Below are 57,671 nucleotides of genomic sequence, written 5' to 3' on the forward strand. Positions count from 1 at the left end.
GATATTTGGCGGCGATGCGTGAGGTATAGCTGGTGTCAATCCTGGGGAATAATTTTGCTAAAGCTGGAGTTGAGAGTCTTTCGGGTTCTTCTGACATCCAAACTGGGTTTAGCCATTCACTCAAGCCTGTTTCGAGTTGGATCGGCAATTTGAGCATTTCTGCAACTGCGTTTGCCGTTTGTACGGTTCGCAGAAAAGGAGAAGCGAAAATATGGCCAATATTTTCCCTTTTCAATCGTCTAGCTAAATGTTGTGCCTGCACCATACCATCATCAGACAAGGGTGGATCGTAGCGTCGTTCGGCAGTGAGAAACCAATCAGGGTTTACGAAATCGAGGCGGTTAGCGTGTCTTGCTATCCAGACTATTTGACTCATGGGTTTAATTATGCCGATGAATAGAATTCGCCGCTAAACAGATAATAGATATCTGCAAGCAGGGCTGCAAATATTAATATATGACAAAAATCGTAATAATATTTAATAATAGTAATGATTAGGAAAAGTTATTAGTGGCATCAGTAGCTTTTCTTAAAGCCTTTTTAGCCAAGTCTCTAAAGCAATATCGACTAAAAGCTCTAAAGAGTTAGTTTCACTCAGAATAAGTTTTTCATAATTTTGATAGCAGATGTGCGATCGCTCATCTCGTAACGCACCCTCCCCACATCTTTTTATTGTTTCTATAAATGCAGGATATTGATACATACTACGACCTCTATTTTTATTACAAATAAAGGCTCTAGGATAATTAATTATTAGATAAAAAATAGTCCAGTCTTTATCAGCAGCAATATGCATTCTCAGAGTATTTTGCTTTAAATATGGTTCTGGCTCAGGTAATCTTAGAAATAGGTTAGGTCTACCTTGAGAGCCATAAAAAGATTTACCAAAATGAAACTCGGCACAGAGCTTATTTTTCCCTTTACCATATTCAATAGAATTAGGTTTAACAATTTCTTGAATGCGTTTGTCAAAGCCAAGAATTTTTTTACGAATTCTGAGTACAGCCTCTCGCTCATTTTCACTAGAATTGTCACATTTAACTAGGCGGTTAATAATTGCTCTAGGAGGAGCAGGTATATCTTCATTAACATCTCTTTCCTGATGAGGAATTGTTACTTTTGACAATTTGCTGGTATCTAAGTCTTTTAGTTCTAAATATAAGTTTTGATCTGCTACCAATATTTTAAAATCGAGAAATTGAATAGACAGATGGCTATACTTCCTATCTGTGAAATTATCTCGATGAAAATTAGGTTTAATTGCTATCAAGTTAATAGATTGTCCATAGTCTACCTTTTCTTGAAAGGGTTTATTTTCTAGTAAAGCTTCATAATATCGAGTTAGTTGCTGAACAATATATCTATCTTCACCGTTTTTAAGTTCCAGCACTACTAACTGTTTCTGCTCACCCAATGCTAAAATATCGCAAATTTGACCATTAACATAATATTGCCGCTTTAGCGGAATTAACCCGAAAATTTCTTTTAAATTTGCCCAGACGAAATCTTCTAAATCAGCTTCAGTTGCAAATTTCCAACTATCACCCGTTTTTATTAAATTCACGAAATCCATTATCTCGCTCTAACTTGAGTAAATTACTATCTTTAGTATTCCCAAAGCTAGATATAAATCTATACAATAATTATTCATATATAACAATCAATCATCTATAGCTTAAAAGCTCAGATACCCGACTTCTTTAATAAATCGGGGATCTTGTTGTTCACGATTTTATCCTAAATAAGCTTTTTTAACTCGCTCATCACTAATCAATTCTGATGCTGCACCTGATAAAGTGATAGAACCAGCTTCCAAAACATAACCGCGATCGGCAATTTGTAGCGCCAGATTAGCATTTTGTTCAACTAACAAAATAGTCACGCCTGTAGCCCGGAGATTTTCAATAATCGAGAAGATTTCCCGAACGATCGCAGGGGCTAAACCTAAGCTAGGTTCGTCTAAAAGTAAGAGTTGTGGTTTACTCATGATAGCCCTTGCGATCGCTAACATTTGTTGTTCGCCACCACTGAGAGTTCCTGCTAGTTGATTGCGTCTTTGTGACAAGCGGGGAAATAGCTCAAATTGGCGCTGAATATCTGCTTTGATCTCGGCTTGATTGGAGCGAATATAAGCACCCAAAAGTAAATTATCAAATACTGTTTGTCGCGCTAATACTCTACGTCCCTCTGGACAATGGGCAATACCAAGTTGTACAACTTCGTGAGTTTGGCGGCGAGTAATATTATGTCCATTATATAAAATCACACCACTCTTAGGATTAACTACTTTAGATATGGCGCGGAGTGTAGTAGTTTTACCAGCACCATTAGCACCAATTAGAGTAACTACTTCACCTTTTTGAATAATTAAATTAATCTTTTTTAGAGCTTGGATGCCGCCATAATTAACATCAAGTTCTTGAACTTCTAAAATTGTATAGTTTGGTCTACTATCGGCATTCATTGGCGGTTTACATCCAGAAATATTGATTTAAAATCTAAGATACATCAATCATACATTTCTTAAAACAGTGCGTAGACATTGCATCAACTTCAAACCAACGCCATAATACCGTAATCTTTATGATGTACTATTAATTACTGATAAAGATATCAAGCGTCCTGTGGTAAAAGCAGCAGATATTGGTAGCAAACGACTAATTAATTTAGCTCCTGATGCATGGTTACAGTGGGTAACACAGCTTCCTGAAGTTGTGGCCAAAGAAATTCTCGGCTCTGAGTTTCATTGGATTAGCCGCGAAACAGATGTGTTAGTGAAGGCATACAGTGCCACTCACGGCGATTTTCTTGTACTCAATGAACTACAACTGCGTTATACGGCACAGATGCCTCTACGGATGAGAGCATACACCGCCTTAGCACAAGAACGCTATCGATTGCCAACTTACCCAGTACTCATCAATATTTTACCGCCCACATCCACCTTAACTATTGTCAATAGTTACGAGCAGGAATTTTTGGGATTACGTGCCATCCAAGATTATCGCGTAATTAATTTGTGGGAAATCGATGCTGAAATCGCGTTTGAGCAACCACTCCCATCTTTGTTACCCTTTGTGCCAATCCTGCGAGGAGGGGGAGAATTATCAGTTGTGCAACGCGCATTACAAGCGCTACGAGCAGATGCACAGTTGAACGAATTAGAATCGTTGCTGGCATTTTTTGCTAGCTTTGTGTTAGACACGCCTTTAGTGCAACAAATGATGAGGTGGGATATGGCAGCATTCCGAGAATCGTCTTGGTATCACGAGATTGAGCAAAGAGGTATTCAAGAGGGGGCGCGACGGCAGTTAATCCGAGTATTAGAACAACGCTTTGGCGAAATTTCTCATGAGGTGGAAGTAAGGCTTGAGGGTAAAAGTGTTGAACAATTAGAAAATTTAATGGATAGCGCGTTAGCGGAGTTTACCGTTGGCGTAGCCTCTCGTAGAGAAGGTATCGCTGTAAATTCTTTAGACGAATTCATGCAAATTTTGTCTACATAAATTCCATAGAAGATTTCAAGTTACCATAAATCTCACTTACTTAGTGCATCTTTACCTTAATGACGAAGCCTGCTGATGTCAGTACCAAAAAATTAATCAGTCTCGCACCCAATAACTGGGCAAGATGGGTGACTCAGATTCCTGATATTGTTGCTGGAGAAATTCTAAATAGTGAATTTCAGTGGATTAGCCGGGAAAGTGATGTTTTAATCCGTGTCAGTAGTCCCCAACATGGAGAATTTTTGCTTCTCAACGAATTGCAATTACGTTATAAATCCCAAATGCCGCGTCGGATGCGTGCTTATGCTGCACTTGCAGAAGAAAAATATAACTTACCAACATATCCCGTTCTGATCAATATTCTTAAAACTGGTAACAACGAAATACCCACAAGCTTTACATCAAATATTGCAGGATTACGGGCGATACAAGATTATCGGGTAATTAACCTGTGGGAAATTGATGTTAATATTGCTTTTCAACAACCCTTACCATCCTTACTACCATTTGTACCCATTCTCAAAGGTGGTGAAAATGAATCTATTATTAGAGAAGCATTGCAAATTCTCCGTGCTGATGAACAACTAAACCAACTGGAAACAGTTCTAGCTTTTTTTGCTACGTTTGTTTTAGAGAATACACTCGTTCAAGAAATCATGAGGTGGGATATGACCGTATTACGTGAGTCACCTTGGTATCAAGAAATTCTCCGCGAAGGAGAAACACGCGGGGAAGCACGCGGGGAAGAACGCGGCAAAGCACGCGGAGAACTGCAAGGAATACTTTCTGCGATTGAAATTAATTTAGAGTTGAAATTTAGCGATCGCGGCTTACAATTGATGCCAGAAATTAACCAGATTCAGGATTTGGAGCGTTTGAAGACAATTTTACGAAATATTGTCACTGCAAATACTATTGAGGAATTGCAACAGATTTTGTAATTCTCAAGTTAGTTATCATTCATTACCCAAATAAGCTTCAATCACAGCCGGATCGTTTCTGACTACAGATGGTTCACCCAATGCAATCAATTGCCCAAAATCTAATACCGCAATGCGATCGCACAAACCCATAACCAAGGGTACATGGTGTTCAATGAGGATAATCGTCAAATTAAACTGTTCTCGCAGACTACGGATAAATTGACTCAATTGCTGCTTTTCGTTGGGGTTCATCCCCGCCGCCGGCTCATCGAGAAGTAAGATTTGCGGTTGTAATGCTAAAGCACGGGCAATTTCTAGCCGACGCTGATCGCCGTAAGCAAAGTTTTTGGCTTTTTCGTCAGCGCGATCGCTTAATCCCACCAAATCTAATAAATCTAAAGCTTTCTGCTTAGTCTTCAATTCTTCACTAGGCGCTGGTGGTAATCCCAAAACTCCCGCCATCATATTACTTTTAGTGTGTAAATGTCGGGCAATTATCACATTTTCTAACGCCGACAATTCCCCAAACAAGCGGATATTTTGAAAAGTACGGGCGATACCTAAAGCAGCAATTTGATGGGGACGCAACCGAGAAACTTCTGCACCTTGATAAATTAATTTACCGCTAGAAGGTGGAATGAAAGCAGTAATCAAATTAAACAGTGTTGTTTTGCCAGCACCATTAGGGCCAATCAGTCCAAAAATCTCATGTTTATTTACACTAAAAGATACATTATTTACAGCCACTAAACCACCAAAGCGGCGAGTTAAAGCTTTTACTTCTAAGACAATACTGCTGTTAGTTACTGGAGTCCCGGATGATATCATGTCCGCCAAATTACCCATAATAAAAGAACCCCACCCCCAACCCCTCCCCGCAAGCGGGGAGGGGAGCTAAAGCGCAGCTTTGGCGGGGTGGGGTTCCGGGTATTATGTTTAATTGCTCGGACATCATGTAAAATTTCTGCATATTATTATATAGTTCACTTTTGGTTTTTGCGTCTTTGAAAAATATCTGGAGTAATTAGCCCTTGAGGGAAAAAGATTGTACCTATTACTATTAGTAAGCCAAAAATAATTAATCTTCCATCTCGCAAAAATTGTGCTAGCCAACTAGGTAAACCACCTGTATCAGCTAGGCTTCGCAGAATCTCTGGTAAGGCTGTAAATACCATACCTCCAACTACTGGCCCTAAAAAAGTTCTCGAACCACCAATTAAAACAAAAGTTAAATATATAATACTGGCATCAAAAGTACCTTGACGAGCATTCCAGGTATTGAGGAAGTGGGCGCTAATTGCACCTACAACCCCTGCAAGTATAGCTCCTAATGTAAACGCCAAAACTTTATAATAAGTGGGATCGATTCCCATTGCACCCGCAGCTAATTCATCTTCGCGGATAGCGATAAAAGCCCTACCGACGCGGATACGTTCTAAACGATAAAGTAGCACCATACTAATTAATAGTAAAGGCAGAACAATCCATAAATATTCAAGTTGTGTTTGGAAAGGTTGAGGAATACCAAAAATTCCGACAGCACCGCCTGTAATATCTAGATTGAGGGAAATGACGCGCAGAACCTCCACAAAAGCGATAGTTGCGATCGCTAAATAAATTCCTCTCAATCTCAATGCTGGAATTCCCACCATTACACCCAATAATCCAGAAATTACACCAGCAATTAACATCTCCAATAACAACAAAGGAATGGGAAATAAACTACTGCTAAATGTAAAAACTTTTGTGGATAAAATTGCAGCAATATATCCACCTAAAGCATAAAATCCTGGACTAGCTAAAGACAATTGCCCTGTCATTAACGGTAAGTAAAGTGATAATCCTAATAACGCCCCCAATACCATAGAGACAATTAAAGAAGCGTAAGTAGCGAAGAAATCAGTCATTATAATACATTTTGATTAAACTTAATCAAACTATCGCTTTGATAAACTCTTAAGCTGTTAATATTTGTTCTGCTGTCAGCGCCAGTTCAGGAAAAGTTCGTGATACGATTCGTTCTGAACCTCTAAAATGTGTGCGTTGATATTTTCCCTCAGCATCTAATAGAAAAACAAATACAGCCGGAACTTTGGGATTTCCTAAATACTCTCTTAATCCAATTGCTAAATAATCTACAATCCAATATTCTGTAATACCTAAGCGTTGATATTCATCTAATTTATCAATGTAGTCATCTTCCCAATTAGTTGATGTCACCTCTATAGCTAGCTGAATGGGTTCTTCAAGTGCAGCATAAGCAGAACGATTTGAGCGCCATTTATCTTTATCTATGACACTTACATCAGGCTTGCGCCCTTGCTCTATGCCATTGGCAGTTATAGTTCTAAAAACTGCTGTGTTTTTTACTACGTAATTAAGATTTAGTCGCCTAATTTCATCATTAAAACTAAATAATATAAAGTCAGCGACATCATCATGATTTCTGGTTGCACGCACTTCTACAATTTCTCCATCTACAAGTTCATATAAACCTGACTCTGGACATTGTTCTAAAAATTGGTCAAAAGTTAACTTTTGTTTGGTGTATGTTTTCATAGCGCTACGTTTATTTAAACTTTCTGAATAAACCGCCGTCCTAGCAAACCTTGGGGTCTAACTAATAGCATGATAAACAAAATTGCAAAGGCTACTGCGTCTTTATATCCAGAATAATCAGCAGGGACAAACGCCTCTACTAATCCAATTAACAAACCTCCTACCACCGCACCAGGGATACTACCTAAACCACCTAAAACAATTACCGCTAAACCCCGCAAACCAAAAGCAATGCCGAAATATGGCCCTGCAATACTAACACTAGAGGCGACTAAGGTTCCTGCTAATCCTGCTAAAAAACTGCTGATGAAGAATGTTAGGATGATAAAGCGATCGCTATTAATTCCTAATAAACTAGCTGTAGTTGGATCTTCTGCGATCGCTTGCATTGCTTTACCATACTTAGTTTGATTGATGAAATAGGTAAGAATGGCTACGATCGCTACTGATACAGTAAAAATTACCACCTGAACGCTACGAATCGGAATTGGGTTTTCTAGACTTCCAAAGTTAATCGCAGGTGGCAAATCACCGTAAGTATTTGCGGGGTATGTGTAACTTTCTGCGCCTACTAAATACTGAATTAAATTCACAATTACTACTGCTACCCCCAAGCTGGAAACAACAGTTAGCAAAGGATCTGAGCCTTGACGGCGCAAAGGTTGAAAAGCAACGCGTTCCATCACTATCCCTACCAATCCCGCCAAGGTGCTTCCTAAAATCAAGGATATAACAAATGGTAATTTTATCGGCAAGGCTGCATTAGCCAGTAAGCCGTTAAATCCAAAACTACCACCCATAAGTGCATAAGTGAAATATGCACCCAAAGTAAAAATCGCGCCATGAGCTAAATTAATGATGCCCAAAATAGAATAAACCAAGGTATATCCCAAGGCGAAAATTGCATAGATGCTGCCAATAGATAACCCATTTAATAATTGCTGCAAAAAGATATTGATATTCATGTAGCAACTATTTTAGAAAGGTGAATTTACCTTGACTACCGTCTTTTTCCATTTTGATTTGAGCAACATAGAAATCTTTTTGCACAACTTCACCTATAGGAGTAAAACCAATTTCACCCAATGGTGTATTGTACGATCCTTCAAGTATTTGTTTGTTTAACTGCGTCCGTAATTCTGGTAGCTGTAGTGTGTTGATTTTACTCTTTTTATCTAAAGATTGGAGGGCTTCAACATAAACCTGCACTGCTGCAAAAGCTTGGGCGCTAAATTGGGGTGGTTCTTTTTTATATTCTTCAATATAGGCTTTCCGAAATGCCGCGTTAATTTCACCTGGATGTTCTGGACTGTAGGCTTGAGCAATCAATACGCCATCACAAAGTGCTTTACAAACTGGCAATAAATTCGATGTATTTAAACCATTTCCACCGACAATTAAGCCTTTATAACCCAATTCCCGCAATTGCCTAACTAAATTACCACCATCAGCAGCCAAGCCAGAAATAATTACCAAATCTGGTTTGAGATTAATTGCATTGGTAGCTTGGCTTTGAAAATCTGTATCACTGGTTTGGAATTTTTGGACTGTTACCAATTCTAGCCCTTGATCCCTAACTGATTGCTGAAAAATTTCCGTTTCTGATTTGCTAAAGGCATCATTTTGGGCGTAGAAAACCGCGACTTTTTTCAGTTGAGGATTTTGCTTAAGTGCCGCTTTCACCGAATTAGGCGCGACAACGGAAACTGGTGCAGAAACACGAGCAACGTAATCACCAATTTCGGGAATATTTTTAGCCGTATTTGATGGCCCAATAATTGGTACTTTTGCCCGTTCGCCAATTGGATCGGCACTAAAGGCTTGCTGTGATAAAGTTGGCCCGACAATTCCAATAACTTTATCTTTATTAATTAGAGTTTGAAAAGCGTTAATTGCTCCTGCTTCATCACCACTAGTATCTTGAAAAACTAATTTTATTGGTGTGCCATTAACACCACCTTTACTATTGAAATACTTCTGGGCAAGTTTGGCCCCAGCGACTTGCTCTTGACCTAGTAATGCTACATTGCTAGTTTGGGCAACAGCAATACCGATGGGAATAGCACCTGATAATATACCCGTTGTCGCTGGAGTATTGGTTGCAGTGTTAGTTGGAGAATTTGTCACTGTGGTAGTGCCACCACCACAACCTGTTAGTAGCAAAGCGCAAGTTGATAATAATGCTGTTGTCCGAGCGATCGCGTTGTTCATCGTTGGATAATCATCTAGTTATGAGATATTCGGCAAGAGTTAATAGTAAAGTTCATAATCTGCAAACCAAATGATGCAGATTTACACTTTTGCACGAATTCTATTAAATCATTCTTATTTCACCATGCAAAGAGAAATATTCAAAGTGCTTCTAAATACAAATTATTATAATTAGTAATGATTTTATCATTCCTCGGTTATATTTAAGAATCCCTTCAGTTGAGTACTAAGTAAGCACTTTTAAACCCCTTTTTCGCTACCAGGTAATCCTTTAGGCTCGTAGTGACGGCAACCGTTACATGGGCCGTCGGGATTAACAGCACAACGCATGTAGCCAGAACGGGCATTAAATTTGCAGCTAATATCACCAATCAGATAACCCACCCCTTCTAAATAATAGCGATCGCCTTCAACCGGTCTAAGGTTTTGCCGTCCCTGCACCGCTTGAAAATTCATGGCTGCTTGCCTCATCCGCAAGCGCGATCGCGCATGGGTTTTGCGGATCGCCCACAGGGAAATCAGGGACGGTAAAAAACCAACGGCAATTACTAAAAGTGTCTTTAACACCTTCTTTTTACCTCTTCTGTGCGCTGATTGATTGTCCCTGATGTTGCACTCTGGTTTACGGAAGTGCAAAGATTAGGGCAGTTTTGCCTAATTGCAACCATATTTGTTGGCAATTAGTAATGGCAGTGTAATATCTAGCAATTTTAACGAAGAAGTTCCTTCTGCCACTTCAATCAGCATAACTGTTACAACCCCAGGCGTGAACTGCCGTTGAATGTTGGTAATTTTAAGATTTGTTGACTAATGCCTTTCTGCACAAACGTCTTGTGTCATTCTCCACCCCACTTTTGTTTTTTCTGTGTCGCTGCGATGCTAATCTTTTTTTGTTTTGCTGACGAAGTTGTTGTGCTAGCAGTGCGGCTTCCCTTTCGGCTCGGAATAAATCAACTTTTCGCGTCGTCAAAATAAATGATTCGTCAGGCTTTCGTTTTACCCAAGGAACGCTAACTGCGAAATACTGACAAATTTGTTTACCTAGCTCCTTCTTCAAGAGTGGGTAACGTTTTTGACTATTGAGTGTGTTAGCGATCGCTTTCAACTCCAATATCGCTGCTTCTAACTCTCCCGCCATCCGATTAATCCGCTCGACTTGTGTTATCAAACGCTCCCGTTCACTGACGATTTTCTCTTGTTGGGGTTGCAGTGGCACAATTGCAGTAGTTACAGGTGTAGGCTGCAACATCGAGACTTTCAGCAAAATGGGCTTTTTGTCCGTGTCTGAGATTTTTTTCATACTACCTCAAGTAAGGCTAGCTGACTTCTAAGGCATTTTAGCAGCAAAATAGTATATTTGTACTATATAAATTTTGTATGCCAGATTTAATCTGATAAATTCTGCTTATGACTTACGCAAAACTACACGCTCTCCGGGGGAATTTTTTGAAAAAATGAGATTAAGAATATACGAAATCGCTGATACCGCAGAAATTATGAAATTGTTCTACGACACTATTCATGAAGTGAATATTCATGATTACACACAAGAACAAGTAGATGCTTGGGCACCAGTAAATATGAATATTGATGTTTGGATTAAAGGTTTAGGAAGTAAGTTTACTTATGTAGCAGAGGAAAATGGTAAGATTATTGGTTTTGGTGAATTAGAAGCTAGTGGACATATCGATCGTTTTTACTGCCATAAAGATTTTCAAAGAAAAGGGGTTGGTAAAAAAATCTTAGAACAGCTTGAATTAAAAGCAAAAGATTTAGGAGTTGAAAAGTTATTTACAGAAGCGAGTATTACAGCTAAACCTTTTTTTGAAAGGCAGAATTTTATTATTGTGAAGCAGCAAGAAGTAGAACGTAGAGGGCAAAAGCTGATAAATTTTATTATGGAAAAATCAATTTAGTCATTGTAATAATACGCAACACAAATTAAAAGCAAAAACTATTAACTAATCTTATTATGAATCCGCAATTAAATTCTGAAGGTAGTCACGCGCTTCCGACAAGGTGAAATACAAAAAAATACCGTCTTTATCAAGTATTTCGTATTCATTCAGAACGATATAATTGGCATCTTCCCCCCATCCTAAACCGGAAATTAATCCTAAACGGAATAAAAGTCCCCCTTTTTAAGGGGGATTTAGGGGGATCTAAAAGTATTTGATACATCACCAAGGACTTTTCAAACATCCTCTTAGGCTAAAGCTGTAACACACCCTACTTAATATTTACTTTATACATAGTCTCTGGTTAATTTTAATTTGCAGTTTTTCGCGTAATTTTTGTGCTTGCCGATAAACATCTGTACGCCCTTTGTTTAAATTGGGCAATTCTGCTGATTCCAAAGGCTGAATAGAATAACTCAAGCGAGTTCTCATTGCCCAAATTCCCATTGACGGAAACAGAATTAAGACAAATATGAAAGGTGAGAAAGGCAAAAATGGTAATTTGACTAGTCGTTGCAATTTCTGGAAATTAACAGCCCAAGGATGTAAAAATTCACTCCCGATGCAAACTACTGGCAAAACGGGAATATGATAGCGATCGCTTAATTTGACAAAACTCACATCAAACTTTTCTAGTTGATAGCGTCTTTTCCAACCTTTCAGAGGGCCGCGAATACCTTCAGGCGCATATAAGATAATTTTATCTTTGGCCATAGCTGCCTCAAAATCATCTAACTCGGCTCGCACACCGCCCAAAACCTGCGACCATTTAGGTGGTAGCCACCAAATCACCCAAGAATGATCGAATAATGCTGGACTTGCTACGGGTTGTACTACCCATCCTCTAGCTTCGCTTAATAAATAACCCAAAGTCAAAAAATCCCAAGGAAAACACATCCCTGCATGATTCATTGCCACAATCAACGGCCCTGTTTGCGGCAAGTTTTCGACTTGTTTTAATTCTCCCCGAAAATAGTATTTGACGATGGCCCTGAGAACTTCTTGGCGAAAAGCTTGTTGATATTTGGGATCAAATTCACCAATTTCTTTTCGGGGTGAACGAAAACCAAGACGCAACCAACGAATTAGCATCGCCAGATAAAATCCGCCCGGAATTAAAAATAATCCATATTCCAGCCAATTCCAACCATCGGGATCGATGTAATAATGCTGCCAATGACGGTTGAATAAAATTAGCCAGCCTGGAGGATACCAGAGGCAAAACCAATCAAACCAGCTAAATATATAGCCTTCACCTGGTGTATTTTCCAGTTGAGTGTCGAGGAGGTTTTCGGAGTGTTTATTAATCAAAACGGTTAAAGAACGGCCAAATATTTGATTAAAACCGCATTATAGCTTTATAGTTTTGCCATTGAAATCTTACCATAGAAGTAAAATTAACTACAGATTTTGAAACCAATTTCAGATTTGGTTGTTAATTCAAATAGGGTTGCTATAGAGAGTATTTATAGTGGAAAACTCAGTTTGGTATGAAGCATGGTAGTTTAACACACTACCTATAAATTTGTAGTAATGCGTGATGCTTGAAAATAATTAAACTGTTAGAGATAATACTATTCTGTCATCACATAGCCAAGAAAATTTAATATTTATTTTATAGTTAGCTTATTTTGTCGCACCACTTAAAATAGCGAACAGTTATCAGAACCATCACATACGAGTTAAATCAGTGAACAGCAACGAATAAAGACTAATAAATAACATTGGATTTAGCCAAAAGATGAAATTGATAACAACTAATGACTGTTCAAATTCTTCCTCAAGTTGGAGACAAATGGCGAGACACTTGTCTTAATCTTCCTAGTATGGAACTAGGAAAGCTACTAAAAATTTCAGATTTAATCCGTGAACTTCGGCAGCAACTGGATCTATCTCAGGAAAAGTTTGCAGCCAAGTTGGGAGTTTCTCTGCGAACAGTCAATCGCTGGGAGAACGGATCTACAGTGCCTTCACAGATGGCACTAAAGCTGATTGAAGAAATGTCACAAAAGATGGGCGAACCAGGCAAAAGACTAGTGAACGAGTATCTCCCAAAAGCGGAGCAACGGGAGGACTCTTAAGATGATGGTGAAAGTACCCACAAAAATTTTGATGATGCGCTCTTGGTTACTAACTTATGGTGTGATGATTCTAGCAGTCATAGCGGCGCTGCTACTGACGGGACTGTTTTTACCAGTCTTCGATCCGAGCGTATTTACATTATTTTATGCTGCTGTGGCAGTCAGCGCCTGGTCTGGTGGCATGGGACTTGGAGTATTGGCGATCGCTCTTTCTGTAACAACTGCGCTCTATTTTTTGATTGAGCCAGTCTATTCGTTCGATTTACTCAGCTTGAACGTCTTAGTACAATTAACCACATTCTCACTAGTATCCTTCTTAATTACTGCCCTCTCTTCAGAATTGCGAACTGCCAGAGGCAAAGCCGAGACAAGCCTGAAATTGTTGCGAAATAGCGAAATGCGGTTTAGCCGACTGGCAGAATCCAACATCATTGGAGTCATTGTCACTGATATCAAGAACGGCTCCATTATGGAAGCCAATGATGCTTTTCTGAAAATGGTCGGTTATACGCGAGAAGATTTGTCTGTTAACCAAATAAAGTGGCGTGAGATTACCCCACCTGAGTATCTTCTATTGAGTGAGCGTTCAGTAGAAGAACTGAAAACTACCGGAGTTTGTAAACCCTTTGAGAAAGAATATATCTGCAAAGATGGCACAAGAGTTCCCGTTTTGCTTGGTTCTGTCCTCGTGGAAGACAGTGAAGAAACTGTCATTGGCTTTGTTGTTGATTTGAGCGAACGCAAACAAGCCGAACAAATCTTGCGGGAAAAAGAAGAACGTCTGAGGTTAGCTAACGAGCGTTTTGAATTAGCAGCATCTGCGGTCAACTGTCTTATTTATGACTGGAATCTAGAACAGGATACTGTTGACAGAACTGATGGGTTAACCCGGATTTTGGGCTATTCCCTTGACATTGCTGAACCAACAGGTAATTGGTGGCTTGAACTTGTTCATCCAGAGGATTTGCAGCGCGTACAAGTTGCTTTGGCAAATGGCGATCGCTATGCTGTCGAATATCGCATTCGCAACCAAGAAAACCAGTACATCTATGTACTGGATCAGGGAATAGTGGTGCAACGGGATGCTGATGGAAAACCAGTCCGTATAGTTGGCAGCACTACAGATATTAGCGATGTCTACGACGAGCTTCGCTTACGCAAGGAAGCAGAGAAAGCGATCCAAGAAAGTGAAGAACGGCTCAGGAGTTTTGTCAAAGCAAATATAGTTGGCATTATCTTTGGTGATGTGAATGGTAGCATCACTGAAGCCAACGATGAGTTTTTGCGAATTGTGGGCTATACCCAAGCAGATATCCAGACAGGTAGATTGCGGTGGAGTGATATCACGCCATCTGAATATCAATATTTAGATGAACTGGCTCTTACCGAGGCCATAGCGAAGGGAACCTGTACACCTTATGAAAAGGAATGTATTCGCAAGGATGGTTCTATCGTCCCAGTTGTAGTTGGCTACTCCCTTTTAGGAGAATCGCGGCAGAAATCAGTTGCATTCATTCTCGATATTAGCGATCTCAAGCAAGCTAAAAAAGCGCTAAGTCAGAGTCAAGAGCAATTTCAAGCTTTTATGGACAATATTCCAGCCGCAGCATGGATTACCAATGCAGATGGACGTGTAATTTACCTAAGTCCGACTTATCTGAGCATATTTGATGTAGCAACAAAAAAAGCGATTAATAAAAACATTTTCGACCTCTACCCAGCCAAAATCGCTCAACCCCTCCTTGATAATATTAGAATGGTTGCCCAGACGAATCAGGTTGTTGAAACCATCGAGTCTGCCCCACGCATAGATGGCACTCTGGGCGAATTTTTGGTATATAAATTTCCTATTGCAAATACCTCTGGGCAACTTCTAGTCGGTGGGGTTGCAGTTGATATCACCGAACGCGAACGCATCCTTCGCGAACGCCAGCTTGCAGAACTTGCCTTGCAAAAGCGCAGCGAACGACTCAAACTGCTCTCGGAAACAACCAGTGATTTACTTTCAACCGAGCGCCCCTTGGATTTAATGAACAGCTTGTTTAACAAACTATCGGCGCAAATGGATTTGCATTTTTACTTCCACTATCTAATTGAGACACACGAAAATCAGCAGAAACTTCGGTTAGTAGCTTGGAACGGCATCAGTGAGGAAGTATTTCAAGCAATTGAATACCTGGAATTTAATCAATATATGTGCGGACTAATAGCGCAAGAACGCCGTCAAATTGTCGTCAATGATGTGCTGAACTCTACTCATCCAAATGCCGAGATTCTCCAGAATTTGGAAATTACAGCCTATGCCGGTCAACCCTTAATTGCTCAAGGAAAACTGCTTGGTGTCCTCTCCTTTGCCAGTCGCACCCGCACTAACTTCACCTCTGGGGAAATTGCTCTACTGCAAGCAACCTCCGATCAGATAGCGGTTGCTCTGGAACGCGCCGAGTTAATGACTTCGTTACAGCGACGGAAAGAAGAATTGATCCAAGCTAACCAGATTAAAGATGAGTTTTTGGCGGTTCTTTCTCACGAACTTCGCACGCCGCTAAACCCGATTTTGGGATGGTCGAAGTTACTGCAAACTAAAAAGTATGATGAAGCAACCACCACTCGCGCCCTCGAAACCATTGAGCGCAATGCCAAGCTTCAGACTCAACTAATTGAAGATTTGCTAGATGTCTCTCGGATTTTGCAAGGTAAACTGAGTCTGAATATTGCTCCTGTGAATCTGGAAACTGCGATCGCATCTGCAATAGAAACTGTACGTCTAGCCGCCCAAGCCAAATCTATTAATTTGCGATTTGCGATTTCAGATTTTGGATTAGAAAATTATCACATAAATTTAGAATCTATCGATTTTAACAACCAATCTGACAATCTCAAATCCCAAATCCAAGTTGCGCTTCCTGCACCCCAAAGGTGCGATTCCAAATTTATAGTAACAGGTGATTCCGGTCGCTTGCAGCAAGTTATCTGGAATCTACTTTCTAATGCGATTAAGTTTACGCCCCAAGGTGGAGAGGTGGAAATTAGTTTAGAGTCTGTTGGTTCTCAGGCTCAACTTCGAGTCACTGATACAGGTAAGGGAATTAGCCCAGATTTTTTACCATTCGTATTTGACTACTTTCGACAAGCTGATGGTGCAACTACCAGGAAATTTGGGGGCTTGGGATTAGGATTAGCTATTGTTCGTCACATCGTTGAGCTACATGGAGGCACAGTTAAGGCAGAAAGTTTAGGCGAAGAACAGGGAGCAACATTTACAGTCATGATACCGACGATCGAGATTCATCCAGATAGCTACCAGATCGATAGACAACCCGATCGTTTACCCGATCTAAATGGGGTGAAAGTTCTGCTTGTGGATGATGAGCGTGATACGCGAGAGTTAATTGCTTTCATTCTAGAGCAATCTGGCGCGGTAGTAACTCAGGCAGCATCGGCTGTGGAAGCATTACAAACTATGCCTCAGTTCCAGCCAAATTTGCTGTTAAGCGACATTGGAATGCCAGAAGTAGATGGCTACATGCTGATCCGTCAAATCAGAGCTATGTCACCAGAACAAGGAGGGACAATTCCAGCGATCGCTCTTACCGCTTATGCAGGTGAGGCCGATCGTCATCAGGCAATCGCCGCCGGATTTGGGCAGCATATCACCAAACCTGTGGAACCAGCTAAATTAATTCGAGCGATCGCTAACCTCATTTATAGTCGTAGCAACCTGCGTTAGATCCGCAACTTCTCAAAGAAGTCGCGGTTCTGGTGTTAATTGACAGACTTAATTAAGCTTACAACTCGTTCCTTAACTTCATCTCTAACCCGGCGAAAAACTTCAATTGATTGCCCTGCTGGATCGTCAAGTTGCCAATCTTCAAACACATCTCTTAACACCCACTCTTCGGGTAAATTAACACCACAACCACATAATGAAATTACAGCATTATAATCATTAGCATTGAAATCACTTACAGCTTTAGAAGTTTGATTGCTAATATCAATCCCAATTTCCGCCATAACCTCAACAGTGATGGGATCTACCTCACTTGCTGCCAAACCTGAACTAGCAACAGCAACCTTACCTTCTCCTAATATTCGCGTAAACCCCTCGGCCATTTGCGATCGGCGAGAATTATGCTTGCAAACAAACATTACTTTTTTCATGATGTTATTATTTCTTAATTGTTGACAGAATAAAAATCTGATAAACCTTAATTGGCATTCACTTCAAGCGCACTATTGGCAACTCTAGCGATTTCTTGTGCTGTTTTTTCTTTCCGTTCGCTGTGGCGGTCTGTTAAGTAATCAACCCGATCGCGCAATAGCAGCGTAAATTTGTAAAGTTCTTCCATAACGTCAATGACGCGATCGCGGTAAGGTGAATCTTTCATCGTCCCATCTTCGTTAAACTCTTGGTAAGCTTTCGCTACTGAAGACTGATTGGGAATTGTAAACATTCGCATCCACCGCCCCAAAATTCGTAGCGTATTAACGGCGTTAAAAGATTGAGAACCACCGCTAACCTGCATGATTGCTAAGGTTTTGCCTTGAGTCGGTCTGACTGCTCCTAAAGTTAAAGGAATCCAGTCAATTTGGTTTTTCATAATGCCAGTAATATTACCGTGCATCTCAGGAGAAGACCACACTTGCCCCTCAGACCAGATGCTCAATTCCCGTAATTCCTGTACCTTGGGATGAGTATCTGGCACACTGCCATAAATGGGTAATTCCCCAGGATTGAAAAACTGCACTTCTGCACCAAATTCTTGAATAATCCTTGCGGCTTCTTCAGCCAGTAGTCGGCTGTATGAACGCTCTCGGAGAGAACCGTATAGAATTAAAATTCTCGGTTTGCGATCGAAGATCATTGTGTAATAAAAGCTAGGTTGTGGCTAAATATAAATACTTACTTCCCTGCCAACTCTTGCAAGTATCAGGTTCTCGATTCAGGTGTTGTGAAATAACGTTTTTCAAACCAGAAGGCAACATTAACCAGACCAATCAACACAGGCACTTCCACCAGAGGCCCGACAACGGCAGCAAAAGCAACACCCGAATTAATGCCAAACACGGCAATTGCCACTGCGATCGCAAGTTCAAAATTATTTCCTGCCGATGTAAAAGCTACACTTACGGCTCTAGAATAGTCCGTCTTAACCCGCCAAGCCATGTAAAAGCTGACCACAAACATGATGATGAAGTAGACGATCATCGGAATTGCAATCTTTACCACATCTAAGGGTATCTGAACGATCAAATTCCCTTTCAAGCTGAACATAACCACGATTGTAAATAACAGAGCAATCAGCGTAATCGGGCTGATTTTAGGCACAAATTCCTCGTGATACCACTGTTTGCTTTTCACCTTTACTAAGAAAAAACGAGTGAAAAATCCAGCTAAAAAGGGAATACCGAGATAGATAAACACACTTTTGGCAATCTCGGCAATGCTGACATTCACAACACTACCTTGTAAGCCAAAAATTGGCGGCAGTACTGTGATGAAAAACCAGGCATAAGGACTATAAAAGATAACTTGAAAGATGCTGTTGAAGGCAACCAATCCAGCCGTGTATTCTGTATTGCCTCGCGCCAAGTCACTCCACACAACTACCATTGCAATACACCGGGCTAATCCAATCAGAATCAATCCCGTCATGTATTCTGGATAACCGTGTAAAAAAATAGTCGCCAGAGCAAACATCAAAATTGGCCCAATGATCCAATTCTGAAGTAGTGACACACCAAGAATTTTTCCGTTACGAAATACATCCCCCAACTCTTCATATCGCACCTTAGCTAGAGGCGGGTACATCATCAGAATTAACCCGATGGCAATTGGTATATTGGTTGCCCCTACTTGAAACTGATTGATAAAGACTTCTATTCCAGGAAAGAAACAGCCTAGACCAACACCAAGAGCCATTGCTAAAAAAATCCATAAGGTCAGGAAGCGGTCAATAAAAGAGAGGCGTTTTGAAGTTTTTTTGCTCATTACAGAGTTCATACAGCTTACATAATTTCAAATTTCATAATGAACAAGTTGGTTGGTTTGGATAATTACTTAGACGTTCCTTGACCTCACTCTTATAGGTAATTTTGAATGTATGCGTATATCATTTCAAGAAAACTTGATGTGTCAATATAAAGCATAGCACCAGATATCAATATATATCAAAAAAAATTGATGAATAGTGTTTTTCCTTTGTGGGCAATAGTTTTTAGGGGCGCATATCTATCTGTGCGCCCCTAATGTATTCCACCAAATTAAAAACATCTCTATTGCTCAGTCAAGCAGTTAGACAGTTGCCTGAAGATTGATAAACTTATCCCTAATCGCAGCAGGGATGGGCAGATGAAATTACGCTATTGTGACTAAAATCTGCCAAATACAGTTCTAAAACGCTAAATTGAGGCAAATTTAAACTGTAATAAATCCAGCGTCCTTCCTGACGGGAGTTAACTAAGCCAGCTTCCTTGAGGGTTTTCAGGTGAAAAGATAGTTTTGACTGACTTACCCCCAAGGCTTCGCATAAATCACATACACATAGTTCTCGCTGTCTTAAGAGTTCCAGCACACTAATTCTGAGGGGATCAGAAAGGGCGTGAAAGCCAGCAGCAATTAGATGAGGAATGGTGGCTGAGGAGGTGAGCATCAATTACAGTTTGATAAGGGTATGCTAACTAACTAACTCTATTGTGAACTAGAAACTAGAGCTTAGGTGCGTAGCATGTCGTCAATCTAAGTAGATGTAGTGGCGCGGCAAGGCTAAAATGTTGCAATAGATTTTAGAGAAAATTGAGATAAATCAATATTTTTTGCTTTGTCGCTAATGCACAACTTTAGGCTTGCCACGCCACTACATCTCTTTTCAAAAATCAAATATGAGTCCTATAGGATTATAGGAAAATTTTGTTTTTAACTATCTCTACTTTTTTACATGACATCAAACATCATCAGCCAAAATTTTAGTCATGTGATGTTGGGTTTATTTCCTCTATTCAACTAACGAGATCGGCGATCGCTTCTGAAGCAGAAACTACGCTTTCAGGTTGATAGCGGATACCTGCTTGCTTGAAGCGGTGTAAGGCTTCACCCAAGCGATCGCAATCTGCAATCAAACTAATGCGTACATAACCCTCACCCGCTACCCCAAAAGCGTTACCTGGGGTAAGAACAACACCAGTTTGCTGCAACACGTTTAGGGCAAAATCAGTGGAACCCATGCCCACAGGACACTTCACCCAAAGATACATTGTCGCCTTGGTTTTGGGGATATCCCAACCCAACTCTCCTAACCCATCAATGAGGAAATCGCGGCGGGTACGATAACGTTGTTGTACCTCGTGCAAATACACATCTGGCAACTGTAAAGCGGTTTCGGCTGCTGTTTGCAAAGCAGCAAAAATGCCGTAATCCAAGTTAGTTTTTAGTGTCCGTAAACCTTGAATTACATGGCGATTTCCCACCACAAACCCAACGCGCCAACCAGCCATATTGTAGGTTTTAGATAAGGTGTGAAATTCCACACCAATATCTTTTGCGCCGGGAATTTCTAGCAAGCTAGTGGGTTGATAACCATCAAAAGCTAACTCGGCATAACATAAATCATGCACCAGCAAAATTTCATATTTGCGGGCGAAGGCGACGATTTCTTCAAAGAATTCGCGGGGGGCTGTGGCAGCAGTGGGATTGCTGGGATAGTTGAAGTAGAGAATTTTAGCTTGTCTTGCAACTTCGTCAGGAATGGCAGCTAAATCAATTAACCAGTCATTTTCTGGTTTGAGAATCAAGCTGTGGATTTTGCCACCTGCGATCGCTGGGCCGCGAAAATGGGCGGGATAAGCGGGGGAAGGAACCAGAACTAAATCGCCAGGATTAACGTAGGCTAGTGCTAGATGGGTTAATCCTTCTTTAGAACCCAGCAATGGCAAGGCTTCACTATCAGGATCGAGAACCACACCATAACGGCGATGATACCAGTTGGTGATGGCACGGCGAAAACTAGCAGTCCCTTCAAAGGGTGGATAACCGTGATTGGCGGGATCTTTTAAAGCGGCGATCGCAGCTTCTACAACTGGTGCTGGCGTTGCACCATCGGGGTTTCCCATACCCAAATCAATTAAATCTAACCCTTGTTCCCGTGCTTTAGCTTTTAGTTCATCTAAACGGGCAAATACATAAGGTGGTAGTTTTTGTATGCGTTCTGCTGGGACAATCCAATTTAAACTCATAAAACCTCGTCACTGATTCCCTTGGGCGAAACTCGATTTGTAGTGTCTTTACTATCTATAGGTGCAGTGGTGGAAACCATTGCCGCCATCAACTGTTCTGGCGCGACTTTAAAGGGTAGTCGATGGATATCAGAATTAGGAACTAAAGCAATATCGGCAGATGTTTGCAACTCCCCTAATGTAATATTGCCCAATCCCAAATCACTTAATTTTTGGGGTAGTCCAATTTCTGTGTAGAACTTTAACAACTGTTGCCGTGCTGATGCTGCTAGTTGATTGCCTTGTAGCATTTCTTCTAAACGCAGTTGCACCAAAATCCCAAAAGCAACTTTTTCGCCATGAATACTGCCATGTCCTGAAATATGAGTTAAACCATTATGCACGGCATGGGCTGCAACTGTGCGACATTGCGCCCCTCCAAGTCCCCCAACTACCCCAGCTAATAAAACAGTTGCGTCTACGACTTCTCGCCAAACTTCACTACCTGGTTCATTCAAGGCGGCGGCTGACTTTTGCAAAAGGATATCTCGCAAAACTCGCGCTTGTTGCACCGCAGCAATAATTAAAGTGTCTTGCAAATGCCCACTGCTAACTGAGGCTTCGTACCATTTTGCGATCGCATCACCAATTCCAGCTACTAAAGTCCGTTGTGGCGCAGTTTTAATCAAGTCGTAATCAAGTATTAGTAAATCGGGACAACGAGATAGTCCTACATCGTAGAGAAATGCTCCATCTTCCGAATATACATTTGATAAAGCACTCCAAGCTGCACAGGTAGCCCCTGATGTCGGAATTGTCACCACTGGTAACTGCAACTGCTGTGCGAGTAATTTCGCTGTGTCTAAGGCTTTTCCGCCACCAACACCGACAATTACATTAGCTTTATGTTCTTTTGCCTTCTTCTGTAAAGATTTTAGGCTAGCTTCGCAGCAATCTGCACCATAAGAAGCTAGAGCAGAATGTAACTGTTGCGTTTCTAAAATTGGTTGCAAATTTTTTCGGCTGATGGCGAGAGTAGACTCACCCCCCACAATTAAGGGACGACTTCCCAAACAGGCGATCTCTGCTGCGGCGGCTGGTAACACCCCAGAACCACGGATTACTTTTGCTGGGGCGACTATGAGCGTAAATAATGCACTAGAGGTTTGAGTAGACAAAGAAGTTTGAGTAGAAAGTTGATTAGACATATAATCTAGTTTGCCAAAACCCTGATATTTCTTAATCTAATAGACTTGCAACGAGTTATAGTTGTTGCTTTATGGCAACAAACTTGCATCTGACTAAACTAGGTTTTAACCGATCTAATCGCCAACTGCTTAAGTAATTTAACGACGTTGCTTGAATTTGTGATGTCCATTAGCCTGAAATTCCGAACTATCAAAGTTTTGAATAACCGTATGATTAATTAACATTACCATTGCTACATCAACTCTGGACATCCTTCCTTTCTTTGACGTTTCATCAGGTGGAGTCGGCATATCAGTTCCCTCTGCGTCCAGACACGGTTTAGCCATCCGTATTTTAAATACCTAAAGTAGCAGTTTTTCTAGGTTTTGTACTGTGTTCCTGTCCTTATCTAGACTGATTCTACAACTTTTGACAGTCAAAGATTCTCATTGCTCGCGGCATATCCAGCGTTAGCACGTCTCAAACACCGTTAGCAGAGGGATTATGATACAGGATCTGATCCCAATTCTGTCTTAATGAACACATTACCAATATCGACGGATCTCTCAAATTTGAATAATTTTTAACCACACAGTAGGGGTAATTCATGAATTGCCCCTACCTAAAAATCTCCTTCAATTTTTTAATAATACAAAAAATAAAGGGGGGGGTTCGTAACCACCCCTTTATCTCCCTAATATTTAGAATTTACTTGCAGCCCCTTAATGGGAATCCCCAGAGAGTTATTTTTGGGGCGATGGTGCTTGTGGCTACTCACCGACTGCGGGTTGTTGCACTAGATAGCCAAGAATAGCCATTCCCTAGATCCGAAAGAACTGATTTTCAAAAGCACGACCGGGCAAAGGCTGAATTTAAACATTTTAGATAAATGCTGGCGGGCCCACGATGCCGGCGGGTATCGCTATAGCGGTGTCGTAACAGAATTAGCTGACCAGGGCATAATTCCCTACCTAAAGGCTTATAGCACTCGCCATACTTTCGCTACTTGGGCGATCGCTTCTGGGGCATCACCAGAAAAGGTGGCTTACTGGATCGGGGATAACGTCCAAACAGTTTTGAGGTACTACTGCCATCCAGATGTCACCAAAGCAGAATGTCCAGATTTTTGAATACTACTCATCTGCTACTCAAAAACGGCTTGAGAATGCTTGTAATCTAGTTGGGAGGTAATTCCAAACTCATTTCACCCAACAAGCCTTTGCGAAAATCTGTTAAAAGTTGTCTTGCGGCTCGCTCTACATCACCTTTGTAACGATGCTCCGCCAAGGCGTGTAAATAAGTATCTCCGGTGTCGGATGTCGAATCGAGTTTGTAACGGGACTGTAATGGTTTTTTGGGTAACAAATCTGTAGTTACAGCTTCCAAATAGTTGAATAAATCCACTAGGGCTGCTGCTACTAGTTGGTTATCATAAGATGCTTCACCAATATCATCACAAATGGCTAATTTCAATGCTGCGTCTTGATCTTCTAATCTTAGAGGGATGACACCAGGAGCATCTAGCAATTCTAAATGTTCAGAAATTCGCACCCAACGCAGTTGGCGAGTTACCCCAGGACGGGCTGCACTTTCCACTACTCGCCGTCCCAAGAGGCGGTTAATTAAAGCTGATTTACCGACATTGGGAAAACCAATTACCACAGCCCGGACTGGACGGGGTAACATTCCGCGATCGCTTCTTCTTTGATTGAGTTCTACTCCGGCGGCTTGCGCGGCTCGCGCTACTTCTGCTATACCTTTACCATGTTGAGCATTGGTAAAATAAGGGACTTCTCCTTGACGTTTAAACCAATCTATCCACAGCGATCGCATTTGCGGCGTAATCATATCTACTCGGTTCAAGATCAACACCCGTGTCTTACCCTCCACCCATTCACCTATTTGGGGATGGTGAGTCGCTAAGGGAATCCGTGCGTCTCGTACCTCAAATACCACATCTACGCGCTTTAGCTGTTCTTTAAGCTTCTTTTCAGCCTTAGCAATGTGACCTGGATACCATTGAATCAGGTTTAATCTATAGTTTTGAGTTATAGCCACAGTAAATTACCAAATAAATTATTATTACTTATCAATTATCGTTCACTGGGGCTTGATGTAGAATAATCCGATTACCATCAGGGTCATAGGCATAAATTTCTCTCCCGTGGGAAGCAATGGAAATATCTCCTGGTGGTGGATAGCCTAAAGCTGTTAAGTGAGCGATCGCATCTTCTAAGTTACTCACCTCTAAACACAAACCGATCTTACTTTTGGTGACAGCTTCAAATTCCGATTCGTTTGTGTTCTTGGGTTTAAAAATACCTAATTGCATACCAAGCAAATTAAACTCAGCATAGACATTCGGAATCAAAATAACTGGCTTTTGCTCCAGGAATTTAGTATAGAAATTTACTAAATTCTCGCAATTAACCGACGCTATGGTGACAAATGCGTTAGTGTACTGAAAAACCATATTTGCCTATCGCCCTTTGAAGTTTTGACTCAACTTTGTCTAAATGCGATCGCAGCGATCGTTTCACATATTTCTAAATTCTCAGCTAATCACTGCTTCCGCTCCACAGTAGATATATGCCACAAGATAGCTGTTTTTTGAATATATATATGTTGTGAAAATTTGGCACAAGTATCTGAAAGATAAAAAGAAGTTAAAAACTACAGATAAAAGAGTTGTGTTACTTACGTATAGATGCTTGGATGTTCAGGTAGTGCTGCGAGAACAACAAGAACGCCTATAGGACAATCTGCAATGTCTAGTGGAGTCTTTAGAACAAACGAAAAGAGCGGGTTTTTAGAAGTCAGTGGATTTTCATAAATAACCTTATAGGTTTTGGCATTTTATTTCATCTCACTACCTAAAAAATTTCTCCAAAATAATTCAAGTATAGCTATTATTTATTACTATCTCTGGGATGCTCAATTCCCTTACTAAAGTAAGATGTGCGTTCATTATCTAAATCGTTATTATATTTATGAAATAGAAGTTCCAGTCAAAGGAATGAGGTTAAGTAATGGCAATTAAATTTAAAGTTCCGAATATTAAAGGCGATGAGTGTGCCAAGAAAATAACTAAATCTATTTTGACTATGGAATCTGATGCCAAAGTAGATGTGAACGTTGGTGCTAAAACTGTAACTGTAGATACTGCGGCTTCTGAAGAATCTATTAAACAGATAATTCAATCTGCTGGTTTTACAATAGAAGGCTATTAATTTTACTTCTAAATTTCTGAGCAGATTTAGATGAAGTAATTTAGCCAGCACAATTGCTTAGTCATATATTCGCCCGGTTTCCGGGCAGAATATTAATAAAGAGTATTTTCCTCTTCTGACACGCTTGAGTTATAAGCTGCAACAGATACAGTGTTAGCGTATATTTGTTTGCTCCGACAAAGGTATTAAATTTTGCGGTAATATTTTTAAGTCAAGAACGGATTAGCATGGGGTCATAAATTTGACATTCCTGAACACCAGAGTTGCTCAAAATCAAGCTAGCCTGATCAAGCTCTTTGTCTGTGCCACTAAGGATAAATATGTAATTGCCTTGAGCAATTTGCTCGTTGTAAAAGCGTGCCCATTCATCTGCTATTCCTAGCCTTATCGCGTCAAAACGCTCACTTAAATTAATACCAGTTAACCCAATCAATTGAGAAAAGTCTTTGCAAATTAAAGACATTTGATTGGCTGAAAAACCTGCGACATACATATCGGTAATTGCGACTTCAACATTATCTATGTTATCAAAGCAACTAATCGCATATTTGCTCAAAATCCCACTTATATTAGGAGTGGAAGTTGTCGTGGGTAGATAATTTGTAGGTAATTGCTCACTATTGAGAGGCTCGTAAATACCAAACTCTTCAATACCCCAACGGTGTAGGATTGCTTCTACTTTAGCAATTTCAAAAGATGTGCAATCCACGATGATGAAATAATGTCCATGCTCTACTCGCTCGTTATATGCTTTAGCTTGCTCTTCGGATATTCCCCAACCAACTAGCGCACCAGCAAAAGTCCCAGTAGCAGCACCAATACTTGCACCAACAAGGGTTGTAACCAAAGCAGTTGCAGCCGCGCCAGCCAGCATTATTGGCCCAACTCCAGGGATTGCTAAAGTCCCAAGACCTACTAATAAACCGGTCAAGCCGCCAACCGCGCCCCCTGAAAGTCCTCCTACTGTTGCACCTTCGTCGGCTTTATCACCAGTGCGCTCTTTAATTTCATCATCGGTAATCTGATGATTGCGCTCTGCATTCTGTACAACTACAGATACTTTTTCCATCGCCAAGCCAGAATCTCTCAACTCATGTAACGCCTGTTCTGCATCTCGACGATGAGTAAATACGCCTATAGCACGTTGATTTTGACTTAAAGCCATTATTACTCCTTAATAGCAGGGGAAATTAATTTCCCATAAATCTAGTTTTTTATTACCTGTAATTTTAAATACTACTTTATTTAACTCGAAACTATCCTAAGTAATAAAAATCATTACGGTTAAGGTAAGAGACGCGATGAATCGCCGTCTCTACAATAATCAGACGCGATGAAAACCCGACCAACGGATTCTCTTGTTTAAAAAATCTGTTGATCGGGTTTAGCCATTCATAAAAAATTAGCTGAGATTACACTCTGTCTATTTTGATAGTTCTGGGGTGAAGAGAATGCGCTTGTCATTTATGCTATCAAATGCAGGTGTAGGCCAGCGATCGACTACTTTGCCTAGAATTGACATCTCTTGAACTAAGCGGTCAAATTTATCAGGGGTGAGAGATTGAGGCCCGTCAGATAGAGCTTTTGCGGGATTGAGGTGGACTTCAATCATCAAGGCATCTGTACCAGCTGCGATCGCAGCCATTGCCATTGATGGAACATATTCTGACCTACCAGTACCATGACTAGGATCGATCATAATCGGTAAATGGGTTAGCGATCGCAATACCGGAAGCACAGATAAATCTAAAGTATTGCGGGCATATTTGCCATCAAAGGTTCTGATTCCCCGCTCACAAAGAATTACATTTGGATTTCCAGATGCCAAAATATATTCTGCTGCCATCAACCACTCGTCAATTGTGGCAGACATCCCCCGCTTCAGCAGCACAGGTTTATCTTGAGCGCCTACCTTTTTCAGTAACGAAAAGTTATGCATATTTCGCGCTCCGATTTGGATGATGTCAGCTGTTCTCGCCACTGCTGATAAATCCGCAGCATCCATCAATTCTGTGACAATACCCAAACCAGTAGCTTCCCGCGCTGCTGCTAATAAATCTAAAGCGCTTTCACCATAACCTTGAAAGGCATAAGGTGAAGTGCGGGGTTTGTAGGCTCCACCACGGAGAAATTGCGCTCCTGCTGCCTTGACGCGCTTTGCTGTTTCGACAATCATCGCTTCATTTTCAACGGAACAAGGCCCAGCTACGATTACGATTGGATGATGTTCGCCGAAATAGACATCACCGTTGGGTGTAGGTACGACAACCTCGCTAGCTTCTCCATGTCGGAATTCTCGGCTTACCCGCTTGAAAGGTTGTTGCACTCGTAATACTTGCTCAATCCAAGGGTTGAATTCTTGAACCTGTAATTTATCGATGCTAGTGGTATCGCCAATTAGCCCTAGTACAACTTTATGAGTGCCAATGCTTTTTTCTACTGTGACTTTCCAAGTTTCACTCAGTTCTTGGCTGATGCGGGTAATTTCTTCAGCCGGTGTACCGTTTTTAAGTATGATAATCATCTGTTTTCCTTGTGTATAGTTTGTGGGTGTAAAAATTAATCATTGCAAGTCAATGCATTGGCATTGCAGGTCAACGTATTGGCATTGCAAGTCGATGCATTAACATTGCAGGTCAATGCATTAACATTGCAGGTCGATGCATTGGCATTGCAGGTCAAAGATACAGCACTTCCTGCTGCTATGAGGTACAGATACTTGGAATGCTATTAGCACAGGCAAACGGTAATTCGATCAATTAGTGTACCTCATAACTTCGGGAAGTGCTGTATAAGGCAGCTTTAGAAAACTTGTCTGTAAATCGTAGCCTCGTAGAAGAGTCAGGCTGGGTGGGAGAGATTCGTCTAGCGCAAAAATTCAGCAAGTTGTTCTAGTTTTGTCCAAGCCGCGCCGCTTTGCAGAATTTCCTTAGCAAGGACAATACCTTTAACACAACCAACTAAAATATCTGTTTCCCCATGAATGGCTTCACCAACTTGCAGGGCTAAGGCTGTATTTAAAGCGACAACATCTTGCTGCGCTTGCGTACCTTTACCTTGAAGAACTGCCTTCAAGATTTCGGCATTTTCTTGGACATCTCCACCATGCAACGCCGCAGTTGGGGCAAAACTCAAACCAAGTTCTTGAGGGTTCAGCGTTAGAGAACGCACCTTTTTATCTTGGAGTACAGCCAAGTCCGTGACATCCGCTAAACCAGCTTCATCTAAACGTTCGCGTCCATGAACTGCGATCGCTTGCTGACATCCCAATTGCGATAAAGCTTGAACAATTTCTTCTAGTAAAAGCGGATCGTTCACACCAATAATTTGCCCTGTCGGCCGCATCGGATTCACTAGCGGGCCGAGTAAGTTAAAAACAGTCCGCACTTTCAAAGTTTTTCGCAAAATAGCGATCGCTTTGAGTGCAGGATGCCAACCGGGAGCAAACAAAAAGGTGATTCCCACTTCACCCACTGCGGCTTGTACTTTCTCAGGAGTGGCGTTGAGATTTATCTCCAACGCTTCTAGTACATCAGCCGAACCAGTCTTGCTAGATGCTGAACGATTGCCATGTTTGGCAACCTTTACCCCAGCAGCGGCGGCAACAAAAGCGACAGCAGTCGAGATATTAAAGGTTGAAGCGCCATCTCCACCAGTTCCACAGGTGTCAATTAGAGGGATTGGGGACTGGGTACTGGGTACTGGGGATTGGGATTGTAAGACGGTGGCCATGCCGACTAATTCTTGGGCGGAGACACCTTTGGCTTGGATTGCGGCTAAAATTGCTCCTGATAGGACATGGGGAATGGCATCTGTGAGCCAACCTTGCATCAAATCTGTAGCTTGGGAAACCGTCAACGATTGCCGATTTAACAACTGTTGCAATAACGCTGGCCAGTTGTAGAACTCAGGAGTAACGAGGATTTCAGGTGGAATTTGAGTTACAGCTATCATAATTTAGTCATTGGTCATTGGTCATCGGTCATTGGTGATTTACAAAGGACAAATGACAAATTAAGGAATCAGGAATTTGGCGACTGTTTGCACATCCTTGTCACCTCTGCCGGAACAATTGATGACAATGCGGGGATTGCCTTCTAACTGAGGGCAAAGGGTTTCGAGATATGCGATCGCATGAGCAGTTTCCAAAGCTGGGATAATTCCTTCTAGTTGCGAGAGTCTTTGAAATGCATCTAATGCTTGCTTATCAGTCACACTGTAATATTCGGCGCGACCAAGATCCTTTAAATAACTATGCTCAGGGCCAACGCCGGGATAATCTAACCCGGCACTAATTGAATGAGCTTCGATAACTTGACCATCATCATCTTGCAGTAAATAGCTCATTGCACCATGCAATACACCTATTTTTCCTTTTGTCAAGGTAGCAGCGTGTTTTTCTGTATCTACACCTTCACCTGCCGCTTCGACTCCAATGAGACGCACGGAAGATTCATGCACAAATTCATTGAATAATCCAATCGCATTGGAACCTCCACCCACGCAAGCCAGTAAAATATCTGGTAATCCTCCCCATTTTTCCTGGGACTGAGCGCGAGTTTCTACGCCAATTACCGCGTGGAAGTCACGGACAATCATCGGGTAGGGATGAGGCCCGGCAACTGAACCCAAGATGTAATGGGTTGTTTCTACATTAGTTACCCAATCTCGAATGGCTTCAGAAGTTGCATCCTTGAGAGTTCCCGTACCTGCTTCTACTGGACGAACTTCAGCCCCCATTAATTTCATGCGGAAGACATTTAAAGATTGGCGTTCCATATCGTGGATGCCCATGTAAATTACGCATTTCAAACCAAACCGCGCACATACAGTTGCAGTCGCTACGCCGTGTTGTCCTGCGCCTGTCTCGGCAATAATCCGTTGCTTACCCATGCGTTTAGCGAGTAATACTTGAGCTAAAGCATTATTAATTTTGTGAGCGCCTGTATGATTTAAATCTTCACGCTTTAAATAAATTTGCGGCCCTGTGCCATCTGGTCTAGCGTAGTTTGTTGTCAGGCGTTCGGCAAAATATAATGGGCTGGGTCGTCCTACATAATCGCGCAGTAAGTTTTGCAGTTCTGCTTGGAAACTCGGCTCGTCGCGATATTGATGAAATGCTGCTTCTAATTCACTTAATGCGGGCATTAAGGTTTCGGGGACATATTTACCGCCGAATCTGCCAAATCTGCCTAAAGAATCTGGTTGGATAGTTGCAGTCTTGATGTCTTGTATGCTTACCACTGGTTAAAATCCTTTTACGTTCAAATATATTTTCGAATTTCCTCTGTGTTCTCTGTGCCTCTGCGGTTCGTTATTTTTTATCGAACCACAGAGGCGCAGAGGGCACAGAGAGAAGAAAGAGGTTTTTTACTTAGCCGAACCAACTTGTTGCAGGGATACTGGGGTAATTGCTGCTTTGAGTTCTCGACAAAGCTTTTCTACTGCTTGTAGTCCTTCGGTTGGGCTACCTTCAGCTAACCGTTTGACAAAGGCACTACCAACAATCACGGCATCTGCTCCCCATGCCATTACTTGATGCGCTTGTTCTGACCCGGAAATACCAAAACCAACTCCGATAGGTTTATCGGTGACGCTTCGCAAGTCGGTAATTAAATCTTTTACGCGGTCTTGGATTTGAGCGCGGATACCTGTAACACCTGTAACACTTACCAGATAGATAAAACCCTGAGATTGACGAGCGATCGCTAAAATCCTATCCTTCGAACTGGTAGGAGCTACAAGTAAAATTACCTCAATCCCAAAAGATGCAGCAGTCTGGATTAATTCTTCTGCTTCTTCTAAGGGTAAGTCTGGCACTACCAAGCCTCGCGCCCCAGCAGCAGCAATTTGTGCCAAAAATGTCTTAATACCCCGGTGCAAAATGGGATTGTAATAAGTAAATAGAATGATTGGCGCTTTCAAGGTAGGAGTTACAGCTTGCAACATCTCTAATACTTGCTCTAATTTCGTGCCTTTTTGTAAAGCGCGAGTTGCGGCTGCTTGAATTACAGGCCCATCTGCGAGAGGATCGGAGTAGGGAATGCCTAACTCGATGAAGTCAGCACCATTGCGATCTAAGATGCGTAAAGCTTCGGCAGTGGTTTCTAAGTTAGGATCACCTGCTGTGATAAAGGGGATTAAAGCACACTGTTGGCGAGTCTCCTGCGGAGAAGCTTCGCTAACGCGTAAAGTTTGAAACTTAGATGAGATAGAAGTCATTCTGAAAAATAGTTAATGATTAGTTAATAATTCTAGAAAAATCAACATTTAGCAATTAGCGATACCCACGCTAAATTTTTCGTTAACGAGTCTTTGAACTCCGTCGTCGAGTATTAGAGCTTTATTTTTTGAAAAAGATTCTGCACAGCTTGTTCTACATCGCTTTGTTTAACTAAAGACTCGCCGACTAAAACCGCACGCACACCAGCTTCCGCAACAAGAGATAAATCAGCAGGTGTATAGAATCCAGACTCGCTGACGACAGTAATATCCAAATTTTGCAAATATTGCTGACGCTGTGCTAAAAGTTGCTGTGTTATTCCTAAATCAACCGTGAAATCATCTAGATTGCGATTGTTGATTCCCACTAAACGTAAGTCGTCAAGCTTAAGCACCCTATCTAGTTCAGCCAAAGTATGGACTTCCACCAGTGCATTCATACCCAAATCATGAATCACTTGCAAAAAGCTTTGCAGTTCTTGGTCTGATAATATAGCTGCAATCAACAAAACGGCATCTGCGCCTGCTGTCCGTGCTAAATAAATTTGATAGGGGTTAATGATGAACTCCTTGCAGAGAAGGGGTAATGAAACGTGCGATCGCACACGCCGCAGATTATCAAAACTGCCTTGAAAAAACTTATAATCGGTGAGGACTGATAGACAAGCTGCACCACCTCGTTCATAAGCTTGAGCGATCGCTACTGGGTCAAAATCCGCCCGAATAATCCCACGGCTAGGTGATGCCTTTTTTACCTCAGCAATTAAGCTAGGTTGGTTAGGATTTTGTTGTAAAGCAGCTAAGAAATTTCGGACAGGTGGAGCAGTAATTAACTGCTGTTGCAAAGAAGCTAAAGGAAGTTCTTGCTGCATCTGTGCAACCTCTTGCCTTTTATCCAATACAATCTCTTCAAGAATATGGCGAGAAGTTGTAACTTGCTTAATCATAAAATTCTTAGGGAAGGGCAATAATTTCCTACTCTTGACAAATGACTAATGACCAATGACTAATGACCAATGACTAATGACTCTTCAACCTGAGTATATGCCCGCACGACATTTTTAATGATTTCCAAACCGACTTCTCCCGCTAAAGTCATGATTGATTCTGGATGAAACTGAACGGCGGCGATGGGAAGTGTCTGATGTTCAATACCCATAATTACGTTGTCATCAGAAATTGCTGTCACTTTCAGTTCTTTTGGTAAATATTCCGGGAGAGCAAACAATGAGTGATATCTACCTACGGTAAAGGATTCTGGTAAATTCTTGAAGGTAACAGAATCGGAATCGGTAACGAAAATCCGTGAAGATTTCCCATGTTGAGGATAGTTGAGAACTCCCAATTGTCCATCAAAAGCTTCAACGATGCCTTGCAGCCCTAGACAAACTCCAAAAATGGGAATTTTGCGATGAAGAAGCGCCCCGACAGTCTGGGGAACCCGAAAATCACTCGGTCTACCAGGCCCAGGAGATAAAACAACTAAGTCAGGGCGTTCTGTATCGAATAGCGATTCTGAGAAACCATGACGTAATGTGGTAACGGTTGCACCAGTCTGGCGAATGTAATTAGCTAATGTATGAACAAAAGAGTCTTCATAGTCTATTAGTAAGATGCGTTTGCCAGTTGCCGCACTTGAGAGGATTTTAGTTGATTTGATGGAACTGGATTCATCAATTTTTTGACTGCTTTGCTTAACACGGCGAATTGTTTCAAATAAAGCAGCCGCTTTGGTAATGGTTTCTTGTTCTTCTGCTTGGGGTATGGAGTCATAAAGGACAGTAGCACCAACTCGCACCTCAGCAATGCAATCTTTTAATCGGATTGTCCGCAGAATCAAGCCAGTATTTAAATTCCCATTGAAATTTAAATAACCGACTGCGCCACCATACCAACGGCGGGCGCTACGTTCATTCTGTTCAATAAAATCTATTGCGGCTTTTTTGGGTGCGCCGGTGACTGTAACCGCCCAAGTGTGGGAAAGAAAGGCATCTAAGGCATCAAATTGCGATCGCAGTGTTCCTTCAACATGATCCACTGTATGAATCAGGTGGCTGTATAATTCAATTTGGCGACGACCAATCACTTGAACTGAACCAGGTTCGCAGATTCGGGATTTATCATTGCGATCGACATCAGTACACATAGTCAACTCAGCTTCATCTTTGTGAGAGTTGAGTAGATGACGAATTTGCACCGCATCATCGAGAGCATCTAGTCCCCGGCTAATAGTGCCACTAATAGGACAAGTTTCTACCCGCTTCCCTTCAACTCGCACAAACATTTCTGGAGATGCGCCAATCAGATATTCTCCACCTAAATTAAAAATAAACCCATAAGGACTAGGATTTATATCCTTTAAAGTTTCAAATAGTTTACTGGGTTCATCTTCATAGCCTTCAAAAAAGTTTTGGCTAGGAACAACTTCAAATAAATCACCTCGGCGGAAATAATCGAGTGCAGACTCAACTTTTTTCGCATACTCGCCTACTTTATGGTCAGCAGTTTGATTTGGGAGAAGATGTTTTCCACGATAATCAATAGATTCACCTGTTCGAGGCAGATTCTTTGTATTACCGTGCGCTGTTTCAAAATCATATTGTAGACGAAATGCGCGTTGTTGATAGTAATCAACAACTATCAATTCATCAGGGAGATAAAGCACCAAATCGCGCTGATCTGTAGGACGTTCCAGACGTTGGGTAATTGGTTCAAACTGAAAAACTAAGTCATAACCAAAAGCCCCATACAATCCTAAATGCTCATCTTCTTGGCTAGAGAAAGTATGTAGAATTTCGCGGACAACTGTAAATGCTGAAGGTTGCTTACTGCGTTCTTCTTCAGTAAATAATCTCTTGCTAGCTTTAACAAAACCGACAATATTATTATTGTCTAGGGTAACTTTTTCAAGTTGGCTTGAGTTGGATAAACACTCTAATAGTAATGGTAAAAGTACCTGACCACGTTCATTCAATGCGATCAAATTGAAAGCATTTTCCTGTGTAGTCAATTCTAATGGGGGATTGACAAATCCAATTGCCCATCTTTTATATCTGCCTGGATATTCGTAGCTGCTTCTTAGCAAGCCGCCACGCTGAGAATTTAAGTGAAATAAAATATCTTCGAGAGCGGTGTCCATCTTCACTTCGGTGATGGAGCGAGAAACAATTACGCCACCAAGGGTTTTGTAGGAACGGGAATTAAAAGTCATGGGTAATTCCTCTGTAAAATTTATTAGTCATTGGTCGAAAGCTATTAATGGTTATTAGTAATTGTTTATAGATAAATAGCAACTTGGATATTTGATATCAATCTAAATCAGCCTATTTAAATCTGCGGATTATTTGGAAAAAAGATAATTAAAAACTTTTCGCTTCTTATTTAAGAGTACTAGATATCAAGCAGATAATACATTGAATAATTTTTCGATTCAATGTCAATTTTTTCGTTTTTCATCCTAATTTTCATAACTTTTACTTATGGCGCTATTTAAATTATTCGCTTCTATCAAAAGTAGTAGATTATTTAAATGCTTAGTATTATGTCTCTACTTTTAAAATCCAATCTAACCCTTCAATATGCCTCGTAAAATCTCTTTTTATTTCTCAGCGTTCTCTGTGCCTCTGCGGTTTATAATTAATTTATTGAACCACAGAGGCGCAGAGGACACAGAGTAAAGAGAAATACTATTAACCCTAATTTTTACCCACTTTTAAAGGGCTAGTTTTACGATCCTAAAATTCCCGCAATAGTGATATAGCTTGCCTATACAACAACAAATTTACCTCATGAACCTCAATTGCTTTTCCAATACTTTTTAGCAACGTTAAAGTCAATTCTCCACCCAAGTGTTCGCGGAACTCAGTTAAACCCCGGAACAAACAATCAGGATGTTCTAGTTGTGATAACTTATGAGCTAGTTCTGGGACATATAACGTGAAACCCAACGCCGACAAAGTATTTAATATTCGTTGCCATTCTGAACAATCAAGCAACCCTATTAAATAAGAATAAGTACTATCCAAAGCAATACCGATCGCAACGGCTTCGCCATGACGCAAGCGATAATTAGTCAAATGCTCCAATTTATGAGCCGCCCAATGTCCAAAATCTAGGGGACGAGACGAACCCATTTCAAAAGGATCGCCGCTATTGGCAATATGTTCTAAATGCAACTGAGCGCAACGATAAATAACCTGTTGCATAGCATCCATATCTCGCCGCCCAAGGGCTTTGCTGTGAGAATGGATAAAATCAAAAAACTTAGCATCCTTAATCAGTGCCACTTTTACAGCTTCTGCAATCCCAGAACGCCAATCGCGATCATCTAGACTTGTCAAGAATGCAGAGTCATTTATAACTGCATAAGGTGGCGCAAATGTGCCGAGAAAGTTCTTTTTCCCAAAGGCATTGATGCCGTTTTTGACTCCAACCCCAGAATCATTTTGCGCTAACACCGTTGTCGGAACCCGAATCAGACGAATTCCCCGGTGAGCAGTTGCAGCAGCGTATCCTACCAAATCCAATACCGCCCCGCCCCCGATCGCTAACACATAAGAATGGCGACATAATCCGGCTGTTTCAATGAGTTGCTGGATTTGCTCTACTAAAGTGCGATCGTTTTTGGCAGCTTCTCCTCCCGAAATTATCATGGGTTCAGCTGCGATCGCAAGTACCTCTCCATAAAACTTGGTATACGCAACTAATTGCTTCACCAATTCCGGTTGATGCTTTAATATTCCTCCATCTACCACCGCAACTAATTTCTTCGGCTTTGTCTCTTCATCTGCTGTAACAACTTGCGCTAGCGTCGGATTTTGCAACTCAAATAAATTTTGGGTGAAGTAAACCTCATAGTTAAAAGTAACCGAAACACGTTGATGAATTAATTTACTTTTTTGCTTAATATCAACAATCATATTTTTGCAGGTATATCTAAAAGTGCAGCACTATTTAAAGCCTCAAGGAAAACCTCTACCGAGCGAGAAGCATTTACCTTGACTTGATTATTCATGATGAAAAACGGCACGCTATTGATGCTATTTAATCGAGCAAACGTTGATTCAGCAACAACCGTATCAACTACATCACGCTCATTTAATTGCAATCTTAATTCGGTAGCATCCATTTGGTATGCTATACCGATGGCAACAATAACGTTAATATCTCCAATGTTCAAACCCTCTTCAAAGTAAGCTTTATAAATAGCTTCTACGACATCATTTTTTACATTTGCGGGTGCAAGTGCAATCAGCTGATGAGAAAGCTGAGTATTGACAGCCAAACGGATTTTGTCAAAATCTAGCTTAACCCCAGCCGCCTCACCTGCGCGTCGCGTTGCATCAAACATCTGTTGCAGTACTTCCGCTTTAATCCCTTTTCTATCTTGCATAAAACCGCGAAATTCGTACCCCTCAGCAGGAACAGTATTATCCAGAAGAAAGGGATGCCATCGGATATTTACCTCTTGTTCTTGCCATTGTGCCAGTGCATCAAACAGATGCTTTTTCCCAATTCTGCACCAAGGGCAAACAGTATCATGAAAAATGTCTATCAGCATATTTTTCTTTATTCATCCATTTCTTAATGAGGCTGTACTAAATTTTATTTCCTCTCTCTTTCTTCCTCCGCGTCCTTTGCGCCCTCTGCGGTTCGTTCCTCATAAAAAAATTATTATTCAAATGCTAATATTCTGTGGTTTAAAATCTCGTTGCAGAGCCGTTGTATTTAAAGGCTGGAGAAAACTATTAATTTTCCCTTCAAAAAAACTCTGAGTATTCTCAAACTCTTGAATTAATGCCTCTCTATCCTTCCTAGCCACCAATCTAGCCAAACGGCTGTAAGTATTAGCCAAAAAGCTAATAGCATTACATCTTTCTTCAGTAGCTAGCATAATATCAACACATAAATTAGGATTTTGAGAAAACAAACGTTTAACAATATCAATTTCTTGACGATAATTAGGAGTTGACATTGTTAAACTCTGCTCTATCTCAACCCTTGTTTGTGCTAAGAAAACACCAAGACTAAATCTACAGAAATGCTGCGTAGCTTGAATAACCACCATCATTTGATCGTGTTCCTCAGGCGTGCAAACAATTAGCTCACCACCTTTACTTTCGAGAAAATCTAATAACCATTGAAATGAATCATCATTTCTACCTGGACACACTACCACTTTTTGTCCCAAAAACGATTTTATATTTGGCCCAAACATGGGATGTAAACCCATAACTGGGCCACAATGGTGTCCGAGCATTGCTTGAGTAGGCTGTGTTTTAATACTTGTGATGTCACACAAAGCTGTAGTTGGGGCGAGATATTTTGCTGCCCGCTTAATCACATCAACTGTATATTCAATAGGAACGCTTACTAATACTAATTCTGCCTGACTTAACAGTTTGTCTGCATATTCCCAACCATCATGTTCGAGAACGCTAACATTGTGACCTACTAAAGAAAGCTGCTCTTTAAATAATTTTCCCATCCTGCCGTGTCCACCGATGATGGTAACTTGTCGGGGAATAACATTATTTGTGGCAGATTTAGGGGTAAGACTGGCATGACAACTCTTTACTACATCCGCCCAAACAGACTCAGGAATACCAGCTTGAGCGAGTAGGGGAGCGACATCAGCCAGTTGTTCATCTAAAGAAGGCTGTTCTGATGCTAATAATGATATGCGATCGCTAAGTAAGGCGATCAAGCTCTGGTCAGTTTTTTTAAGCTCATCTGAATAAGAGGATTTCAAAGGCATTTTTCTTCCAATTTTCAAATATCAACAAGTGATTCCTTAGAACTCATTTCTGGTAAGATATCCAAAGTTGTTGCCCTTTTAGCGATCGCATCAGCAAATAACTCTTCATATCGATCTAGCGCTTGCTCAAAGGAATAGTTTTCTACCGCAAACTTTCTTCCCTTACGTCCTAATTGCGCTGCTAATTCTGGCTGATGATATAAATCCAGCACCGCCGCAGCCAAAGCATCTGCTGACTCAGGCTCAACGATAACGCCGCCACCACTTTGTCGGATAGCTTTCGCAGCAGTCCCACTGGCGGGAACTGAACCCACAATCGGGCGGCCACTAGCTAACAACAGTGGTATTTTAGAAGGCATATTGAAAGAAATCACATTGCACTTTTGGACAATTAAACCCACATCTGCGGCTGCTAACATTTGCGGTAGTTTTTCTCGCGGTTGCAATGGTAAAAGTAAAACGTTATCTGCACCACAAGTAAGACAATGTTTTTGCAACCTTTCGAGGGCTTGGGATTCGCCAGCTACGACAAAGACAATTTCTTTTAGATGACGCAACCGGGCTGCTGCTTCTATTACTGTTTCCAAACCTTGTGTGAGAGCAATATTACCTGAATAAAGCACTACAAATTTACCATCGAGTTGATGGGTAGCTCTCCAAGAGTTATTTTCCTTCGATAAAGGGCGGATAAAATTTAGATTCACCCAATTGGGAATACAGGCAATTTTATTAGCAGGTACACCTTTATTTATGAGATTATCTACAAAGCCATCGGCAATGACGCTAATAGTATGTGCAGTTCGGTAAGCAAATTTTTCTAAAGCTTCCAAAGCTTTAATCATCAACTTATTTTTAATTAGCCCAACACGTACAGCAGCTTCTGGGAGGATATCTTGCACATTCAGCACTACTGGACAGTTGTATAGCCAACCTATCAAAGTCGCAGGTAAACAAACTAATAACGGCGGTACTGTTAAGAGAATTGCATCAGGTCGCTCACCCTTGAGGGCTTGTGGCAAACTTGTAAAGACAAAGCTCAACTCTAGCAGTAGTCGGTCTACGAGGTTGGGTTTAGACTTAATCCGCAGGTAACTACGCTGAATTTTGACACCATTTTTTTGTTCAGTAATGTATAACTTACCCCGATAGCGATCGTAAATCTGACGCTGAGGATAGTTAGGCATACCTGTGATTACCCGCACTTGATGTCCCCGCTTCACCAGCCCTTCTGCTAGTTCAGTCATCAAAGGTGCAATACCGATTGGTTCTGGATGATAGTTGTATGAATAAATCAGAATGTGCATGAACTGTTAATTTCCTGGAAGCACCTTGATAATATTTGCTTTCTACTCATTGGCTGAAACTTTCGTAGGGTGTGTTACCGCAAAGCGTAACGCACCGAAATTATTGAGATGGTGCGTTATGCCGTTGGCTAACGCACCCTACGAAACTACGAATTAGTAATTATTTAGCACTGCTTTTGCAGTTCCTTTTCTAAACTGAAGACTGGCTTTTGTTGTCCACGTTTCCGCAATGTGACGGTAGCAGCCCCAAATCCTAGCAATGCTAAACCCAGTGCTGAACTAGGTTCCGGCACTTGTTGTCTACCTTCTACATTTAATACTTGGACGCGACCTTGGAAGAAATCGCCCACATAAAGCTTGCCATTTTTGTAGCTTGTGCCACCCGTCCAGTTAAATGTGCCTGGTGTGAGGTCGAGGGGATCGCCAAAGGGTGGCTGACCTAGTTGAGGAGGTGCGGCGGCGGCGGCTTTACCATAAGCCGTCAGGAAATTACCGTTTTTATCGAATACTTGGACGCGGCTGTTGATAGAATCAGCCACATAAATATTTTCAAACTCATCCACTTCTAAGCCGATTGGCTGATTAAACTCCCCATCTCCACTGCCTTGTTTGCCAAATGTGAACAGAGAATTACCTTCAGGATCGAGTACTTGGACGCGGTTGTTAAACTGGTCGCTAACATAAAAATTGCCACTAACTGGCGAAATTCTTAGACCTGCTGGCCCTTGAAACTGCCCTGGTTGAGTTCCAGATGTGCCAATGCTACCAATTAGTTTGCCATCCTTAGTGTATTTATTGATTTTGTCGCCGCTAAAATCACCAATATACACATTGCCAGTTTTGTCAAATGTTACCCCAGATGGGCCAAAGAAGGCTCTACCTGGTATTAAACCGCCAAAATCACCAAATGAGTTAATAAAGTTCCCCTGGGGATCAAAAACATTAACGCGGTTGTTAAAAACATCACCTACATACAAATTCCCAGTCTGCGGATCTATTTCTAGGGCTGATGGCTCGTCGAATTCTCCAGCCCCTTTACCGCCCTTACCGATCGCTCCAATATAATTACCTTGAGGATTAAATACTTCAACCTTGTTACCAATATTGGGGTTAAAAGTGCCATCCGGGTTAAGACCGCGACCGTTACTTACAAGGGTATTCCCGGAGTTATCTACCGTTATGCCTTGGGGAACAAAAAGCTGCCCAGGGCCAAAGCCGGGGCTACCAATGCTACTGTTGTAAGTTAATGTTATAGCCTTGGCTTGGATAGATGTTGCTAAGACGGTGAATCCCGTACCGAGAATAGCAAGTGACAAATTTTTGACTAATCCCATAAGTTTTAAGTCCTGGTTCTATGAGGTATACTCGTTCCTAGACTAATTTCGTTCCCAGTTCCAGTTTGGGAACTCTAAAATTTGGGCTGCTGCCTCTTGTCTGAAATGCAACTTTCTCTGTGAGGCAGCAGCCTATTCTGTAAGCTTTATCAGGAATTAGATAATCTCTGCGTTAGCTAGTTCTTTGCTGCGTTTGCGCTTCAGCATTGAAGTTGCACCTAAAGCACCAGCAATTATCAGACCGATTGCCGAGTTGGGTTCGGGGACTTTGGTTACTCTGGGATCAATCTTGATAACTTGTCCTGTTCCTGCGAGTCTGGCTCGATTTGAGATATATAAATCACCATCAGGGCCATAAGTGATACCAGAAGCAGCTTCTAGTCCATCACCACTCCAGATAGTTTCACGAGTTCCATCGGTGGCTATTTTGATTAAAGAACCACTAATATCACCAGTGATAATACCGCCCTGTTGAATTTCTTTCCATTCGGAACTATTGATGTGTTGCAAGGCGTACAAATTGCCATCAGGGTCATAAGCTACGCCAGTCAGTTGTGTAAAGCCATCTTCGATGACTTTTGATTGCAAGGTATTGGGGTCAAAGCTAAAGATCCGCGCTTCTTTCTCTGGATAGGGAAAATAAGTGTATTCGCTGACTGTTAAACTGCCATCTGGAGCGATCGCAATTCCAGTCGGTACTGATTGCTGTGTTATGGGAAGCGTAGATGGATCTACACCAGGCCCAAGATCGGGGAATTCCAGTTTGCTTCTATCTATCATTTTCTCTGGAACTGCGGCAACGTTCTTAATCCCACTGCCATCGAGTCCCACAGTATATATACTGTTTCCGCCCCCATCAACTACGTAAGCAGTCTCGCCTTTAATTGCAAGAGCATAAGGGTTAGAGATTATATCAGTACCATCGGGATTAAATGCAGTTTCGTATTTTCCAAAATCCGCAAGGGTTGTCAATCCCCCAGTTTTTAAGTCTACTTTGTATAATTTACCCAGGTCAGGTGATTTTAAAACGGTATCACGGTTGGTTGGATCGCCTGCAAGACCCGTCAAAAGATAAGCGTTACCTAGAGAATCAAATTTGATATCCGCAGGCCCGGCTGCTTGTTCTCCAGAAGGCGATAATGCTAAAGAAGTCAGGTTAGAAATTATACTTGTTTTTGTCCCGTCCTGAGCAATTTTGAGCAGGGAGCCATTCTGACCAGCACATAAAGGAATATATCCGGCGCTAGGTGATGCAATGCATCTTCCATCTTTTCCATCACCGCCAGAACCACTTTCTGTAACATAAAGGTTGCCCGTAGAATCAAAGCCGATACCGCGTGGATTACTAAGACCATCGGCAACTACCGTTAGGCTTGCAGCTTCGGCAGCTTTGGGTGCAGAAACGGCAGCAATACAAACAGTCAAAAGTGTAAGAGTAAGTGATTTGAGTTTCATACCTTTAGAAATTGAGAGTTAAGTAAGTGGAAAACTTTATGGGTTTAAAGACAACGAATTGCAGTCTTTGAGGAACGCGCAATTGGTTTGAAACTCTTTAGTTGAGCTTTATGGGAGGTGTGGGGATTCTCTTCTTGTGCAACCAACCAACGCCCAAGGCTGCGATCGCTAATACGCCTAAAGTAGAATCAGGTTCAGGGACAGATTTGCTATTCTCAATTCTGAGAACTTGCCCAAATCCTGGGCGATCGCCTCGGTTTGTGACGTATACGGCACCATCAGCACCAATAGTCAAGGCGCTAGGCGACTCTAATCCATTGCCACTCAGTAGAGTTGTGCGAGTGCCATCAGCAGCTATTTTGATGACAGAACCATCCAGATTACCCTTCCAGGCTGACTGATTGGCGTACTGCAAAGCATATAAGTTGCCCTCAGTATCAAATTTCAAGTTTGTAAGTTGGGTAAAACCATCGGCGAAGACTGTTGGTATCCCATCAGCACCAATTCGATATATTTTTGCCCCATCTTCAGGGAAGGGAAAACCAGTAAATTGGCTGACATAATAAGCACCATCAGGGCCTTTGGTCACACTTGAGGGGACTGCTTGGGTTGCAAACTGCGATGCTCGCACCTCTTCACCTTGAGATGGCACTTGTGCCGGTTCATTGGATGGAGTACCAGAGGGTGGAAAGATGGGATTGGCTAATATGTCTTCAGGGAATGTAGTAACAGCTTGCAAATTACTGCCATCAGTATTAACGCTGAGTAAGTCATTTGCACCTGCATCAACTGCGACTAACTTATTGCCATCTATTGCAAAACCCAAGGGATTACTACCGACATCACCACCATCGGGATTGTTAGCGAGTTCATAGTTAGCTAAATCGGCAATAGTCGTCCAGGAGTTGGTATTAAAATCGGGAGCGATGATTTTACCGAGGTCAGTGTAACCTAAATTGCGATCGCGAAAGGCCGGATTCGCCCCATACCCAATCAGAACATAAGGTTTACCTGTAGCATCAAATTGGATATCACGAGGGCCAGCGCCTCCAGTCCCATCTGGTAATGCTATAGAAGGAAGTCCTGTAAGTATACGTTCGGTTTTACCATTCTCAATTTTGGTAACTGCGCCACTTGTGCCATAACACAATGAATCGCCTTGACCACTTGCTGGTGGAACGCAACCTCCACTTCCCCCGATTCCCGCCTCTGTAACATAGAGATTACCATCAGGGCCAAAGCTTAAACCTCCGGCATTATATAAACCGTCGGCGATTACTGAAAAGGATGCGGCTGAGGCAGTTTTCATTCCAGAAAAAGCGGCAACACAAAAGGTAAAGATGGTAATAGTAAGTTGTTTTAGTTTCATGTGTTGCAGAGAATTGAGAGGGGAATTTTAAACGCAGAGGAGCGCTGAGGGAAGCGCAAAGGAACGCAGAGGTTTTAGTTAGTAACTAGAGATTCTTGAACTTTTGGTAGATAGCTCATTCCTCGGTCAAATGATTTTAGATTTCCAGCTTTGGCTTCGAGTAAACGTTTGATGTTCATGCTTTCAGCGCCAAAGTCTTCAATCTGAAGTTTGCCGTGGCTAACAGTTCCATCTGTTTTCCAGAATGTGATTCGATGCAAAATAAAACCAGAAGCTTCGGGGTCAGCGAAAGAGTATGCGGTTGGGATAAGTAAAGCTACAGAACGCTGATAATATTCGTAGTCTGGATAAAAATACTCTTGCTCAAGCAAGTAATATTTACTCAGACTATGAACTCGCACAGAAACTTTTACTTTTTGGTCGTATTCATCTTTGAATTCACCTGATTCCGAAGTAATATCACCATTTGGGCGGAGTAAATGCGCCCACTCATCTACATTTTGTAAGTCTTTTAAGTATTCAATGCCGATTTCAATTGGGGCATCAACATAGATGGTGTCTGTATCAATAAAGTGACTTCCTTTCGCTGCTGAGGTTAGACCAGCCTTACGTTCCAAGTTACCTTTGAGAGAACGACATTCGGAAGTGTGTACTGTATGAATTCCCTGCATAATCATCTGAGTTTGCCGTTTAGGATCGACAAAGCTTAACCAATGAAAATACACGCCTTTTTCATCTGTTCCCGGCTCGATATAGTCGGTGGGAAACAGCAAAACAGGGTAAACTTGATAATACTTTTGATACTCTAATCCACAGTGCCATTCAATGCCATAAAAAAGTGGATTTTCTAGTTTTTTAACGTGATAATAGAGATTTTTGTGATAACCAGATGCAGTTCCTAGCCAAGTATCTTCGTCAACTTGCTCTTTCATCCGACTATAAAGCGTCCATTCATCTAAGTTCTTTAAACTACAAAGATAGTTAAAGGCGTTTTCTGGTGAAGTCGCAATGTAAGCTGATGTCGCAAAAGTATTTTTTTCCATTTTTCACTCCTGAAGATAATAAGAATTAAGCTGCGATCGCCTGAGTCTTGCTTCGCTTACTATTGTTGATGCGGTCTTCGGCTAATCGTTTAGCAGCATCGTTGGTAGTAACTCCCTGAACTTTGGCAATCTCAAAAATTGCTAACAGCGTGTCATAAATGTTATGCACTTGTTTGAAAGCTTTTTCTTCGTCATAACCAATCATTTCGTTGTAAACGTTGATTAATCCTCCGGCGTTAATTACATAATCAGGGCTGTAAAGAATCTCCTTCTTGGTAAGCATTTGGCTATGTAATTGCTCATTCTCCAATTGATTATTAGCTGCACCAGCAATAATAGAAGCTCGTAAAAAAGGAATTGTATGACTATTAAGAATTCCTCCTAAAGCGCAAGGAGCAAAGATATCTACATCAAGGGAGTAAATTTCATTTGGTTCGACAACAGTTGCGCCAAAAAGCCGTTTTGCTTCTTCCGCTTTTGCTGGATCTACATCGCTAACAAAAAGCTTGACATCATGCTCATGTAAGTGCCGACAGAGATTTTTACCGACATTTCCTAAGCCTTGAACGGCAACTTTCATCCCATCAAGTCTTTTGCTCTGCCAACGAGACTCTACAGCAGCTTTAATTCCGAGAAAAACTCCTAATGATGTTATGGGAGCAGGCCCACCAGATTTTTCTGATACTCCAACAACATATTTAGTTTCTTGACTGATTGTTCGGACATCATCAGGGGTAATATTGACATCTTGCCCGGTAATAAAACGTCCATTGAGACTGTTAACAAAACGTCCGTAAGCTCTTAACAGATCGTCTGTTTTATTTTCAGGATTAGCAATAATGACTGCTTTGCCGCCACCAGCCGGAATGTTTGCACAGGCAGCTTTATAAGTCATTCCCCGACTGAGACGAAGTGCATCTTTTAAAGCAGCTTCTTCGTTAACATAGGGCAAGATTCTTGTTGCTCCCATCGCTGGGCCCAAGGTTGTGTCATGGATAGCAATAATTGCCTTAATTTCAGGATTTTTACCATGACAAAACAAAACTTGTTCGTGACCCATTTCTCTAACAGTTTCAAATAGCAGCATCTTGACCTCGAAGTAATTAGAATTACGAAATGTAAAGAAATAGAAACAAAAGCAGTCTCGAAGATTAAGATAGGATGAAGTAAGAATAAGTAAGTCCTTAAAAATCAAAATTTTAAGTTCCAGTTTGGCGGTGTAGTTGTTAACTGGAAAGCCTTTTCTTGCTTCTAAATTCGTACTTCATCCTTGTCTTTTGGTGAGTAGACTAAGACTGCGAATGTATCAATCAGACATATATTACAAAGTCTGTTTGATTGGGATTTTAGTGTCTAATAACAATTGAATGAAATTGCCAGCTTTTAAAATCAAACCATTGGAAATGAAACTTGCTTGGCTGCACTTTTAGCAGGACTTGATTTAACTCCTTGTGCCGCTAAACTCTTATTCCGTCCACCAGAAGGTGCTGGTCGGTCAGCATCAATTACTACATCAATGAGAAAGGGAACAGATGATGCGATCGCTTGTTCTAATGCCGCTTCAATATCCGACTCTCTCACAACCACGATCGCTTCTGCTCCCATCCCACGCGCAATCATGGCGAAGTTTGTCGGTGGAAGTGTTGCATCTGCGCCCTTTAATCCCAAGATTTTCATCCCTTGATGGCACATGTTGTAACGCGCATCATTGAGGACAATCCAGATTGCGGGAATTTTGTATTTCACGGCGGTGCTGATTTCGTTATTCATCAGCATTGCTCCATCACCGACAATACCCACAGCCTTAGTATTGTTCGCCAGCGCTGTACCCAACACTCCAGTAACAGCGTGACCCATTGCGCCGACTCCGGTGCTGACTCGGTAACGATTGGCTTCGGCAAATTGCAATAAATGAGTTGACCAAGTAAAGGAGTTACCACACTCCGCCATTACTACTGCATCGCTACCTTCAACAATTATCTTTTGAATTGCTGCCATCAATACTTCTGGCCGCACTGGATAATCTACGTCTGGTGCAGGTTCAATTGCTTTATGTTCTGGATGAGGTAGCGACAAAGTTGTGGAATGAGGAGCATCCGGTAATTGCTGCAATAACTCTTCCACAAAAGCTTTGATATCCGACCGAACCCCGAAAGTTTCCACGTGTGGATAGGCTACACCTGGCACTTCTGGGTCAATATCTACATGGATAAAACCGGCTTTGGGAACTAGCGCCGAACTCCAGAAGGAAGTCGGTTCACCAAGGCGGGTTCCTAATACGAGTGTGTGTAGTGGAGGTTGTTCTTCCATGTAAGTTAAGACGGAAGCATGACCGCCTAAACCTGTAACACCCACAAACTGGGGATTATTTTCGGGGAAAATACCTTTACCACGGGGTGAACACATCACGGCTGCTCCAGTTTTTTCTGCAAGTTGGAGGATTTCGGCTGCTGCATCACGCGCACCAAAACCAACCCAGATAGCAAAGGGGCCAGATGATAATAACTCTACAGATTTAGCGATCGCTTCCTTGGAAGCAGTCATCGGAAATGGCGAAACATCTAGTTGAGGTAAGGCTACATCCTCAACTAAACTTGTCTGCACAGCCGTGGGAATGCTCAAATGGGCGACAAATCCGCCTGGTTGCGCCATCGCCAAAGCAAGTTTGCGAAAAATCTGTGGGAGTTGAGCCGGAGATTCAATAGTTATTGCATAGTTGAATAGCGCTCCTGATGTAAAAATTCCTCCACTTGGCAATGTGTAAGTGCTGGTTTCTTGAATAGCCCAACGTCCACGCTGCGGGGCTGAGGTGCAAGCCGATAGCAAAATTACCTTTGCGCCTTCACCACGAGCCGCAAATAATCCGGTCAGTGCGTTGGTGATCCCCGGCCCGGCTGTGGTAAAAACTACAGTGGGGCGATTATTGGCAAAGTATGCCTCTGTTGCTGCAAAGGCTGCTCCGGCTTCATGGCGGAAGTTTAAGACTTCTATGCTGCTATTGGATAACGCCCCCCAAAGGCTGGCCATTGCACCACCAGCAACACCAAAAGCATAGCTTACTCCCAAATTTTCTAACATCTGAGCGATCGCATCGGCAACTGAGAGCGTTGCGGGTGTTTCGTCATTTAAAAAAGGCTGAATTTCCTCGTTATTCTCAGATTCATCAAGCTGACGAGAAGATTCTACATATCTATTTACTGGCAATTCTTTGTATGGCTCAGTAGTGATTAGAGGAGAGTTTGAACCAGTATAGTTTTGACTCATTGGTTTCACACAATTACATAAAGTTACACAAAGGCTTTCTAGTTTACAATCACAGCACTAGCAATATTTAATCCAAACAACTCTGTTGTTTATGAGAGCTATGACCGAGTTTTAACGATGGTAGAAACGGTTGATTGCTGCTGATTGATGGTTGTGAGCGCACTACCAAAAAATTTTTGCAAAGCATACAGCAAGTAGGGCTGTGCTTCTAGAAACCACAATAGAGGGGATGATAGTTGATGTGCAATCAAAAATCTTTTGATGGAGGTGTCAAATTTTTCGCTTCTACAGTACTTAAGTAGATTTGCGCGAAAAACTAAACCATGTAAAGCTATGTAAACAAGCAATTCAGCTTAACTTAAGCACATCTCAGAATAGTTACAAAGCTTTACATAGTTGTCTTTAACAGTACCAACTTACTGATTGAACCACTTACGGAGGTTCTTAACTTCTGATGAGTACTCTGATGAAAGCATATCTGCAATGATAATTTTTTTGCTAAAAGTGTCAATTCTTTCGCTATTGTCGCGATCGCGACATTTTCAACTTAGTCACCCTGAAAAATCGAGAGGCTGCGATCGCTAATAAAATACATCACCAAATTTACAATAGAAAATCTTTTGATTTGGCTGTCAATTCTTTTGCTCTTCTTCTTTCAGGTAGTTCCCCATGGGCGACTACTTTTAACTTTTAAACTTGTCTTAAAAGATGAGTTGAACTACAACAGTTTAGCGCTCCTTATACTGCCACCAAAAACTTATCGAGTCAATTTTTTGTAACGATAAATACATAATACTTTAATTTGTTATATATCCTTTGAGGGAGGACAAAGCGCTGAATATATGACGATTCTTGAAGAAGAATTCAGGAGTCAGAATCAAGACGCTCGTTCGCGCAGCTTGCCGTAGACAAGCCTCAGTCCGATTGATTATATTTGTTGCTTTGTCGTTTTGTTGTATAGATGGCCTTTCGTTATGAAAAAGTAAACATAAAATTATACGCAAAATCACACGTGTTTTTGCAACATAGATGTATTTCTTGCGACAGATGACTAAGGATATTCTTCTATAGTTAAATTCCTGAGAGAGTAAGTTAAGATAAATTAAGAAAATGAACCAATAAGTCAAAATTTGTTGATTCAAGCCAAGCCAAGCTCGGTAAATTCATTTATGTTGATAATCAAACGACTCTACATGAGTAATTGGTCAAAGTTCTTGGTGAGGGGAAGGGTAAGAGACAAAAATTTTTCTCATTTAACCTTTTCCCAGTCGAAACCGATCAACTTTGGGTTGGTGAAGCATTCCTTAACTATGGTGCAAAGGCTACCATCTCTCCCCTTGTTAAAAGTACGCAAATTTACGCCGTGCTGTACTAGTACAGTTTCGCGCAAATAAGCCACCCATTTTAAATGTCCAAAACCCTGATGTAACGGTAATTACGTTAGCGACACGAGAAAGCGAGTCCCCATACTCCGAGGGAGAGGCAAGCTACGCGTAGCGTCTCGTAGAGAGCATCATTACGAATTACGAGAAGTGGTACTAGTTTAAAATTTATTTTCTACTTATAGATTGAGAGTTCTGAACTTTTGTCTAATAAGGTCTATTGACTAATCTTAATTTGATTCGTCTATTTTTTGCATTCATAAAAAACTATTTAAGTCAATAACAAATTCCGGGCTAAGTATTGGGTGACTTTAAGAAAAATTGGTTCAATTATTCTCTTTTTATTGCTATGATAAGTTTTATTAAGTTAGTTAGTAACATTTTTAATTTACTAACTACTTCTATTTATTAATTGCCTAATACTGCACCAAAGATTTTAGTCAGTTATGACTATGGTGCTAATTAATTACCAGGAGCAAGTAGGGATATGAATTCTGGCGATTATAGATTAGCTAGATCAAACACTCAATGGCCACTACAGCCAGAAGTAGAAATGAAGTTTGCTCACTTTCTAATAAATCAAGCTGTAGATGCTGCCTTTTGTTTAGGAGAAAATGCACAATTTCTCTACGTCAACGATGCCACTTGCCGGATGACTGAGTATTCTCGTGAGGAATTACTCTCTATGAGGTTGCATGATATAGACGTAGATTTTTCTCTACACAATTGGTCAAATATTAGCTCAGAAGGTTCTATTACCTTTAAATCTCGCTACCGGACAAAAGGAGGTCGAATATTTCTGGTAGAAATATCTATTAGCTATGTAAAACAACAAAATTTAGAAATTGGCTGTGCTTTTGCTCGTGAAATAAGTGATGAAATAGTAGAACTGAGTGTGCAAAAGTGGACTGATGAATTAAAGGATGCCAAAGACGATTTGCAACAGGAATTTTTTCAACTCAAAGCAAAAGAGATTGAACTAGAAACATCTCTTTCTTTACTTCGTTCTACTCTTGAATCTACTGCCATTGGTATTGTTGCAGTTAACTTTGAGGGAGATATTCTGAGCTTGAATCAGAAATTTTCGGATATGTGGCAGATCCCACAGTCCCTAATACTATCTAAGAAATGCCCTCGGTGCAAAGCCTTTTTTGAAAACCAACTTAAAGATCCACAAACCTTTTGTCGGCTAATTTGGGAAGTGTCTAGCCAATCCGATTTCGAGAGCTACGACATTCTGGAATTGAAAGATGGGAGAGTTTTTGCACACTACTCTAAGCCTCATTTGTTGGAGGGCAAAATTATTGGTAGAGTCTGGAGTATTTGGGACATTACTGAATCGAAACAGACTGAAGAAGCATTGCGGCTAAACGCAGTTAGATTTCGGACTTTGGCAGAAACGACAGATACCAGCACTTTTCTGATTCAAGGCACGCGGCTTTGCTACATAAATCCAGCAGTAGAGCAACTTACTGGCTACACAAAAGAAGAACTATTAACAGGTTTCGATCTTCGCCGACTGATTAAGAGCAAAAAAAGCAGGCAGGTACGTAAGCAAAATGAAGCAACTAACTTTGAATATCAGGAAATGAATATTCTGACAAAAAACGGTACGGAACGCTGGCTAGCTTGTGCGGTTGTAATGTTGGATGGAGTGCTAGATTTTGGAGGAAAACCAGTAGAAATGATTGCAGGCATTGATATTACCGATTACAAATATGCAGAATTAGGTCTTAATCAAGCTTTAGAACAAGCAAAACAACTTAGCGAACTTAGAGCGCGTTTTCTTTCTATGGTTTGCCATCAATTCCGTACACCGTTGAATATTGTTTCATTTTCTAATAGTTTACTAAAGGAAGAAGTAGACAAACGTACACAGAAGAAAATTCAACCATTACTAGATCATATTCAAAAAGCTACCGAACAACTCGGTCAGATGTTAGATGATATTTTATTTTTCTCTAAGGCAGAAGCAGCAAAAATAAACTATGAACCTAAGCCCCTGGAATTAGTTGAGTTTTGTAATGATTTAGTAGCACAAATGCAGATGAGCATTAGACAAATTCCAATTAAGTTTGTTAGTCAAGAAAGTTCTCTAAGAGTCTGCATAGACAAAAAACTTTTAGAGCCAATTTTAAAGAATTTGCTCGATAATGCAATCAAATATTCTCTCTCAGGTATGACAGTTGAATTACAACTCTCTTGTGAAAAAGAGCAAGTAATTTTCCAGGTTAAAGATAGGGGGATCGGTATTTCAGCACTAGATCAACAACGAATATTTGAGCCATTCTACCGTGGTAGTAATATCGATCGTATAACTGGCACTGGATTAGGACTATCGATTCTTAAAACCCTTGTAGACTTACATCATGGTCAAGTTGTTGTAGAAAGTCAAATTGGTGTGGGTACTATGTTCTCTGTAATTCTGCCATTAATAAAATCAGAATTTACTAGTTCCGAGTTATGAATGTTCAAATCAATATTAGTTCTTAAGTAACAACTTAACAATCACAACTCTTGGAACAAAGTAATTCAGCTTACGCCTATTTACATCCTCACAAAAAATTTAAATGCAGCACAGGATCAATCCAACTAAGCCAGATTAAGAGGATATTTTAAAATCTGCTAGTGATGTATCAAATACTTTTATATCCTTCTAAATTCCACTTAAAAAGGGGTCTAGGAGGGAGCGAGAAGCCTAAAATCACAGCCAAACACTTTTAAAACATCCTCTAAAGATAGGCAAACTCTGGCCACAGTCTAAAAAGTTATGGGAGTAAAAATGATCTACGAATCGTCAAATAAAATTCTCGTCATTGAAGATGATAATGTTACCCGCGATCTTTATTTAAAAGGTCTTAAGGCTAAGGGTTTTGATACAATCAGTGCAGACAACGGTCTTGCTGGTATCCAACAAGTACAAGAGTGTATACCCGATTTAGTGATTTGCGATATTACGATGCCCGATATGGATGGTTATAGCGTTTTAGCTACGCTACGCCAAGATCCTCTGACAGCAATTATTCCCTTTATTTTTCTGACTGGGAGTAGTAACAAAGCAGATGTTCGCAAAGCTATGGAATTGGGAGCAGATGATTATCTTACCAAACCCTCTACACTAGACGAATTGCTCAGAGCGATCGCTATCCGGCTACAAAAACAAGCTACTCTGCAAAACTGGTGTACGATGAAATCTGAGAAAGCTCTAAAATCAGTATTTGCAGATAATACCTCAGCTGCGATCGCATCGGTAAAAACCCCCGATCAAGAAGTCACGATCCCTTCTAAATCAATCTTTCCCGCCGTTCCCCAATTAAAAGAAGTTTTCGACTTTATCGAAGCCCATTATCATCAAGGAATTACTTTGTGTGATGTGGCTGTTGCTGTTGGTTACTCACCTGCTTACTTAACTAACCGAGTTGCAAGACAGACGGGAGAGACTGTAAACTGCTGGATTGTCAAACGCCGGATGGCGGGCGCTCGTTTTTTCCTCCAAAATAATAATGAGACAATCGAGAAGATAGCGAAAGCATTAGGCTATCAAGATGTGTCTCATTTCTCCCGCCAGTTTCGCCAACATCACGGTTTACCTCCCCAGGCTTGGCGCAAACAGCATCAGCTTGAGGAGCAAAAATAGGTGAAACTCTGGTGAAAGAACTGAAATTTAAAAGGGCGGTTATAAACCGCGTCTATACAGACAAAACTCACCTCCGTGGGTTTCAAAACCTCAATTTTTGTTCAGCTTGTGTAGCCGCGCTCACGCAGTGTACCGCAGGAATTCAATTCTATTCGCCCTGGCTAGGAGAAACTTATATCCATCAGGGTTTGTGTGAAATAGTATTACCCAATTCAAATAAATAGTTGCGTAAACTCATATATTAAATCCACCCGACCCTTACGTAACATAGCTGGATCTAATCTTTCAGTAGTATTACAAGTCATCAAGATAACTAACCTTTGTTGCATCTGAATACCAGACTCATCAATGACACTTTGATACAAAGTGCCATCCAGTAAACTGAGAATATGTTCCGTTTTATTGTTGTATTGCGCTACCTCAGAAGCACGATTTTGCGCTAGATTATCAGCTTCGTTAATAACGATACAAATACGCTCTATGTAAGTTGGGGGAACAAAATTAGCGATCGCATCATGATCTAAAATAAAAATTACATATCCTAAAGGGACAAGAATTTCTTTTGCTACTGCTTGTGTCCAGACTGTTTTACCAGTACCGGGTTTGCCATGTACAACAACCGCTAACTGGTTTTGATTCAAAATCGCTTGCTGTACAGCATCAGTAAAGTTTTGGATATCTGTCGGAAATGTGCGGATGTTAAATTGGCTGTGAACTTTACCTACGCGACTTTGATATCCACTCAGCATTACTGCTAAGTCATAAGTCGCCTTGTTAATTAGGGGTGCGAGATTTCTTGCCATTAAGCTATATTGTCGTCGCCCGCGATCGTAGGGATCAATTTGCAACCAAACGTCATGCTTCGCCCAGTAAGCATAAACAGTATTAATAACGTCTAAGCGCTCCCAGCTAATAAATCTATCTATAGGAAAATAAAAATCTCTTTCTGAATAATACTGAGTAATAATGTCAGGATTACCCAACACACCCAAAACTCGTAATACAGTAATTTCTTGCAGTCGGTTCAGAACATAATCAATGGGAATGCTACTACGACTAACAAATTGGACAATGGGCGTTTCCGTACTCAAAACATCTTTGTAGCGATGATCTGGTGATTGAGGATCTGGCGTAATGTAATTCCAAAACTTTTCTACTTCGTAGCGGGTATTATCAGATACAATATTTAATAAATTAGCCCACCAAGCATAATTATTTCGCCCCAAAACCTCAGCAACATTGCTTACCAAATTCAAACTTTTTTGAGTTAATTCGCGGGAGTCACTATACAACAGTTGCCACAAAAACCCCCAATCTAACTCTCGGCTAAACGGTCGCCAACCGCTAGCAAGCAAGCTTTGGCGGGTATTATTTGTAGGAGTGCCTTCATTGCTTCTAAAATAGTCAAAATCCATATTTATTTAGTTACGCAGCGTTAATAAAGTTATGGGGTGTTAAGGATGAAATTGTAAATTTTTTCTCGTAATATCAACTATTTACGTACAAGTGTTAATTTTATTTCCACCGTGCTGTACTGGCTAGGAAGTCTTTTTAATCTAACCCATTATTTATGTAATATACTATATTACATTACTGCTACCTGCGTCAACTTTTTTGACAAAGCAATTAGCTATTGATATACTTGCGCTACTTATCCATCTCTAGATGATCTTATAGGACTAGTATTTGATTTTTGAAAGGATACGTAGGGAAGCCAATCGTGCGGGCGGGTTTCCCGACTTGGGCGTTAGCGACTGTGCGTAGCGTCACTGGCGTTGTGTTATCCCAGAGAGTACGGCACTAAACCCTTGATGATGGTGCGTTACTGCGTTTTAACACACCCTACAATATCTAATTTTGTTCAAAAATCAAATATGATTCCTATATTATTAATCAAGTTGAGTGTGGAAGATAAATTTAACGACATTTTTCTGAATCTAATAAATTGCTTTTATTATCTCATAACATTTATAGAAATATTTGCTACATCAATTATTAGAGGCGTACATCCATACACCTCTAATAATTAATTTTAATAGAAGCTAAAAGCCTATAATAAATCAGTTAATGTAACGGTAAATGTTGTCCAGCCGTTACCGCTTTCTACTTGAATGTTTCCTTGCAGTTGTTCGACTAATTTCTGTACTATAGGTAAACCTAATCCAGAACCACCTTGATTCCAGATGTCTGCATTGGGGATGCGATAAAACTTATCAAAGATTCGTGGTAACTCTGTTGCGGGAATTTCTGCTGAATTACTGGTAGTAATAATAGTTTTTGCAGGCGTTTCCAAGGAGTTGTGACTTACACTTAGGATGATTTCACCACCCGCAGGTGTGTATTTACAGGCGTTATTGATTAATTCTACTAAGATTCGTTCCAAGCTGATGCCATCTGAGAATAATGGCGGGAGATTTGAAGGGAGATTTAACTGTAGACTTTGCTGATGTTGTTGAACACGGATTTGAAATGGCTTAATCAACCAATTTAACCACTGTTGTAAGATTAACGCATCTGGTGTAATAACTGGATAGGATGAGCTTTCTAGCCGTTGCAAGTCTAGTAGATCGTTAATTAATCCTAACTCGCGATCGCACTCCGCTTCCATCAATTCTAGATAGCGTTGAGCTTCCTCAGTACCAGTAGATAATTGTATCATTTGAATCATTAGCTTCATATTACTCAGAGGCGATCGCAATTCGTGGGAAACTAAATTCAAAAAATCATTTTTGAGTTGATTTATTTCTTCCCATTTCACTACAAGTTGCTCTTGCTCAATTTGCCTTTGACGCGCTTCAATGGCTCGTTTGCGCTCAGTAATATCTCGAAAAACTAACACAGCACCCGTAATATTATCTCGATCGTCTTTAATTGGTGCAGCGCTGTCATCAATTGGTATTTCTTCACTCTCTCTAGTAATCAGAATAGTTTCTGCTGGAAGATTGACGATTATACCATCTTTAAGGACTTTGATAATCGGACTTTCAATAGAGTTATGAGTATCTGCATTAGCAATATTGAATACTTCTGATAAACTTCTGCCATAGGCTTCTTCCTGTTTCCATCCAGTCAGATTTTCAGCAACCGGATTCATAAAAGTTACTAATTCTTGCAGATCGCTAGCAATCACACCATCACCGATACTTTTTAAAAGTGCATCCAACCATTTTTTATTTACTTTTAATTGCCTTTCTAAACTATGTTTATTTAGAGTTATTTCAATATTTGTTTTTAGTTCTCTTTCTTTAAAAGGTTTTAGTAGGTAGCTAAATGGCTCAGTTATCTTGACTCGTTCTAATGTTTTATCATCTGCATAAGCACTCAAATAAATTACTGGAATATCTAAATACTTATGGATTTCTAGGGCAGCTTCTATCCCATCCATTAGCCCTTTCAGTTTAATATCCATTAGCACTAAATCTGGATATATTTCCACTGCTTTATTAATTGCTTCTTCTCCTGAAGAAGCAATTGCAGGCACTGCATAACCAAAGTTTATCAGTCGATTTTGTAAATCTTTGGCAACAATCGCTTCATCTTCCACGACTAATATTTTTGCAGATGTCATATTTAAGTTTTTAGTTTTTATATTAATGTAAATCTCACCCGGCACTCCACACCCATATCACCTTTGATATCAATATTTCCTGAAATTTGATTGGTTAAAGCATCTACTAGCTCCCAGCCTAAAGAAGCAATTTTTTTGAAATTAAAATTTGCTGGTAAACCAATTCCATTATCACTAACTAGCATTGTAACTTCATGGTCTAGATTTTGATTGATTTCGATATAAATCGTACCATTTTTACCTGCTGGAAATGCATACTTTAAGGAGTTGGACACAAGCTCATGAATAATTAAACTACAAGGGATTGCTGTATCCAAACCGAGAAATAGCTGGTCGTCGATATTTATGCCCAAAGCGATCGCATCTCCGTTGACTTCATAAGCAGCAAATAAACTTGCTACTAAATCTCGAATATATTCACCAAAATTAATCTTTGCTAAATCTTGAGACTTATACAATTTTTCGTGAA

At 40.9% G+C, this 57,671-nt stretch carries 49 protein-coding genes (2 of these 49 cut by a window edge); 8 read left to right on the forward strand and 41 right to left on the reverse strand.

Translation table 11 applies throughout. The features are described from left to right. The 3 genes from V7K55_RS12885 to V7K55_RS12895 all read right to left on the reverse strand — a co-directional run. A protein-coding gene (locus V7K55_RS12885) for a histidine phosphatase family protein (RefSeq protein WP_334831799.1) crosses the window boundary here: on the reverse strand, positions 1 to 376 show its 5' portion. 272 nt of this gene lie to the left of the window's left edge; only the first 376 of its 648 coding nucleotides appear in the window; it begins with the start codon at positions 374 to 376; its stop codon lies off the left edge, out of view. Between the two features lie 153 nt (positions 377 to 529). Beyond that, positions 530 to 1,564, reverse strand: a complete 1,035-nt coding sequence (locus V7K55_RS12890) for an endonuclease NucS domain-containing protein (RefSeq protein ID WP_334831801.1) — start codon at positions 1,562 to 1,564, stop codon at positions 530 to 532. A gap of 168 nt (positions 1,565 to 1,732) precedes the next feature. Then, entirely contained in the window at positions 1,733 to 2,464 is a 732-nt protein-coding gene (locus tag V7K55_RS12895) for an ABC transporter ATP-binding protein (RefSeq protein ID WP_334831803.1), read from the reverse strand. 160 nt (positions 2,465 to 2,624) lie between these two features. Here V7K55_RS12895 and V7K55_RS12900 point away from each other — a divergent pair, with 160 nt between their 5' ends. Then, complete coding sequence (locus V7K55_RS12900) at positions 2,625 to 3,506, forward strand: Rpn family recombination-promoting nuclease/putative transposase (RefSeq protein ID WP_334831805.1); 882 nt, start codon at positions 2,625 to 2,627, stop codon at positions 3,504 to 3,506. 59 nt (positions 3,507 to 3,565) lie between these two features. Continuing rightward, entirely contained in the window at positions 3,566 to 4,447 is an 882-nt protein-coding gene (locus V7K55_RS12905; RefSeq protein WP_334831807.1) for an Rpn family recombination-promoting nuclease/putative transposase, read from the forward strand. A 15-nt stretch (positions 4,448 to 4,462) separates the two neighbouring features. On the opposite strand, the gene V7K55_RS12910 is transcribed toward V7K55_RS12905, so the two are convergent. The 7 genes from V7K55_RS12910 to V7K55_RS12940 all read right to left on the reverse strand — a co-directional run bounded on the left by V7K55_RS12910 (position 4,463) and on the right by V7K55_RS12940 (position 10,499). After that, a complete protein-coding gene (locus V7K55_RS12910; RefSeq protein WP_334831809.1) occupies positions 4,463 to 5,275 on the reverse strand; it encodes an ABC transporter ATP-binding protein in 813 nt (270 codons plus the stop codon). Positions 5,276 to 5,412: 137 nt separating this feature from the next. Continuing rightward, on the reverse strand, positions 5,413 to 6,336 hold the full coding sequence (locus tag V7K55_RS12915) for a branched-chain amino acid ABC transporter permease (RefSeq protein WP_334831811.1): 924 nt from the start codon (positions 6,334 to 6,336) through the stop codon (positions 5,413 to 5,415). A gap of 49 nt (positions 6,337 to 6,385) precedes the next feature. Further along, on the reverse strand, positions 6,386 to 6,988 hold the full coding sequence (locus V7K55_RS12920) for a Uma2 family endonuclease (protein ID WP_334831813.1): 603 nt from the start codon (positions 6,986 to 6,988) through the stop codon (positions 6,386 to 6,388). Between the two features lie 14 nt (positions 6,989 to 7,002). Continuing rightward, positions 7,003 to 7,953, reverse strand: a complete 951-nt coding sequence (locus V7K55_RS12925) for a branched-chain amino acid ABC transporter permease (protein ID WP_334831815.1) — start codon at positions 7,951 to 7,953, stop codon at positions 7,003 to 7,005. Between the two features lie 7 nt (positions 7,954 to 7,960). Then, positions 7,961 to 9,199 carry an ABC transporter substrate-binding protein gene (locus V7K55_RS12930; protein ID WP_334831817.1) on the reverse strand — a complete coding sequence of 413 codons (1,239 nt, stop codon included), beginning with the start codon at positions 9,197 to 9,199 and terminating at the stop codon, positions 7,961 to 7,963. Between the two features lie 240 nt (positions 9,200 to 9,439). Continuing rightward, positions 9,440 to 9,766: a DUF6464 family protein gene (locus tag V7K55_RS12935; protein ID WP_094342362.1), complete on the reverse strand. Its 327-nt coding sequence runs from the start codon at positions 9,764 to 9,766 to the stop codon at positions 9,440 to 9,442. 226 nt (positions 9,767 to 9,992) lie between these two features. Continuing rightward, positions 9,993 to 10,499 carry a hypothetical protein gene (locus V7K55_RS12940; RefSeq protein WP_334831819.1) on the reverse strand — a complete coding sequence of 169 codons (507 nt, stop codon included), beginning with the start codon at positions 10,497 to 10,499 and terminating at the stop codon, positions 9,993 to 9,995. A 154-nt stretch (positions 10,500 to 10,653) separates the two neighbouring features. Here V7K55_RS12940 and V7K55_RS12945 point away from each other — a divergent pair, with 154 nt between their 5' ends. Further along, a complete protein-coding gene (locus V7K55_RS12945; RefSeq protein WP_334831910.1) occupies positions 10,654 to 11,115 on the forward strand; it encodes a GNAT family N-acetyltransferase in 462 nt (153 codons plus the stop codon). A 324-nt stretch (positions 11,116 to 11,439) separates the two neighbouring features. On the opposite strand, the gene V7K55_RS12950 is transcribed toward V7K55_RS12945, so the two are convergent. Further along, positions 11,440 to 12,468 carry a 1-acyl-sn-glycerol-3-phosphate acyltransferase gene (locus tag V7K55_RS12950; protein ID WP_334831821.1) on the reverse strand — a complete coding sequence of 343 codons (1,029 nt, stop codon included), beginning with the start codon at positions 12,466 to 12,468 and terminating at the stop codon, positions 11,440 to 11,442. A 449-nt stretch (positions 12,469 to 12,917) separates the two neighbouring features. Here V7K55_RS12950 and V7K55_RS12955 point away from each other — a divergent pair, with 449 nt between their 5' ends. Continuing rightward, positions 12,918 to 13,238 carry a helix-turn-helix domain-containing protein gene (locus tag V7K55_RS12955; protein ID WP_334831823.1) on the forward strand — a complete coding sequence of 107 codons (321 nt, stop codon included), beginning with the start codon at positions 12,918 to 12,920 and terminating at the stop codon, positions 13,236 to 13,238. A 1-nt stretch (position 13,239) separates the two neighbouring features. Next, positions 13,240 to 16,968, forward strand: coding sequence for a hybrid sensor histidine kinase/response regulator (locus tag V7K55_RS12960; protein WP_334831825.1), 3,729 nt, complete (start codon positions 13,240 to 13,242; stop codon positions 16,966 to 16,968). Positions 16,969 to 17,003: 35 nt separating this feature from the next. Here V7K55_RS12960 and arsC read toward each other — a convergent pair whose 3' ends face one another. The 9 genes from arsC to V7K55_RS13005 all read right to left on the reverse strand — a co-directional run bounded on the left by arsC (position 17,004) and on the right by V7K55_RS13005 (position 25,110). Further along, positions 17,004 to 17,399, reverse strand: a complete 396-nt coding sequence (gene arsC / locus V7K55_RS12965) for an arsenate reductase, glutathione/glutaredoxin type (RefSeq protein WP_334831827.1) — start codon at positions 17,397 to 17,399, stop codon at positions 17,004 to 17,006. Positions 17,400 to 17,446: 47 nt separating this feature from the next. Continuing rightward, positions 17,447 to 18,103 (reverse strand): arsenical resistance protein ArsH, encoded by a 657-nt coding sequence (gene arsH, locus V7K55_RS12970; protein ID WP_334831829.1) that lies wholly within the window; start codon positions 18,101 to 18,103, stop codon positions 17,447 to 17,449. Positions 18,104 to 18,168: 65 nt separating this feature from the next. After that, positions 18,169 to 19,230 carry an ACR3 family arsenite efflux transporter gene (gene arsB, locus V7K55_RS12975; RefSeq protein WP_334831831.1) on the reverse strand — a complete coding sequence of 354 codons (1,062 nt, stop codon included), beginning with the start codon at positions 19,228 to 19,230 and terminating at the stop codon, positions 18,169 to 18,171. Between the two features lie 337 nt (positions 19,231 to 19,567). Further along, the gene (locus V7K55_RS12980; RefSeq protein ID WP_334831833.1) at positions 19,568 to 19,891 is read right to left on the reverse strand and encodes an ArsR/SmtB family transcription factor; all 324 of its coding nucleotides are present in this window, start codon (positions 19,889 to 19,891) and stop codon (positions 19,568 to 19,570) included. A 346-nt stretch (positions 19,892 to 20,237) separates the two neighbouring features. Continuing rightward, positions 20,238 to 21,470 (reverse strand): aspartate aminotransferase, encoded by a 1,233-nt coding sequence (locus V7K55_RS12985; RefSeq protein WP_334831835.1) that lies wholly within the window; start codon positions 21,468 to 21,470, stop codon positions 20,238 to 20,240. Continuing rightward, the gene (locus tag V7K55_RS12990; protein ID WP_334831837.1) at positions 21,467 to 22,657 is read right to left on the reverse strand and encodes an iron-containing alcohol dehydrogenase family protein; all 1,191 of its coding nucleotides are present in this window, start codon (positions 22,655 to 22,657) and stop codon (positions 21,467 to 21,469) included. Before V7K55_RS12990 ends, V7K55_RS12985 begins: the two co-directional genes overlap by 4 nt. Positions 22,658 to 22,795: 138 nt before the next feature. Further along, positions 22,796 to 22,984 (reverse strand): hypothetical protein, encoded by a 189-nt coding sequence (locus tag V7K55_RS12995; RefSeq protein WP_334831839.1) that lies wholly within the window; start codon positions 22,982 to 22,984, stop codon positions 22,796 to 22,798. Positions 22,985 to 23,813: 829 nt separating this feature from the next. After that, positions 23,814 to 24,695: a ribosome biogenesis GTPase YlqF gene (gene ylqF / locus V7K55_RS13000; protein ID WP_334831841.1), complete on the reverse strand. Its 882-nt coding sequence runs from the start codon at positions 24,693 to 24,695 to the stop codon at positions 23,814 to 23,816. Between the two features lie 31 nt (positions 24,696 to 24,726). Then, positions 24,727 to 25,110 (reverse strand): VOC family protein, encoded by a 384-nt coding sequence (locus V7K55_RS13005; protein ID WP_334831843.1) that lies wholly within the window; start codon positions 25,108 to 25,110, stop codon positions 24,727 to 24,729. Positions 25,111 to 25,666: 556 nt separating this feature from the next. On the opposite strand from V7K55_RS13005, the gene V7K55_RS13010 reads away from it, so the two are divergent. Continuing rightward, positions 25,667 to 25,867 carry a heavy-metal-associated domain-containing protein gene (locus V7K55_RS13010; RefSeq protein ID WP_334831845.1) on the forward strand — a complete coding sequence of 67 codons (201 nt, stop codon included), beginning with the start codon at positions 25,667 to 25,669 and terminating at the stop codon, positions 25,865 to 25,867. 211 nt (positions 25,868 to 26,078) lie between these two features. Here V7K55_RS13010 and V7K55_RS13015 read toward each other — a convergent pair whose 3' ends face one another. The 18 genes from V7K55_RS13015 to V7K55_RS13100 form a co-directional block, all read right to left on the reverse strand. Further along, positions 26,079 to 27,032 carry a general stress protein gene (locus V7K55_RS13015; RefSeq protein WP_334831847.1) on the reverse strand — a complete coding sequence of 318 codons (954 nt, stop codon included), beginning with the start codon at positions 27,030 to 27,032 and terminating at the stop codon, positions 26,079 to 26,081. Positions 27,033 to 27,290: 258 nt separating this feature from the next. Next, complete coding sequence (gene aroF, locus V7K55_RS13020; RefSeq protein WP_334831849.1) at positions 27,291 to 28,391, reverse strand: 3-deoxy-7-phosphoheptulonate synthase; 1,101 nt, start codon at positions 28,389 to 28,391, stop codon at positions 27,291 to 27,293. 341 nt (positions 28,392 to 28,732) lie between these two features. After that, positions 28,733 to 29,821, reverse strand: coding sequence for an anthranilate phosphoribosyltransferase (gene trpD / locus V7K55_RS13025; RefSeq protein ID WP_334831851.1), 1,089 nt, complete (start codon positions 29,819 to 29,821; stop codon positions 28,733 to 28,735). A gap of 60 nt (positions 29,822 to 29,881) precedes the next feature. Further along, entirely contained in the window at positions 29,882 to 31,111 is a 1,230-nt protein-coding gene (trpB, locus tag V7K55_RS13030) for a tryptophan synthase subunit beta (RefSeq protein ID WP_334831853.1), read from the reverse strand. 126 nt (positions 31,112 to 31,237) lie between these two features. After that, positions 31,238 to 32,089 carry a tryptophan synthase subunit alpha gene (trpA, locus tag V7K55_RS13035; protein WP_334831855.1) on the reverse strand — a complete coding sequence of 284 codons (852 nt, stop codon included), beginning with the start codon at positions 32,087 to 32,089 and terminating at the stop codon, positions 31,238 to 31,240. A 113-nt stretch (positions 32,090 to 32,202) separates the two neighbouring features. Beyond that, positions 32,203 to 33,036 carry an indole-3-glycerol phosphate synthase TrpC gene (gene trpC, locus V7K55_RS13040; protein ID WP_334831857.1) on the reverse strand — a complete coding sequence of 278 codons (834 nt, stop codon included), beginning with the start codon at positions 33,034 to 33,036 and terminating at the stop codon, positions 32,203 to 32,205. Between the two features lie 59 nt (positions 33,037 to 33,095). Further along, the gene (locus V7K55_RS13045; RefSeq protein WP_334831859.1) at positions 33,096 to 35,300 is read right to left on the reverse strand and encodes an anthranilate synthase; all 2,205 of its coding nucleotides are present in this window, start codon (positions 35,298 to 35,300) and stop codon (positions 33,096 to 33,098) included. A gap of 523 nt (positions 35,301 to 35,823) precedes the next feature. Continuing rightward, positions 35,824 to 37,008, reverse strand: a complete 1,185-nt coding sequence (locus tag V7K55_RS13050) for a 3-dehydroquinate synthase (RefSeq protein WP_334831861.1) — start codon at positions 37,006 to 37,008, stop codon at positions 35,824 to 35,826. Next, positions 37,005 to 37,649, reverse strand: a complete 645-nt coding sequence (locus V7K55_RS13055) for a DsbA family oxidoreductase (RefSeq protein WP_334831863.1) — start codon at positions 37,647 to 37,649, stop codon at positions 37,005 to 37,007. Before V7K55_RS13055 ends, V7K55_RS13050 begins: the two co-directional genes overlap by 4 nt. A gap of 117 nt (positions 37,650 to 37,766) precedes the next feature. Then, on the reverse strand, positions 37,767 to 38,846 hold the full coding sequence (tyrA, locus tag V7K55_RS13060; protein ID WP_334831865.1) for a bifunctional chorismate mutase/prephenate dehydrogenase: 1,080 nt from the start codon (positions 38,844 to 38,846) through the stop codon (positions 37,767 to 37,769). A gap of 14 nt (positions 38,847 to 38,860) precedes the next feature. Next, positions 38,861 to 40,150 (reverse strand): glycosyltransferase family 4 protein, encoded by a 1,290-nt coding sequence (locus V7K55_RS13065; protein ID WP_334831867.1) that lies wholly within the window; start codon positions 40,148 to 40,150, stop codon positions 38,861 to 38,863. Positions 40,151 to 40,314: 164 nt separating this feature from the next. Then, positions 40,315 to 41,484, reverse strand: coding sequence for a scytonemin biosynthesis PEP-CTERM protein ScyF (gene scyF, locus V7K55_RS13070; RefSeq protein WP_334831869.1), 1,170 nt, complete (start codon positions 41,482 to 41,484; stop codon positions 40,315 to 40,317). A 156-nt stretch (positions 41,485 to 41,640) separates the two neighbouring features. Beyond that, the gene (locus V7K55_RS13075) at positions 41,641 to 42,939 is read right to left on the reverse strand and encodes a ScyD/ScyE family protein (protein WP_334831871.1); all 1,299 of its coding nucleotides are present in this window, start codon (positions 42,937 to 42,939) and stop codon (positions 41,641 to 41,643) included. A gap of 97 nt (positions 42,940 to 43,036) precedes the next feature. After that, positions 43,037 to 44,308 (reverse strand): ScyD/ScyE family protein, encoded by a 1,272-nt coding sequence (locus tag V7K55_RS13080; RefSeq protein WP_334831873.1) that lies wholly within the window; start codon positions 44,306 to 44,308, stop codon positions 43,037 to 43,039. Between the two features lie 74 nt (positions 44,309 to 44,382). After that, a complete protein-coding gene (scyC, locus tag V7K55_RS13085) occupies positions 44,383 to 45,351 on the reverse strand; it encodes a scytonemin biosynthesis cyclase/decarboxylase ScyC (RefSeq protein WP_334831875.1) in 969 nt (322 codons plus the stop codon). 25 nt (positions 45,352 to 45,376) lie between these two features. After that, positions 45,377 to 46,438: a tryptophan dehydrogenase ScyB gene (gene scyB, locus V7K55_RS13090; RefSeq protein WP_334831877.1), complete on the reverse strand. Its 1,062-nt coding sequence runs from the start codon at positions 46,436 to 46,438 to the stop codon at positions 45,377 to 45,379. A gap of 302 nt (positions 46,439 to 46,740) precedes the next feature. Continuing rightward, a complete protein-coding gene (gene scyA / locus V7K55_RS13095) occupies positions 46,741 to 48,615 on the reverse strand; it encodes a scytonemin biosynthesis protein ScyA (RefSeq protein WP_334831879.1) in 1,875 nt (624 codons plus the stop codon). A 98-nt stretch (positions 48,616 to 48,713) separates the two neighbouring features. Then, the gene (locus tag V7K55_RS13100; protein ID WP_334831881.1) at positions 48,714 to 48,866 is read right to left on the reverse strand and encodes a hypothetical protein; all 153 of its coding nucleotides are present in this window, start codon (positions 48,864 to 48,866) and stop codon (positions 48,714 to 48,716) included. Between the two features lie 1,618 nt (positions 48,867 to 50,484). Here V7K55_RS13100 and V7K55_RS13105 point away from each other — a divergent pair. Together V7K55_RS13105 and V7K55_RS13110 are read left to right on the forward strand one after the other, a co-directional pair. Then, complete coding sequence (locus tag V7K55_RS13105) at positions 50,485 to 52,464, forward strand: scytonemin biosynthesis sensor histidine kinase (protein WP_334831883.1); 1,980 nt, start codon at positions 50,485 to 50,487, stop codon at positions 52,462 to 52,464. Between the two features lie 315 nt (positions 52,465 to 52,779). Further along, complete coding sequence (locus V7K55_RS13110; protein WP_334831885.1) at positions 52,780 to 53,634, forward strand: response regulator transcription factor; 855 nt, start codon at positions 52,780 to 52,782, stop codon at positions 53,632 to 53,634. A 212-nt stretch (positions 53,635 to 53,846) separates the two neighbouring features. Here V7K55_RS13110 and V7K55_RS13115 read toward each other — a convergent pair whose 3' ends face one another. The 3 genes from V7K55_RS13115 to V7K55_RS13125 all read right to left on the reverse strand — a co-directional run. After that, entirely contained in the window at positions 53,847 to 55,049 is a 1,203-nt protein-coding gene (locus V7K55_RS13115) for an AAA family ATPase (protein ID WP_334831887.1), read from the reverse strand. A gap of 635 nt (positions 55,050 to 55,684) precedes the next feature. Beyond that, positions 55,685 to 57,202, reverse strand: coding sequence for a hybrid sensor histidine kinase/response regulator (locus V7K55_RS13120; protein ID WP_334831889.1), 1,518 nt, complete (start codon positions 57,200 to 57,202; stop codon positions 55,685 to 55,687). Positions 57,203 to 57,219: 17 nt separating this feature from the next. Next, a protein-coding gene (locus tag V7K55_RS13125; RefSeq protein WP_334831891.1) for a PAS domain S-box protein crosses the window boundary here: on the reverse strand, positions 57,220 to 57,671 show its 3' end. The gene runs 1,504 nt beyond the window's last position; only the last 452 of its 1,956 coding nucleotides appear in the window; its start codon lies off the right edge, out of view — the gene reads right to left on this strand; it ends in the stop codon at positions 57,220 to 57,222.

The organism is Nostoc sp. (assembly GCF_036919895.1).
In the GTDB taxonomy this organism is placed as follows: domain Bacteria; phylum Cyanobacteriota; class Cyanobacteriia; order Cyanobacteriales; family Nostocaceae; genus Nostoc.

Excerpts from the sequence above, each read along its gene's own strand:
- V7K55_RS12895 (WP_334831803.1), bottom strand. The coding sequence starts at position 2,464 with ATGAATGCCGATAGTAGACCAAACTATACAATTTTAGAAGTTCAAGAA.
- V7K55_RS12905 (WP_334831807.1), top strand. The coding sequence starts at position 3,566 with ATGACGAAGCCTGCTGATGTCAGTACCAAAAAATTAATCAGTCTCGCA.
- V7K55_RS12910 (WP_334831809.1), bottom strand. The coding sequence starts at position 5,275 with ATGGGTAATTTGGCGGACATGATATCATCCGGGACTCCAGTAACTAAC.
- V7K55_RS12915 (WP_334831811.1), bottom strand. The coding sequence starts at position 6,336 with ATGACTGATTTCTTCGCTACTTACGCTTCTTTAATTGTCTCTATGGTA.
- V7K55_RS12920 (WP_334831813.1), bottom strand. The coding sequence starts at position 6,988 with ATGAAAACATACACCAAACAAAAGTTAACTTTTGACCAATTTTTAGAA.
- V7K55_RS12925 (WP_334831815.1), bottom strand. The coding sequence starts at position 7,953 with ATGAATATCAATATCTTTTTGCAGCAATTATTAAATGGGTTATCTATT.
- V7K55_RS12930 (WP_334831817.1), bottom strand. The coding sequence starts at position 9,199 with ATGAACAACGCGATCGCTCGGACAACAGCATTATTATCAACTTGCGCT.
- V7K55_RS12940 (WP_334831819.1), bottom strand. The coding sequence starts at position 10,499 with ATGAAAAAAATCTCAGACACGGACAAAAAGCCCATTTTGCTGAAAGTC.
- V7K55_RS12945 (WP_334831910.1), top strand. The coding sequence starts at position 10,654 with ATGAGATTAAGAATATACGAAATCGCTGATACCGCAGAAATTATGAAA.
- V7K55_RS12955 (WP_334831823.1), top strand. The coding sequence starts at position 12,918 with ATGACTGTTCAAATTCTTCCTCAAGTTGGAGACAAATGGCGAGACACT.
- V7K55_RS12960 (WP_334831825.1), top strand. The coding sequence starts at position 13,240 with ATGATGGTGAAAGTACCCACAAAAATTTTGATGATGCGCTCTTGGTTA.
- arsC (WP_334831827.1), bottom strand. The coding sequence starts at position 17,399 with ATGAAAAAAGTAATGTTTGTTTGCAAGCATAATTCTCGCCGATCGCAA.
- arsH (WP_334831829.1), bottom strand. The coding sequence starts at position 18,103 with ATGATCTTCGATCGCAAACCGAGAATTTTAATTCTATACGGTTCTCTC.
- arsB (WP_334831831.1), bottom strand. The coding sequence starts at position 19,230 with ATGAGCAAAAAAACTTCAAAACGCCTCTCTTTTATTGACCGCTTCCTG.
- V7K55_RS12980 (WP_334831833.1), bottom strand. The coding sequence starts at position 19,891 with ATGCTCACCTCCTCAGCCACCATTCCTCATCTAATTGCTGCTGGCTTT.
- V7K55_RS12985 (WP_334831835.1), bottom strand. The coding sequence starts at position 21,470 with ATGAGTTTAAATTGGATTGTCCCAGCAGAACGCATACAAAAACTACCA.
- V7K55_RS12990 (WP_334831837.1), bottom strand. The coding sequence starts at position 22,657 with ATGTCTAATCAACTTTCTACTCAAACTTCTTTGTCTACTCAAACCTCT.
- V7K55_RS12995 (WP_334831839.1), bottom strand. The coding sequence starts at position 22,984 with ATGGCTAAACCGTGTCTGGACGCAGAGGGAACTGATATGCCGACTCCA.
- V7K55_RS13005 (WP_334831843.1), bottom strand. The coding sequence starts at position 25,110 with ATGGTTTTTCAGTACACTAACGCATTTGTCACCATAGCGTCGGTTAAT.
- V7K55_RS13010 (WP_334831845.1), top strand. The coding sequence starts at position 25,667 with ATGGCAATTAAATTTAAAGTTCCGAATATTAAAGGCGATGAGTGTGCC.
- V7K55_RS13015 (WP_334831847.1), bottom strand. The coding sequence starts at position 27,032 with ATGGCTTTAAGTCAAAATCAACGTGCTATAGGCGTATTTACTCATCGT.
- aroF (WP_334831849.1), bottom strand. The coding sequence starts at position 28,391 with ATGATTATCATACTTAAAAACGGTACACCGGCTGAAGAAATTACCCGC.
- trpD (WP_334831851.1), bottom strand. The coding sequence starts at position 29,821 with ATGATAGCTGTAACTCAAATTCCACCTGAAATCCTCGTTACTCCTGAG.
- trpA (WP_334831855.1), bottom strand. The coding sequence starts at position 32,089 with ATGACTTCTATCTCATCTAAGTTTCAAACTTTACGCGTTAGCGAAGCT.
- trpC (WP_334831857.1), bottom strand. The coding sequence starts at position 33,036 with ATGATTAAGCAAGTTACAACTTCTCGCCATATTCTTGAAGAGATTGTA.
- V7K55_RS13045 (WP_334831859.1), bottom strand. The coding sequence starts at position 35,300 with ATGACTTTTAATTCCCGTTCCTACAAAACCCTTGGTGGCGTAATTGTT.
- V7K55_RS13050 (WP_334831861.1), bottom strand. The coding sequence starts at position 37,008 with ATGATTGTTGATATTAAGCAAAAAAGTAAATTAATTCATCAACGTGTT.
- V7K55_RS13055 (WP_334831863.1), bottom strand. The coding sequence starts at position 37,649 with ATGCTGATAGACATTTTTCATGATACTGTTTGCCCTTGGTGCAGAATT.
- tyrA (WP_334831865.1), bottom strand. The coding sequence starts at position 38,846 with ATGCCTTTGAAATCCTCTTATTCAGATGAGCTTAAAAAAACTGACCAG.
- V7K55_RS13065 (WP_334831867.1), bottom strand. The coding sequence starts at position 40,150 with ATGCACATTCTGATTTATTCATACAACTATCATCCAGAACCAATCGGT.
- scyF (WP_334831869.1), bottom strand. The coding sequence starts at position 41,484 with ATGGGATTAGTCAAAAATTTGTCACTTGCTATTCTCGGTACGGGATTC.
- V7K55_RS13075 (WP_334831871.1), bottom strand. The coding sequence starts at position 42,939 with ATGAAACTCAAATCACTTACTCTTACACTTTTGACTGTTTGTATTGCT.
- V7K55_RS13080 (WP_334831873.1), bottom strand. The coding sequence starts at position 44,308 with ATGAAACTAAAACAACTTACTATTACCATCTTTACCTTTTGTGTTGCC.
- scyC (WP_334831875.1), bottom strand. The coding sequence starts at position 45,351 with ATGGAAAAAAATACTTTTGCGACATCAGCTTACATTGCGACTTCACCA.
- scyB (WP_334831877.1), bottom strand. The coding sequence starts at position 46,438 with ATGCTGCTATTTGAAACTGTTAGAGAAATGGGTCACGAACAAGTTTTG.
- scyA (WP_334831879.1), bottom strand. The coding sequence starts at position 48,615 with ATGAGTCAAAACTATACTGGTTCAAACTCTCCTCTAATCACTACTGAG.
- V7K55_RS13105 (WP_334831883.1), top strand. The coding sequence starts at position 50,485 with ATGAATTCTGGCGATTATAGATTAGCTAGATCAAACACTCAATGGCCA.
- V7K55_RS13110 (WP_334831885.1), top strand. The coding sequence starts at position 52,780 with ATGATCTACGAATCGTCAAATAAAATTCTCGTCATTGAAGATGATAAT.
- V7K55_RS13115 (WP_334831887.1), bottom strand. The coding sequence starts at position 55,049 with ATGGATTTTGACTATTTTAGAAGCAATGAAGGCACTCCTACAAATAAT.
- V7K55_RS13120 (WP_334831889.1), bottom strand. The coding sequence starts at position 57,202 with ATGACATCTGCAAAAATATTAGTCGTGGAAGATGAAGCGATTGTTGCC.